The organism is Citrobacter sp. Ce129 (assembly GCF_030334545.1).
In the GTDB taxonomy this organism is placed as follows: domain Bacteria; phylum Pseudomonadota; class Gammaproteobacteria; order Enterobacterales; family Enterobacteriaceae; genus Citrobacter; species Citrobacter europaeus.
In genome coordinates, this window is record NZ_JAOWDS010000074.1 from 1 (window position 1) to 57671 (window position 57671).

Annotated in this window: 48 protein-coding genes and 1 tRNA gene (1 of these 49 running past the window's edge); 33 read left to right on the forward strand and 16 right to left on the reverse strand. The window is 52.7% G+C overall.

Translation table 11 applies throughout. The features are described from left to right. Positions 1-83: 83 nt before the first annotated feature. Positions 84-160: transfer RNA gene (locus OGV77_RS22780), tRNA-Met, on the reverse strand. Positions 161-365: 205 nt separating this feature from the next. On the opposite strand from OGV77_RS22780, the gene mltA reads away from it, so the two are divergent. Further along, the gene (gene mltA / locus OGV77_RS22785; protein WP_003034021.1) at positions 366-1463 is read left to right on the forward strand and encodes a murein transglycosylase A; all 1098 of its coding nucleotides are present in this window, start codon (positions 366-368) and stop codon (positions 1461-1463) included. A gap of 134 nt (positions 1464-1597) precedes the next feature. Beyond that, positions 1598-2404 carry a tRNA cyclic N6-threonylcarbamoyladenosine(37) synthase TcdA gene (gene tcdA, locus OGV77_RS22790; RefSeq protein WP_047409008.1) on the forward strand — a complete coding sequence of 269 codons (807 nt, stop codon included), beginning with the start codon at positions 1598-1600 and terminating at the stop codon, positions 2402-2404. A gap of 77 nt (positions 2405-2481) precedes the next feature. Here the strand turns inward: tcdA and csdE are convergent, their stop codons facing one another. Both csdE and csdA read right to left on the reverse strand, forming a co-directional pair. Beyond that, on the reverse strand, positions 2482-2928 hold the full coding sequence (csdE, locus tag OGV77_RS22795; protein WP_043017423.1) for a cysteine desulfurase sulfur acceptor subunit CsdE: 447 nt from the start codon (positions 2926-2928) through the stop codon (positions 2482-2484). Continuing rightward, positions 2928-4133 (reverse strand): cysteine desulfurase CsdA, encoded by a 1206-nt coding sequence (csdA, locus tag OGV77_RS22800; RefSeq protein WP_087051234.1) that lies wholly within the window; start codon positions 4131-4133, stop codon positions 2928-2930. The genes csdE and csdA overlap by 1 nt, the downstream gene beginning before the upstream one ends. A 192-nt stretch (positions 4134-4325) precedes the next feature. On the opposite strand from csdA, the gene OGV77_RS22805 reads away from it, so the two are divergent. The 4 genes from OGV77_RS22805 to rlmM all read left to right on the forward strand — a co-directional run bounded on the left by OGV77_RS22805 (position 4326) and on the right by rlmM (position 7341). After that, positions 4326-4553, forward strand: coding sequence for a YgdI/YgdR family lipoprotein (locus OGV77_RS22805; RefSeq protein ID WP_016154261.1), 228 nt, complete (start codon positions 4326-4328; stop codon positions 4551-4553). 363 nt (positions 4554-4916) lie between these two features. Further along, positions 4917-5834 (forward strand): glycine cleavage system transcriptional regulator GcvA, encoded by a 918-nt coding sequence (gene gcvA / locus OGV77_RS22810; protein ID WP_043017421.1) that lies wholly within the window; start codon positions 4917-4919, stop codon positions 5832-5834. Between the two features lie 18 nt (positions 5835-5852). Next, entirely contained in the window at positions 5853-6248 is a 396-nt protein-coding gene (locus OGV77_RS22815) for a DUF423 domain-containing protein (protein ID WP_005130969.1), read from the forward strand. Beyond that, positions 6241-7341 (forward strand): 23S rRNA (cytidine(2498)-2'-O)-methyltransferase RlmM, encoded by a 1101-nt coding sequence (gene rlmM, locus OGV77_RS22820; protein WP_003034040.1) that lies wholly within the window; start codon positions 6241-6243, stop codon positions 7339-7341. Before OGV77_RS22815 ends, rlmM begins: the two co-directional genes overlap by 8 nt. Positions 7342-7376: 35 nt before the next feature. Here rlmM and fucR read toward each other — a convergent pair whose 3' ends face one another. From fucR to fucI, 4 genes are all read right to left on the reverse strand, one after another. Beyond that, positions 7377-8105, reverse strand: coding sequence for an L-fucose operon activator (gene fucR, locus OGV77_RS22825; RefSeq protein WP_286502980.1), 729 nt, complete (start codon positions 8103-8105; stop codon positions 7377-7379). A 57-nt stretch (positions 8106-8162) separates the two neighbouring features. Continuing rightward, positions 8163-8585 (reverse strand): L-fucose mutarotase, encoded by a 423-nt coding sequence (gene fucU, locus OGV77_RS22830; protein WP_043017418.1) that lies wholly within the window; start codon positions 8583-8585, stop codon positions 8163-8165. 1 nt (position 8586) lies between these two features. Beyond that, on the reverse strand, positions 8587-10005 hold the full coding sequence (gene fucK / locus OGV77_RS22835; protein WP_213733566.1) for an L-fuculokinase: 1419 nt from the start codon (positions 10003-10005) through the stop codon (positions 8587-8589). A 104-nt stretch (positions 10006-10109) separates the two neighbouring features. Continuing rightward, positions 10110-11885 (reverse strand): L-fucose isomerase, encoded by a 1776-nt coding sequence (fucI, locus tag OGV77_RS22840; RefSeq protein WP_087051237.1) that lies wholly within the window; start codon positions 11883-11885, stop codon positions 10110-10112. 464 nt (positions 11886-12349) lie between these two features. Here fucI and OGV77_RS22845 point away from each other — a divergent pair, with 464 nt between their 5' ends. The 7 genes from OGV77_RS22845 to fucO all read left to right on the forward strand — a co-directional run bounded on the left by OGV77_RS22845 (position 12350) and on the right by fucO (position 20524). Continuing rightward, positions 12350-13849 carry a sugar ABC transporter ATP-binding protein gene (locus OGV77_RS22845; protein ID WP_286502981.1) on the forward strand — a complete coding sequence of 500 codons (1500 nt, stop codon included), beginning with the start codon at positions 12350-12352 and terminating at the stop codon, positions 13847-13849. A 3-nt stretch (positions 13850-13852) separates the two neighbouring features. Beyond that, a complete protein-coding gene (locus OGV77_RS22850) occupies positions 13853-14836 on the forward strand; it encodes an ABC transporter permease (RefSeq protein WP_003034055.1) in 984 nt (327 codons plus the stop codon). 73 nt (positions 14837-14909) lie between these two features. Beyond that, on the forward strand, positions 14910-15860 hold the full coding sequence (locus tag OGV77_RS22855) for an ABC transporter substrate-binding protein (RefSeq protein ID WP_003034057.1): 951 nt from the start codon (positions 14910-14912) through the stop codon (positions 15858-15860). A 53-nt stretch (positions 15861-15913) separates the two neighbouring features. After that, positions 15914-17494 (forward strand): FGGY-family carbohydrate kinase, encoded by a 1581-nt coding sequence (locus OGV77_RS22860; protein ID WP_047409018.1) that lies wholly within the window; start codon positions 15914-15916, stop codon positions 17492-17494. Between the two features lie 66 nt (positions 17495-17560). Then, positions 17561-18559, forward strand: coding sequence for a LacI family DNA-binding transcriptional regulator (locus OGV77_RS22865; protein ID WP_087051238.1), 999 nt, complete (start codon positions 17561-17563; stop codon positions 18557-18559). Positions 18560-18700: 141 nt separating this feature from the next. Beyond that, positions 18701-19348: an L-fuculose-phosphate aldolase gene (fucA, locus tag OGV77_RS22870; RefSeq protein ID WP_003034062.1), complete on the forward strand. Its 648-nt coding sequence runs from the start codon at positions 18701-18703 to the stop codon at positions 19346-19348. A gap of 27 nt (positions 19349-19375) precedes the next feature. Next, a complete protein-coding gene (gene fucO, locus OGV77_RS22875; RefSeq protein ID WP_043017412.1) occupies positions 19376-20524 on the forward strand; it encodes a lactaldehyde reductase in 1149 nt (382 codons plus the stop codon). 80 nt (positions 20525-20604) lie between these two features. Here fucO and xni read toward each other — a convergent pair whose 3' ends face one another. The 5 genes from xni to queF form a co-directional block, all read right to left on the reverse strand. Continuing rightward, positions 20605-21360: a flap endonuclease Xni gene (gene xni, locus OGV77_RS22880; RefSeq protein ID WP_043017411.1), complete on the reverse strand. Its 756-nt coding sequence runs from the start codon at positions 21358-21360 to the stop codon at positions 20605-20607. A 110-nt stretch (positions 21361-21470) separates the two neighbouring features. Then, complete coding sequence (locus OGV77_RS22885; protein WP_043017410.1) at positions 21471-22838, reverse strand: L-serine ammonia-lyase; 1368 nt, start codon at positions 22836-22838, stop codon at positions 21471-21473. A gap of 53 nt (positions 22839-22891) precedes the next feature. Next, entirely contained in the window at positions 22892-24181 is a 1290-nt protein-coding gene (locus tag OGV77_RS22890; RefSeq protein ID WP_286502982.1) for an HAAAP family serine/threonine permease, read from the reverse strand. Between the two features lie 562 nt (positions 24182-24743). Continuing rightward, on the reverse strand, positions 24744-26108 hold the full coding sequence (gene ppnN, locus OGV77_RS22895) for a nucleotide 5'-monophosphate nucleosidase PpnN (protein ID WP_003840366.1): 1365 nt from the start codon (positions 26106-26108) through the stop codon (positions 24744-24746). 113 nt (positions 26109-26221) lie between these two features. Further along, positions 26222-27070, reverse strand: coding sequence for an NADPH-dependent 7-cyano-7-deazaguanine reductase QueF (queF, locus tag OGV77_RS22900; protein WP_047409037.1), 849 nt, complete (start codon positions 27068-27070; stop codon positions 26222-26224). Between the two features lie 68 nt (positions 27071-27138). Here queF and syd point away from each other — a divergent pair, with 68 nt between their 5' ends. The 8 genes from syd to OGV77_RS22940 all read left to right on the forward strand — a co-directional run bounded on the left by syd (position 27139) and on the right by OGV77_RS22940 (position 35518). Then, complete coding sequence (gene syd / locus OGV77_RS22905; RefSeq protein ID WP_047409039.1) at positions 27139-27684, forward strand: SecY-interacting protein; 546 nt, start codon at positions 27139-27141, stop codon at positions 27682-27684. Positions 27685-28315: 631 nt separating this feature from the next. Then, positions 28316-28645 carry a YqcC family protein gene (locus OGV77_RS22910; RefSeq protein WP_047413389.1) on the forward strand — a complete coding sequence of 110 codons (330 nt, stop codon included), beginning with the start codon at positions 28316-28318 and terminating at the stop codon, positions 28643-28645. Next, complete coding sequence (gene truC / locus OGV77_RS22915; protein WP_043017406.1) at positions 28645-29427, forward strand: tRNA pseudouridine(65) synthase TruC; 783 nt, start codon at positions 28645-28647, stop codon at positions 29425-29427. The genes OGV77_RS22910 and truC overlap by 1 nt, the downstream gene beginning before the upstream one ends. 18 nt (positions 29428-29445) lie before the next feature. Further along, positions 29446-29895 (forward strand): flavodoxin, encoded by a 450-nt coding sequence (locus OGV77_RS22920; protein WP_003034096.1) that lies wholly within the window; start codon positions 29446-29448, stop codon positions 29893-29895. Positions 29896-30237: 342 nt separating this feature from the next. Further along, positions 30238-31590, forward strand: a complete 1353-nt coding sequence (gene gudP / locus OGV77_RS22925) for a galactarate/glucarate/glycerate transporter GudP (protein WP_003034105.1) — start codon at positions 30238-30240, stop codon at positions 31588-31590. Between the two features lie 2 nt (positions 31591-31592). After that, positions 31593-32933 (forward strand): enolase C-terminal domain-like protein, encoded by a 1341-nt coding sequence (locus OGV77_RS22930; protein WP_043017405.1) that lies wholly within the window; start codon positions 31593-31595, stop codon positions 32931-32933. Between the two features lie 20 nt (positions 32934-32953). After that, complete coding sequence (gudD, locus tag OGV77_RS22935) at positions 32954-34294, forward strand: glucarate dehydratase (protein ID WP_043017404.1); 1341 nt, start codon at positions 32954-32956, stop codon at positions 34292-34294. Between the two features lie 81 nt (positions 34295-34375). Beyond that, the gene (locus tag OGV77_RS22940; RefSeq protein ID WP_286502983.1) at positions 34376-35518 is read left to right on the forward strand and encodes a glycerate kinase; all 1143 of its coding nucleotides are present in this window, start codon (positions 34376-34378) and stop codon (positions 35516-35518) included. A 109-nt stretch (positions 35519-35627) separates the two neighbouring features. Here the strand turns inward: OGV77_RS22940 and barA are convergent, their stop codons facing one another. Beyond that, positions 35628-38384 (reverse strand): two-component sensor histidine kinase BarA, encoded by a 2757-nt coding sequence (gene barA / locus OGV77_RS22945; RefSeq protein WP_043017402.1) that lies wholly within the window; start codon positions 38382-38384, stop codon positions 35628-35630. 57 nt (positions 38385-38441) lie between these two features. Between barA and rlmD the strand changes: the two genes are divergently transcribed. The 5 genes from rlmD to eno all read left to right on the forward strand — a co-directional run bounded on the left by rlmD (position 38442) and on the right by eno (position 46371). Beyond that, positions 38442-39740, forward strand: a complete 1299-nt coding sequence (gene rlmD / locus OGV77_RS22950) for a 23S rRNA (uracil(1939)-C(5))-methyltransferase RlmD (RefSeq protein ID WP_043017401.1) — start codon at positions 38442-38444, stop codon at positions 39738-39740. 100 nt (positions 39741-39840) lie between these two features. Continuing rightward, positions 39841-42075, forward strand: a complete 2235-nt coding sequence (relA, locus tag OGV77_RS22955; RefSeq protein WP_043017400.1) for a GTP diphosphokinase — start codon at positions 39841-39843, stop codon at positions 42073-42075. A gap of 130 nt (positions 42076-42205) precedes the next feature. Then, positions 42206-42997 (forward strand): nucleoside triphosphate pyrophosphohydrolase, encoded by a 792-nt coding sequence (gene mazG / locus OGV77_RS22960; RefSeq protein WP_043017399.1) that lies wholly within the window; start codon positions 42206-42208, stop codon positions 42995-42997. A 350-nt stretch (positions 42998-43347) separates the two neighbouring features. Continuing rightward, positions 43348-44985 carry a glutamine hydrolyzing CTP synthase gene (gene pyrG, locus OGV77_RS22965; protein ID WP_043017398.1) on the forward strand — a complete coding sequence of 546 codons (1638 nt, stop codon included), beginning with the start codon at positions 43348-43350 and terminating at the stop codon, positions 44983-44985. Between the two features lie 87 nt (positions 44986-45072). Further along, complete coding sequence (eno, locus tag OGV77_RS22970; protein WP_003034129.1) at positions 45073-46371, forward strand: phosphopyruvate hydratase; 1299 nt, start codon at positions 45073-45075, stop codon at positions 46369-46371. Positions 46372-46426: 55 nt separating this feature from the next. Here eno and OGV77_RS22975 read toward each other — a convergent pair whose 3' ends face one another. Beyond that, a complete protein-coding gene (locus OGV77_RS22975; RefSeq protein WP_043017397.1) occupies positions 46427-47251 on the reverse strand; it encodes a MurR/RpiR family transcriptional regulator in 825 nt (274 codons plus the stop codon). A gap of 165 nt (positions 47252-47416) precedes the next feature. Between OGV77_RS22975 and OGV77_RS22980 the strand changes: the two genes are divergently transcribed. The 3 genes from OGV77_RS22980 (at position 47417) to queE (ending at position 50405) form a co-directional block, all read left to right on the forward strand. Then, positions 47417-48973, forward strand: a complete 1557-nt coding sequence (locus OGV77_RS22980; RefSeq protein ID WP_043017980.1) for a maltose/glucose-specific PTS transporter subunit IIC — start codon at positions 47417-47419, stop codon at positions 48971-48973. Further along, a complete protein-coding gene (locus OGV77_RS22985) occupies positions 48973-49662 on the forward strand; it encodes an N-acetylmannosamine-6-phosphate 2-epimerase (protein ID WP_047409050.1) in 690 nt (229 codons plus the stop codon). Before OGV77_RS22980 ends, OGV77_RS22985 begins: the two co-directional genes overlap by 1 nt. Before the next feature lie 71 nt (positions 49663-49733). Beyond that, a complete protein-coding gene (queE, locus tag OGV77_RS22990) occupies positions 49734-50405 on the forward strand; it encodes a 7-carboxy-7-deazaguanine synthase QueE (RefSeq protein ID WP_043017395.1) in 672 nt (223 codons plus the stop codon). A 91-nt stretch (positions 50406-50496) separates the two neighbouring features. Here queE and queD read toward each other — a convergent pair whose 3' ends face one another. Further along, entirely contained in the window at positions 50497-50859 is a 363-nt protein-coding gene (gene queD, locus OGV77_RS22995; protein ID WP_043017394.1) for a 6-carboxytetrahydropterin synthase QueD, read from the reverse strand. Positions 50860-51164: 305 nt separating this feature from the next. Here queD and cysJ point away from each other — a divergent pair, with 305 nt between their 5' ends. From cysJ to cysH, 3 genes are all read left to right on the forward strand, one after another. Next, entirely contained in the window at positions 51165-52964 is a 1800-nt protein-coding gene (gene cysJ, locus OGV77_RS23000) for an NADPH-dependent assimilatory sulfite reductase flavoprotein subunit (RefSeq protein WP_080626160.1), read from the forward strand. Further along, entirely contained in the window at positions 52964-54676 is a 1713-nt protein-coding gene (cysI, locus tag OGV77_RS23005; protein ID WP_047409056.1) for an assimilatory sulfite reductase (NADPH) hemoprotein subunit, read from the forward strand. The genes cysJ and cysI overlap by 1 nt, the downstream gene beginning before the upstream one ends. Before the next feature lie 83 nt (positions 54677-54759). Further along, positions 54760-55494: a phosphoadenosine phosphosulfate reductase gene (cysH, locus tag OGV77_RS23010; RefSeq protein ID WP_075145697.1), complete on the forward strand. Its 735-nt coding sequence runs from the start codon at positions 54760-54762 to the stop codon at positions 55492-55494. A 45-nt stretch (positions 55495-55539) separates the two neighbouring features. On the opposite strand, the gene OGV77_RS23015 is transcribed toward cysH, so the two are convergent. Then, positions 55540-56583 carry an aminopeptidase gene (locus tag OGV77_RS23015; protein ID WP_043017390.1) on the reverse strand — a complete coding sequence of 348 codons (1044 nt, stop codon included), beginning with the start codon at positions 56581-56583 and terminating at the stop codon, positions 55540-55542. 254 nt (positions 56584-56837) lie between these two features. Here OGV77_RS23015 and cysD point away from each other — a divergent pair, with 254 nt between their 5' ends. After that, a protein-coding gene (cysD, locus tag OGV77_RS23020; RefSeq protein ID WP_003034152.1) for a sulfate adenylyltransferase subunit CysD crosses the window boundary here: on the forward strand, positions 56838-57671 show its 5' portion. Its footprint extends 75 nt past the window's final position; only the first 834 of its 909 coding nucleotides appear in the window; it begins with the start codon at positions 56838-56840; its stop codon lies beyond the right edge, outside the window.

Genomic DNA, 57671 nt, shown 5'->3' on the forward strand with positions numbered 1-57671 from the left:
GGAGTAAGCTCCTAAGGATTCACTGCGTCGCCGCCTTGCTGTGATTCGAACTACTTTGCAAAAATCTTACATCAAATTTTAATTGGTTGCGGGGGCCAGATTTGAACTGACGACCTTCGGGTTATGAGCCCGACGAGCTACCAGGCTGCTCCACCCCGCGTCCGTGGATGCGCACTATACTCTGCTCGCATTTTCATGCAACCCTTTTTTCACCTTGATCACGTTTTTAGGGTGAAAATGAACAAAAACAACGCATTCTGGATTATTTTTTGCTCAAAATTTGCGTCGGGGTATGTATACGCATTTCATTAGGTACGGGGGTTTGTTATCTTCGTCTCGCATTCAGGCAACATAAGACGAGAACAATGAAAGGACGTTGGGCAAAATATCTTCTGGCGGGAGCAGTAGTCGCGATGCTCGCCGCGTGTTCCTCAAAACCCACCGATCGTGGGCAGCAGTATAAAGACGGGAAATTTACCCAGCCTTTCTCACTGGTGAACCAGCCTGATGCGGTTGGCGCACCAATCAATGCCGGTGATTTCGCCGAGCAGGTTAATCAAATTCGCAGCGCTTCGCCGCGTTTGTACGGTAACCAGAGCAACGTCTACAACGCTATCCAGCAATGGCTACGCGCGGGCGGTGATACGCGCAGTATGCGCCAGTTTGGTATTGATGCCTGGCAAATGGAAGGGGCGGACAATTACGGTAACGTCCAGTTTACCGGTTACTACACGCCGGTGATTCAGGCGCGCCATACGCGTCAGGGCGAGTTTCAGTATCCTATCTATCGTATGCCGCCAAAACGTGGGCGCTTACCCTCTCGTGCCGAGATCTACGCTGGCGCGCTAAGCGATAATTACATTCTGGCGTACAGCAACTCCCTGATGGATAACTTCATTATGGATGTTCAGGGCAGTGGTTACATCGATTTTGGCGATGGCAGCCCACTCAACTTCTTTAGCTATTCCGGGAAAAACGGCCACGCCTATCGCAGTATCGGCAAAGTGCTTATCGACCGTGGCGAAGTGAAAAAAGAAGATATGTCGATGCAGGCCATTCGCCACTGGGGAGAAACGCACAGCGAGGCCGAAGTGCGTGAGCTGCTGGAGCAGAACCCATCGTTTGTCTTCTTTAAACCGCAATCTTTTGCTCCGGTAAAAGGGGCCAGCGCGGTACCGTTGATTGGCCGTGCATCCGTGGCTTCTGACCGTAGTATCATTCCTGCGGGCACAACGTTACTGGCGGAAGTTCCGTTACTGGACAACAACGGCAAGTTTACTGGTCAGTACGAACTGCGTCTGATGGTGGCGTTAGATGTGGGTGGGGCGATTAAAGGGCAACACTTCGATATCTACCAGGGCATTGGCGCTGACGCCGGACACCGTGCCGGGTGGTATAATCACTACGGTCGCGTATGGGTACTGAAAACAGCGCCGGGTGCGGGTAACGTTTTTAGCGGTTAATTGCCGGATGGCGCTTCGCTTATCCGGCCTACATTATTGAGTAGGCCTGATAAGGCGTAGCCGCCATCAGGCAGTGATGCAGTCATCAAGGGCGGTATTTGTCCGCTCTTTTTGTTTTCTATATTTGAGGTTCTATGTCTGTGGTTATCAGTGATGCCTGGCGCCAGCGTTTTGGCGGTACGGCGCGTCTGTATGGCGAAAATGCGTTGCAGCTGTTTGCCCAATCGCATGTTTGTGTGGTTGGAATTGGCGGAGTGGGGTCATGGGCGGCGGAAGCGCTGGCGCGTACCGGCATTGGTGCCATTACACTTATCGATATGGATGATGTGTGCGTCACCAATACTAACCGCCAGATCCATGCTCTGCGCGATAACGTCGGCCTGGCAAAAGCTGAAGTGATGGCAGAACGTATCCGCCAGATTAACCCGGAGTGCCGTGTTAGCGTGGTCGATGATTTTGTTACGCCAGAAAACGTTGCTGAGTATATGAGTGCGGGATTTTCGTATGTCATTGATGCGATTGATAGCGTGCGCCCAAAAGCGGCACTGATTGCTTATTGTCGGCGTAATAAAATTCCGCTGGTGACTACCGGCGGTGCTGGCGGGCAGATCGACCCGACGCAGATTCAGGTCGTTGATTTGGCAAAAACCATTCAGGATCCGCTGGCGGCCAAGCTACGTGAGCGGCTGAAAAGCGATTTTGGCGTAGTGAAAAACAGCAAAGGCAAACTGGGTGTGGACTGTGTGTTCTCGACCGAAGCGCTGGTTTACCCGCAGGCAGATGGCTCGGTATGTGCGATGAAAGCGACGGCGGAAGGGCCAAAACGTATGGATTGCGCGTCCGGATTTGGCGCAGCCACTATGGTGACCGCCACCTTTGGCTTTGTTGCCGTCTCACATGCGCTGAAGAAGATGATGGCGAAAGCGGCGCGCCAACTCTGATAGTGTCGGATAGCGCTGTGCTTATCCGACCTACGGTTCGTGCGGTGTTGTAGGCCGGATAAGACACATCAGCGCCGTCATTCGGCTTTCTGAGCAGCCTCAAGAATAGCTTCGTTAAGAGCATGCAGGCCCTGGCTACGCGAGGCGCTAAGCTGCGCGCGTAAACCCAGTTCGTCAAATAATGCCATGGGCGAGTGCGCCAGTAACTCGGCTGCGGTTTTACCTTCGACCGCCGTGAGTAATACCGCCAACAGCCCGCGTACTATGCGACCTTCGCTGTCGCCGAAGAAATGCAGAGTGCCATTCTCATGAAGGGTATGTCCCAACCAGACGCGGTTTTCGCAGCCCGCAATTTCTTTGGCCTGTGCTTTTAGCGTATCCGGAAGCGCCGGCAACTGCTTACCCAGCAGAATCAGCTGGCGATATTTATCTTCCCACTGAGTGAGCGGGATAAAGGTATTGCGTAACGTCTCTTCGGTTACGGTTGTGCCAAACGGGTGTCCGGCGAACAGAGGGCTTGTCATTAATCCACCAATATTTCCAGCGCGCGGTCCACGGCTGTGACCAGCGCATCCACATCACTTTGGGTATTATAAGGTGCAAATGAGGCGCGTAGCGTCCCGGATACGCCCAGTTCTGCCAGCAGCGGTTGCGCACAATGTTGCCCTGCGCGTAGCGCAATGCCATATTCGGCCAGCAGAGTGACCATGTCACTGTGATGAACACCAGCGAAATCAAAGGCTAGCAGACTGGAATCCTGGCAGCGGAAGGAACGAAAGCCGGGGCGTTTTGCCAGCGCATCTTCTGCCAGCGTCGCCAGACCCCGGCTCCAGTTTTCGGCCTGCGCAACGTCGACGTCCGCCAGCCATTCGAGCGCCGCGCTCAGCCCGATAACGCCAGCAACGTTAGGCGTACCGGCCTCCAGCTTCCATGGCGCTGCCTGGGGGGTGAAACCATCAAAACTGACTTCACTAATCATCTTGCCGCCGCCGAGCCAGGGAGACATCGCTTCCAGTAGTTCAGGTTTACCGTACAGCACGCCAATGCCGGTCGGGCCATACAGTTTGTGGCCCGAGAATGCATAGAAATCAATATCTAACTGCTGTACGTCAGCAGGGAAATGGACAATACCCTGGGCGCCATCAACCATCACCACCATGTCAGCCGCATGGGCGAGCGTGATGGCGCGGGCCAGATCCGGGCAACCGCCGGTGACGTTCGACATCTGCCCGAGCGCCAGAATGCGGCTGCGGGGAGTAATGAGTTGCGCGAGGTTTTCAACATCTGGCAATAAATGGGCATTGAGCGGCAGCCGGACTACCTTAGCTCCCGTTTGCTCCGCCACCATCAGCCAGGGCACGAGGTTGGCGTGATGTTCTGCCACGCTAACGATAATCTCATCGCCCGGTTGTAAGCGCGGTCGCGCATAGCTTTGGGCAACCATATTAATCGCCTCGGTCGTGCCGCGGGTCCAGACGATTGTTTTGTCATCCGGCGCATTAATCAGACTTGCGACTTTTCCCCGCGCGGCTTCATAGCGTGCGGTCAGGCGTTGTGCTTCGGCAAACTGGCTGCGATGGACGTTCCCGGCGCTCAGGCTATAAAACTGGTGGATAGCTTCAATCACCGCCTGCGGCTTCAGCGCCGTAGCAGCGCTGTCGAGATAAACGCCAGCATCGTTGAGTGCGGGAAATTGGGCGCGAAACTGCGCGGGGTTAAAAGCGTTCATGGTATTCCTCAGTTCAGTAAACCGATCGTGGCGCAAAAATGGCGCTGATACAAGAGTTGTGCTAACCATCGGAATACTCTGGATATCCTGGCAAAGTCCGCGCAGTGTCTTATGCTAATTAGCGTTAGGCGAGCAATTTTGCCTGTTACGGAGTGTATTTTTAATAGCATAAATCGCTTTAAGGAGAAGAAGATGAAAAAGACTGCCGCAATTATCTCTGCTTGTATGCTGACTTTTGCCCTGAGCGCCTGTTCCGGTTCGAATTACGTGATGCACACCAACGATGGTCGATCAATCGTGTCTGATGGTAAGCCACAGACTGATAATGAAACGGGGATGATTTCGTATAAAGACGCTAACGGCAACAAACAGCAGATTAACCGTACCGATGTGAAAGAGATGGTAGAACTGGATAACTAACCGGTCGTCCATCGACAAAGAGTCGGACAAAAAAAAGCACCGCAAGTTGGCGGTGCTACATTAATCACTATGGACAGACAGGGTAAATGTACAGGAAGTGAAAAAGGGTAGCCTTGCTACCATGGTCTGAATCGCAGACCAATTGCAAACACAACAACACAACATCACAACCGTAAGCCAAAAGCCCACCAGAACACGCATTCCGATAAAACTTTTCGTTCCGGCTTCAGGAAGTGCCGCCACTATAGGTATTTGCTGGTAGAACCTCAACGGACAATTTATAATGGCTCAGATAAAAAAAACTAATAGGTTACAGCCTGTTAGATAATTGTTAAATTCATTTAACATCAAAGCCTAAAAGTCATGTCAAAACGATTACCACCCTTAAATGCGTTGCGTGTTTTTGATGCTGCAGCGCGTCATTTGAGCTTTACTCGCGCAGCAGAAGAGCTTTTTGTGACGCAGGCCGCAGTAAGTCATCAAATCAAGTCTCTTGAGGATTTCCTGGGGCTAAAGCTGTTTCGTCGACGCAATCGATCTTTGCTGTTAACGGAAGAAGGCCAAAGTTACTTCCTCGACATCAAAGAGATTTTTTCGCAATTAACCGACGCGACGCGTAAGCTTCAGGCTCGCAGCGCAAAAGGTGCGCTCACCGTTAGTTTATTGCCCAGTTTTGCGATCCAGTGGCTGGTGCCCAGACTCTCTAGCTTTAACTCAGCTTATCCGGGAATCGATGTCAGGATCCAGGCGGTGGACCGTCAGGAAGACAAACTGGCTGACGATGTTGATGTGGCGATTTTCTACGGACGCGGCAACTGGCCGGGTCTGCGCGTTGAAAAATTGTACGCTGAATATTTATTGCCGGTCTGCTCGCCGCTATTATTGACCGGTGATAAACCGCTGAAGGCGCCTGATGACCTGGCTAAGCACACATTATTGCACGATGCGTCGCGTCGTGACTGGCAAGCCTATACGCGTCAGCTTGGCCTGAATCATATCAACGTACAGCAGGGACCTATCTTCAGCCATAGCGCCATGGTGCTACAGGCTGCTATCCATGGACAGGGGGTTGCGCTGGCGAATAACGTCATGGCGCAATCCGAAATTGAAGCCGGACGTCTGGTTTGTCCGTTTAACGATGTTCTGGTCAGCAAAAACGCATTTTATCTGGTTTGTCATGACAGTCAGGCAGAACTGGGTAAAATAGCCGCCTTCCGTCAGTGGATTCTGGCGAAAGCGGCCACGGAACAAGAAAAATTCCGCTTTCGTTATGAACAATAATTTACGTAGGGTATTCACATGACCAGCCGTTTTATGCTGATTTTTGCCGCCATAAGTGGCTTTATCTTTGTGGCGTTGGGCGCCTTTGGGGCACATGTTCTGAGTAAAACCCTCGGTGTCGTTGAGATGGGGTGGATCCAGACTGGCCTTGAGTATCAGGCGTTTCATACGTTGGCTATCTTTGGTCTGGCCGTCGCCATGCAGCGACGTATTAGCATTTGGTTTTACTGGAGTAGCGTGTTTCTGGCATTGGGAACGGTGCTGTTTAGCGGCAGCCTCTATTGCCTCGCGCTCTCTCATTTACGCCTGTGGGCGTTTGTTACCCCCGTTGGTGGTTTCAGCTTCCTTGTGGGCTGGGCGCTGATGTTAGTGGGCGCTATTAGATTGAAACGTAAGGGCGTTAGCCATGAATAAGGTAGTATTGTTGTGTCGCCCGGGTTTTGAAAAAGAGTGCGCCGCAGAAATTACGGATAAAGCAGGACGCCGGGAAATCTTCGGTTTTGCCCGCGTGAAAGACAATGCGGGTTACGTCATCTTCGAATGCTATCAGCAGGACGATGCCGAAAAGCTAGTGAAAGAGTTGCCGTTTAGCTCGCTGATTTTTGCCCGCCAGATGTTTGTGGTAGGCGAGCTGCTGCAATATTTACCGCCGGAAGACCGTATTACGCCAATTGTCGGCATGTTGCAGGGCGTGGTGGAAAAAGGCGGCGATCTGCGTGTCGAAGTTGCTGACACCAATGAAAGCAAAGAGCTGGTCAAATTTTGCCGTAAATTTACCGTACCGCTGCGCGCGGCGCTGCGTGAAGCTGGCGTGCTGGCAAAGTATGAAACGCCAAAACGTCCGGTGGTTCATGTTTTCTTTATCGCTCCTGGCTGTTGCTATACAGGCTATTCCTGGCCTGACAATAACTCCCCGTTCTACATGGGTATTCCACGTCTGAAGTTCCCGGCCGATGCGCCAAGCCGTTCAACGCTGAAGCTGGAAGAAGCGCTGCACGTGTTTATCCCAGCTGATGAATGGGATGAGCGTCTGGCTAACGGAATGTATGCGGTGGATTTAGGCGCATGCCCCGGCGGTTGGACCTATCAACTGGTTAAACGCAACATGTGGGTTTATTCCGTGGATAATGGTCCGATGGCGCAAAGCCTGATGGATACCGGACAGGTTACATGGCTGCGCGAAGACGGATTTAAGTATCGCCCGAATCGTAACAACATTTCGTGGATGGTTTGCGACATGGTGGAGAAGCCCGCGAAGGTTGCCGCCCTGATGGCGCAGTGGCTGGTCAACGGCTGGTGTCGTGAGACTATCTTCAACCTCAAGCTGCCGATGAAAAAACGCTACGAAGAAGTGTCGCAAAATCTGGCTTACATTCAGGCGCAGCTTGACGAGCATGGCGTAAATGCCCAGATTCAGGCGCGTCAGCTGTATCATGACCGTGAAGAAGTGACCGTGCATGTACGTCGCCTGTGGGCTGCCGTCGGCGGTCGTCGCGACGAGCGATAAGATAAAATTGAAGGCCGGATCAAGGCATAACCGCCTTATTCGGCCTGAATTGTTTCAATCAGCGGCGTATCCGAAACAATATGCGTCACATCATCCAGATGCCCAATCCGGGCCTCCCCCGAACGATTAAATTTGCTTTTATCAATCAGCAATAATGATTGCGCTGCACGCTTAAGCAAGATGGACTTGAAGTCGGCGTTGGTCGCATTTGAGTCCCAGAGCGCGCCGTCGCGGTCGATCCCTTCGCAGGAAAAAATAAACAGGTCGATGTCGAGTGGTTTGAGCTGCGAGATAAGCGAGGGGTTAACGTAGCATCCGTATTTACGCTCGAGGCGACCGCCGGAGCTGATAAGCTGAATGTGTTCACGTTTAGCCAATTCCTGGCAGATGGACTGGCTGTTGGTAAAAACGTGAATGTTGATGTCCGGTAACTGTCGCGCCAGATACCAGCAGGTTGAGCTGGCGTCTAAGGCTATCACCATACCTTCTTCGATCCATGCCAGCGCTTCGCGGGCAATATGTGCTTTGTGGGCATAATGGCTTTTGAGCCGCATATGAAACGGGTCGCCGCTGTCCTGATCTTCCCGGTGAATCACTTTGGCCCGCCCGTGATTACGCAACACTTTTCCCTGGGCTTGTAACTCACTGAGATCGCGGCGGATGGTCTCTCTGCTGACGTTAAGCTGCAAAGAAAGGGCTTCGGTTGTCAGACTTTTGTGGTGAGTAAGTAGATCTACAATTGCCTGCTGGCGCGCCGCTTTCATGTTCTGATCCTTATCTTTTGATGAATGCCCGTAGCTGACGGGCATTCAGACCAGAGATTACGGCGTTACCCCTTTTTTTAATAGAATATTCCCGTACTTTGCCCGCTCTCCTGTGATAACGATCGCAAACGCCTGTTGCGCGCGGTCATAGAAGGCATAGCGGTCAATACGTGTGATATCCGGGCAGGGGGTTTGTAGTGAAAGCGCCTGACGATAACGTGACTCGACATCAGGATCGAGGGTGTCGCCTTCAACAGCGGCCATCATCACCAGTGGTGGGGCGTAGCTGTCCAGTTCAAACAGTGGAATAATCGCCTGCAGCAGATCGCTGACCAGTAGACCATCTGCGCGAATGACCTGCGGTCCCATGCTGTGGGCCGGGAAGTGGGCATCGGAAAAGATAATCTCATCACCGTGTCCCATTTCAGCCAGCACCTTCAGTAGATCTGGGGAAATTAAGGGAGATATCGTTTTGAGCATGTTACACGACTCCTGTCAGTTCGGATTCGGTTTGCGGATAGAAGTAACGGTACTGGTAGCACACCTGCGCGCGTGCCTGTTCGGGAGAGGTAAATTCCCCGATGCCTGACCAGGCAAACATCGCGGCCCCGGCCACGGTGGTTTCGGCATCATCCAGCACTTTGACAGGGATCCCGAGTACATTCGCTTTGATCTGATTCCACAATGCGTTGCGGCTTCCTCCACCAACCAATAGCAGTTCCGTGGCCTGAAAATGACCGATTGTTTCCAGCGTGTGCAGATTTCGCTGCAACTGTTCTGTGAGCGCTTCCAGCGCGGCGCGATAAAAGTGCCCGCGGGTGGTATTGAGCGTAACCCCTCGCCAGCCCGCATTCTGACAGGCCAACAAGTCGCAGTGCATCTTCACCCCTTCGGCACCTGCGGGAATAGCCAGGGCTTCATCAATCAGCATCTGCCAGGGGGTGTCGGCAGTCCACAGTAGCTTACGTACCCACTCGAGAACACCGGAAGCCAGCCACTGCATGCCGGGGTTTTTCAGTCCTGCCTGGCTATCCAGTTCACAGGTGGAACCCGCATAATGGCTGAGCTGGGAGGTATCTACCTGTGAACTGCGCACCATCAGAATCTCCCATGTGCCGGAAGAGAGCACCGGTTCATCGGGCTGCGCCCCTGCGCCAAATAGCGCAAACTGCGTGTCGTGTCCGGCAGAAATGACCGGAATACCCGCCGCAAGCCCGAGCTGGCTGGCGGCCTCTGGCTGCAGAATCCCAATCTGTTCGCCAGCTTCTACCAGGCGTGGGAACAGACGACGCGGTATGCCTGTTGCTTGCAAAATGTCATGACTAAAATCGCGCTGGCGAATATCCAGCATCTGGCTGGTGCCCGCCATGGTGATATCGGTGGTGAACTCGCCGGTTAATCGGTGGTTGATAAGCGATGAGATAAATAGCCAGGCATGCGCCTGTTCCAGTAATTGCGGATGGTTTTCTTTGAGCCACACCAGTTTATACAGCGTATTAAAGCTAAACGCGCCGACGCCGGAGATTTCCTGCAACTGCTGCAGTGACATATAGCGGTGGATAGTTTCCATTACCGCTGCGGTGCGTGGGCATTTCCAACTTATTACCGGATACAGTTGCTTGCCGGTTTTATCAACCAACGCGCCGTCTACGCCGAAGGTGGTGACGGCGATCCCGCGGATATGGCAGGCGGCCAGCTGCGTTTTGAGTCGCTGACAGCAGTCGGCGAAGCGTTGCAGAATGGCCTCCAGCGACCATTGATGCCAGCTACTATTTTCTGTTGCGGTGTCGCTGGCATTCGGGGTCGCTGCGCGGGCGACAATCTTTCCCTGTCGGTCAACGGCGATTGCCCGCACGTTGGTCGCGCCGCAGTCAAGGACCAGGATAACCTCTTGTTTCATAATCGCTCCCGAGACGTTGCCGGATGGCGGCGTAAACGCCTTATCCGGCCTACACGTTGTGCTCCTATAGGCCCGGTAAGCTTGCGCCACCGGGCGGAGTCGCATTAACGCTTATACAGCGGGCCGTAGTTCAGGCAGGCGCGATAATCCTGGCCTTCCATATCCATTCCGTGGGCTGCCCAGGCTGAAGGACGGTAAATTTTCTCGTCTTCCACGTTGTGCATGCAAACCGGGATACGCAGCATGGCGGCGAGCGTAATAAAGTCCGCGCCCACGTGACCAATCGTCAACACACCGTGGTTTGCGCCCCAGTTTGCCATCACTGAATAGACATCGCTGAACGGGCCTTTACCGGTTAAGCGCGGGGCAAACCAGGTGGTCGGCCAGGTAGAGTTGGTACGCGCATCGAGCTGGTCATGCATATCTTTCGGTAATTCCACGCTCCAGCCTTCCGCGATTTGCAGCACCGGCCCCAGGCCTTTGATGATGTTGATGCGAGTCATGGTGAACGGCACGCCACCCTCGGTCAGGAAGCGAGAGGAGTAGCCGCCGCCGCGGAAGTATTCGTGAATAGCCGGACACCATTCGGTTGCCGCCAGGCAATCATCGACCTCTTTCTGCGCGATCTCCCAGTGCGGCTTCATAGTCGGTTTCCCTGCGCCGTCGCGCTGTTTGCAGGAGCCGTCCAGTGCTGCCGAGCCGGAGTTAATCAGGTGAATAATGCCGTGCTCAGCAAGGCCGGTCAGTGGTTTCCCCGTGACGCGTTCAACCGCCTCTGGCGACCAGTAGGTGCGTACATCGGCAAAGACCTGCGCCGTGCCGGTGAGTTGATGACCAAACAGCATCGCCACGCCGTTCAGGCTGTCGTTTTCGGTGGCGACAACAAACGGTTCGCGTATGCCATTCCAGTCAAAGGAGCTGTTGAGCAGGGCTTCGGCGGTATCACCATTCGGGTATTGATCGGTCCAGTGACGCTGGCCCTGGAAGCCTGCGGCAATCGCGTTGTACCCCAGCGACTCTTCAACCCGACCTTTGTCGGCCAGCTTCTGGTTACCCTGCATCATGTCGCGAATGCACATGGCCATCAGCAGACTTTCTTTCAGCACAGCCCGGCTTTGCTCTGCGTTACGCTTATATTGTTGCGCATTCTGATCCTCGCCGTAGCGGAAGTTTTTGTCCGCCCAGGCCAGTGCGATATCCAGTTCAGCTTCATCATAAATTTTCTGATCAATTCGACGGCGAAGTTCAGTCATATCAACAGGTTGAACCTTCATTCCCAGCCAGGATTCAAAGAAGTTATGATCGACAATAGAACCGGCGATGCCCATAGAAACGCCGCCTACGGATAAATAGCTTTTACCTTTCATACTGGCAACGGCTAAGCCCGCCCGGGTGAAACGCAGCAGTTTTTCTTCGACATCGGCGGGGATGGTGGTGTCGCCGGCATCCTGTACGTCGTGACCGTAAATGGAGAACGCGGGCAGACCTTTTTGATTATGTGCAGCCAGCGCGGCAGCAAGATAAACGGCACCAGGACGTTCTGTGCCGTTAAAGCCCCAGATAGCTTTCGGACGCATCGGATCCATGTCGATGGTTTCGCTGCCGTAGCACCAGCAGGGGGTAACGGTAATCGTTACGCCAACATTTTGGCTGCTGAACTTTTCTTCACAGGCTGCGGATTCCGCCAGACCGGCAATACAGGTGTCGGCAATTACACATTCAATTTGTGCGCCACAGGCGTGACGAAGTTTCTCAGCGATCAGCGCAGCGGTGGCTTTAGCCATATTCATGGTTTGCTCTTCGAGCGATTCGCGAACACCCATACGGCGCCCATCAATCACCGGACGAATGCCAATTTTCGGCAAGCTATTTTTTTTCATTCGAGGTTCCTCATCTCACTTTATGCCGTGCTGCAAAAGCGGATTTTGAACACCACCGTCGCAGTTGGCCGAATAACCCATTTTTGCTAACTCGAGTTAGCTTAGGTATCAGAGAGTTTTTTGCACAACTTTTTTGTTGTGGAACTGTGAGAGGCTTCACGAGAAGTGGTTAAAATTCGATCTGCGTCAAATAAACCAGGACGGATATTTTTAGATAAGTTCTTTTAAATTAATTGTTTGCAATAAATTGTCTGTTCAGCGTCACAGTTTTAAACCAAATGATTTGGCTAATTTGAGTAGCTAAAATAGCTTTAAAAGGCAATTCGCTAACTCGAGTTAGCATGATTGATAAAACGCATATGAACGTGAAGGTAGTATTCGCATTAACGGTGACGATGGCTTCCTGGCAACGTTTTTTCGCCTGATTCACTGATTGCAGTTTCTGTATATTGAGGAAAGCAGCAATGTCTGAAACATTTTTACAGATGAGTCATATTACGAAACGTTTTCCCGGCGTATTAGCGTTGAGTAATGTGGATTTTGCTTTACGCAAAGGTGAGGTTCATGCGCTGCTGGGTGAGAATGGCGCAGGAAAGTCTACGTTGATGAAGATTTTATCCGGTGTTTATCAGCCTGATGAAGGAGATATTATTTTCGAAGGGCAACCTGTTACTTTTGCGAACCCACTGAGCGCACAAAGCGCAGGTATCACTATTATTCACCAGGAATTCAATCTATTCCCTGAGCTCACAGTAGAAGAAAATATATTTATTGGCAGGGAGTTTTGCAAAAATAATCGCTGGCGTCTGGATGAAAAACAGCAGCGACAGACTGCTATCGATATTTTGCAAAAATTAAACCTGAATATTTCACCAGAAACGCTGGTGGCCGATCTGACCGTCGCGCAACAACAAATGGTTGAGATTGCTAAAGCGATATCGGTGAATGCCAAGATCCTTATTATGGATGAACCGACGGCGGCACTGACGGAAACGGAAATCGACAGCTTATTTCAGGTGACCCGTTTGTTGAAGGAACAGGGAACAGGCATTGTTTATATCTCGCACAGGCTGGAGGAACTGGCGCTGATAGCCGACCGCGCGACGGTGATGAGGGATGGTCAGTTTATTGCCACCGTAGATTATGATGCGGTTAAAATTAGCGATCTGATTGCCATGATGGTTGGGCGTGACCTCGGCAATATCTATCCTCGTCGTGGACCTTTGGCTCAACGTAAGCCGGTGTTGGAAGTAAGCGGTCTGACGCGCAATGGCGTACTGAACAACATTGATTTCACCCTGTATCAGGGCGAAATTTTGGGCTTTGCCGGCTTGATGGGCGCAGGGCGTACTGAGCTGGCGCGGGCGATTTTTGGTGCGGATCCCATTGATGGCGGAACTCTCAAGCTAAACGGCAAAGTTACGGTAATTAAAGATATTCCTGATGCTATCAAACAGGGCATCAGCTATTTAACCGAGGACAGAAAAAAAGAGGGGCTGGCATTAGGGCTGTCCGTTGAGCGCAATATCATGTTGGGCAATTATCCTGAGTATTCCGACCGTTATGGCAATGTGGACAGCAAACGTTGTCAGAAAACCAGCGAGGAACAGGTTAAGGCCCTACGTATTAAAACACCACATTTAGAGCAGGCAGCACTGAATTTAAGTGGCGGTAATCAGCAGAAAATTATTATTGCCAGATGGGTATGTAAAGATACCGATATTCTCATCTTTGACGAACCAACTCGCGGTATTGATGTGGGTGCCAAACTTGAAATTTATGAATTAATGAATCGACTGGTGGCAAAAGGGAAGTCAATTATCATGATTTCCTCTGAATTACCGGAAGTGCTGGGTATGTGCGATCGCATTTTAGTGATGCGTAATGGACGTATTACCGGGGAGTTAGCTTCTGATGACGCCACACAAGAAAAAATCATGCAATATGCGACGTTAGAGGACTAATTTATGACTATCTCTGTAACCTCTTCAGACAGCAATAATAAGAAAATAAAAATTAATAAAGAACTTTTAATGCGCCTTGCGCCGCTTTTGAGTCTGATTATTTTAGTAATATTTTTTAGCTTCGGTTCGCCATTTTTCTTTAACACTGAAAACATTATGACAATTGCCCTGCAAACGTCGGTGATTGGCATCATGGCGATTGGCGTTACCTTCGTCATTATCACTTCAGGAATCGACCTTTCTCTTGGCTCGGTCGTGGCCTTTTCTGGTGTTGCGGTCGGTATCAGCGCCACGCTGGGACTGCCTCTGCCCGTATGTATTCTGGCGGGGGTGCTGGCCGGGGGATTATGCGGCTATATCAACGGCTTGCTGGTCACCAAAATGACTATCCCGCCTTTTATCGCCACGCTGGGCCTGATGATGTCCGTCAGAGGCATCAATATGGTGATGACGGATGGTCGTGCGATTTATTTCGCCGATTACCCCACCTTCAAAATGCTGGCCCAGGGACGTTTGTTCGATGTGCTGCCTTATCCCGTTTTTTACCTGGTAGTGGTGGCGTTAATCGCCGCCTACATCCTGAAGAAAACGGTGATTGGTCGCTATGTTTACGCCGTGGGTAGCAATGAGGTGGCCGCACATCTTTCCGGTATTAAAGTTCAGCGCGTCAAAATTTTCGTCTACGCCTTTTGTGGTCTGCTGACCGGGATTGCCGGGGTGATTCTGGCCTCTCGTTTGAACTCTGGTCAGCCAACGGTCGGCGTGGGATATGAGCTGGAAGCCATCGCGGCGGTTGTTATTGGCGGTACGAGCCTGATGGGCGGAATTGGCACCATCGGCGGCACGATCATCGGCGCATTCATTATGAGCGTGCTGAAGAATGGCCTGAACCTGATGGGCGTTTCCCAGTTCTGGCAAATGGTAGCCATGGGAGTGGTGGTCATTGCCGCGGTTTATCTCGACACATTACGCAAAAAAATTCGTTGATTTACGCTCCCGGAAGTCACGGGGCATCATAACCCTGACGTTTAGGGTGACTCACTCAGAACGGAGTAAAACAATGAGAACCAGGAATTTTGTCTATGCGTTATCCCTGCTGGCCTGTATGACATCCAGCGTATTGGCTAAAGATATGAACCTTCCGGTGGTCAGTAAAGGTTTCCAGCATGAATTCTGGCAAACCGTAAAAATGGGGACGGAAGCGGCAGCAAAAGAGTTGGGTGATAAAACCAGCTATGTTGGCCCGGCGGATGAAACTCAGATTGCCGAGCAGATTCAGTTAGTTGAAAACGCGATGGCGCAAAAACCGAATGGGCTATTACTGGCCGCGTTAGATGCCAATGCGCTGGCGCCATTAGTTGAGACCGCAAATTCACGCGGCATTAAAGTTGTGACGTTTGACTCCGGCGTGAATTCCGATATTCCGGTGAGCTTTGTCGCTACGAATAACCGAAAAGCCGGTGCTGAAGCCGCAGACGCGCTGGCAGCGGAAGTGGGCAGCAAAGGGAAAGTGGGCATTATTGCGCACGTAGCAGGGACTTCTTCAGCGATTGAACGTTCGGAAGGGTTTATTGCCCGTATGAAGGAGAAATATCCGGATATTCAGGTGCTACCGGTCCAGTACAGCGATGGCGATCCGCAAAAAGCGATGGATAAAACCATCGATATGATCCAGGCCAACCCGGATATCGCAGGAATTTATGGTACGAATGAAGGCTCAACGCTTGGCGTAGCAAACGCTATTGATAGCCAAAATCTGAAAGGCAAAGTGAAGGTGATTGGTTTTGATAGCACCGAGGCAATCATTGCTTTCCTGAAGTCCGGAGTGATTCAGGGATTTGTGGTGCAGGACGCTTATCAAATTGGCTACCAGGGTATTAAGACGCTGAATGCAGCGGTATCGGGTCAGTCTGTACCGAAAGAAATTGATATTCCGGTGAAATTTGTCAGCGCGAAGAATATTGATACGCCAGAAATTGACAAGCTGTTACACCCATTCGGTAAAAAATAAGACCGTTGGGGCGAGGTGCTCGCCCCATCATTAGCCAGCGTCAGGGAGTTACTATGGGCAGTGGATATTTCCTCGGTGTGGATGTCGGTTCCGCCAGCGTCAGGGCGGGTGTCTTTGATGCCAGTGGCAAACGGCTGGCTTTTGCGACTCGTTCCATCTCGCAGTTTCGACCCGGTCCTGAGCGGGTTGAGCAGTCATCTGCAGAAATCTGGCAGCAGGTTTGCCATGCAGTGAAGGAGGCGGTGTCGTCATCCGGGGTTTGCATTGAGGATATTCGCTCATTGGGTTTTGATGCCACCTGTTCATTGGTAGCACTGGACGAACAGGGGCGGGGACTGGCGGTTTCCCCCGGCGAACCGTCAGACCATAACATCATCATGTGGATGGATCATCGTGCGGCGCAGGAGACGCAGCGTATTAACGCCACGCAGGATCCCTCTCTGCGCTATGTTGGCGGTGAGGTCAGCGTCGAAATGGAGCTTCCCAAAGTGCTATGGCTGAAAAACCATTTTCCAGCCACCTGGCAGAGTGCGCATCGATTCTACGATTTGGCGGACTTTCTGGTCTCTAAAGCTACCGCCACTGATGTTGCGGGGTTGTGCACGCTAACCTGTAAATGGAACTATCTGGCACATGAACAACGCTTCAGCCACTCCCTGCTCGATGCCGTTGAATTAACGGATTTATTGGGCAAAATCCCGTCGCGTATTCTGCCGCCAGGCGCTGGCGTTGGAACGCTTAGCAGCGATGCGGCCCAGGCGCTGGGGCTGACGACTGCAGTGGTCGTCGCCAGTGGAATGATTGATGCCCATGCAGGCGGAGTGGCGCTAGCTGGTGCCGAGCCTGAGGGGACGTTGGCGCTGATCAGCGGAACGTCAAATTGCCATATGCTGTGCAGCCGGCACGAAATTCATACGCCAGGCGTATGGGGACCATACTGGTCAGCCATGCTGCCAGGCTACTGGCTGACGGAAGGGGGACAAAGCGCCGCCGGGGCGTTAGTCGACTGGACGCTTCAGGAGTCAGGTGCCAGCGCTGAGCTGTTTAACAAAGCTGAAGCGCGGGGGTGCCATCCCATCGTTTTAGTTAATGAGTGGGTTGCAGCACTTGAGGAGCAGGAGTCAGAGCCTGGTCGTTATTTGCATGTGCTGGCCGATCACCACGGTAATCGTTCGCCGCGCGCGCGACCCGATGCCCGGGGGAGTGTGTGTGGTTTAACGCTGGAACGAGGCGAGATGCAGGTTGCTCGTCTGTACCTGGCGACAATACAGGCGATCGCCTGCGGTACGCGACATATTATGGAGGTGATGCGCGAAAACGGTCACACCATTTCCCGTCTGACGCTGTGCGGCGGCGCAACGCATAACCCACTGTGGTTGCGAGAATATGCCGATGCCACCGGATGCGATATTCATCTTATGCAGGAAGAGGATGCGGTAACGTTAGGTGCGGCCATTACCGGCGCGGTGGCATGCGGCGCGTGGACCACGATTCCGTCCGCATGTCAGGCGATGGTTCGATCGGGCGAGGTGATCAAGGCTAACCCGGCACGGCGGAACTTCTATGATCGTAAATACCAGGCTTATCTGATGCTGTGGGATCAGCAGCAGGCGATTAACCAACTTATGCAGTAAGACAAAAGTTTAAAATACTTTTATGATTGGGGATTGACGTTTTTGGATGTGAACTGGGGCATATAAATGGCTAAAACAGTAGAACAGATAGCCAGCGATCTGAATTTATCGGTTACGACCGTACGACTGGTGCTGAACGGGAAAGCAGAGCAATATCGAATCAGTGTCAAAACCCAAACGCGTATTAATGAATATGTCGAGCGCTATGGTTACGTCATTAACCATTCAGCACGCAGCCTGAAATTGAATAAAACGGATACGTTAGGATTGATAGTCCCTAATATTTCCAACGTGTTTTTTGCCACACTTGCAGAAAAACTTGAGCAACGCTGTCGCCGTTCTGGTTATCAGCTAACGATTAGCTGTACCTATGACGATGTTGATTACGAAAATAAACTGACCAAAGCGTTAATCGCGCGCAATGTCGATGGCCTTTTTATTGTTCCTTCAACGTTAGAGAATCAGCAACACCATTTACGTCAGGTCAGGAAACCAATGGTGTTGCTTGACCGTGATTTTAAGTATACCGACAACGCACTGGTTGAAAGTCATAACATTTTGGGCGGCGAAAAGTTGACGCAAAGTTTGTTTGACGCTGGAAAGTCGCCGATCTGGTTTTTAGTAGGGGATACCGGATTACCCAGCATTGGTGACCGTTTGCAAGGTTATCTTAATGCATTGAACAATAATGGTATTTTTCACAGAAATTGGGTGCGAGAAGGTCCGGATAACACACCAGAAGGTGGTTATCGACTCATGGATGAGTTGATCGGTGAACAGGACTGTCCGCAGGCATTTATCGCCTCATCATTACCCGTACTGGAAGGGGCCATTAACGCTATTCGTAATCGTTTAGGCACCATTCCACCAGAAATTAATATTGGGACATTCGATGAACACCCAATGCTGGGATTCCTCGCCAATAATGTCTGGTCAATGCAACAGGATGAAAATGTCTGGGCGGAAAAAGCATTCGATATGATGATGAGTGCTATTGATGACCGGCCAATTAAAGAAACTGTAAAAGTTGAAATGAAACTAATTAAGCGCGTAAGACAACCATAATACGTCGCTAAAAATAAATCGGCCAACTGAATCTGAATAAATACATTCAGTGGCAGCCTGTACCTGAAACCTGACCCGTCTTATTCTGCGGCTGCATTTTTCGCAATAAAGACGAGGGGAAACTGTACCCGGAGAATCATTATGGAAAGAATGCGTTTGTCGCGAGAAATCATTGAAACCTGTCTGGAAATGACCAGCCTTGGATTGAATCAGGGAACGGCGGGAAATGTGAGTGCGCGTTATGAAAATGGGATGCTGATCACACCCAGCGGTATTCCTTACGAAAGACTTACTGAAAACATGATCGTGTATGTAGATAACGACGGGAAATATGATAAAGGACAATTACCCTCCAGTGAATGGCGTTTTCACCTGGCGGCATACCAGACGCGTCCGGATGCCAATGCGGTTGTCCATAACCATGCCGTACACTGCACCGCCGTTTCAATTCTCAATCGCCCTATCCCGGCAATTCATTACATGATTGCAGCGGCGGGGGGAAACTCTATTCCGTGTGCGCCTTATGCGACGTTTGGTACACGAGAGCTGTCAGAGCATGTGAGCGTCGCCCTGAAAAACCGTAAGGCAACGCTTTTACAGCACCATGGGTTGATTGCTTGTGAAGCGAATTTGGAAAAAGCACTGTGGTTGGCGCATGAAGTGGAAGTTCTGGCCCGCCTGTATCTGAGCACGCTGGCGATTGTTGACCCAGTGCCGGTGCTGGATGACGAAGAGATCGCCATTGTGCTGGAGAAATTCAAATCTTACGGATTACGCATTGAAGAGTAATTTCGCATAGCGAAAAGGAGATATACGATGGCGAACAGAATGATTCTGAACGAAACGGCATGGTTTGGCCGGGGAGCTGTTGGCGCGTTAACCGATGAAGTCATCCGTCGTGGTTATCGCAAGGCGTTGATTGTGACAGATAAAAATCTGGTACAGTGCGGCGTCGTTGAAAAGGTGACTTCCCGAATGGATGCTGCAGGTCTGGCATGGGAAATCTATTCAGGCGTTATCCCTAACCCAACCATTGCGGTGGTGCAGGAAGGATTGGGTGTGTTTCAGCAAAGTGGCGCAGACTATCTGATAGCCATCGGCGGAGGCTCCCCGCAGGATACCTGTAAAGCGATTGGTATTATCCATAATAACCCTGAGTTTGCAGATGTCCGCAGCCTTGAAGGGTTATCGCCGACGCGCAGCCCGAGCGTGCCGGTTATGGCAGTCCCAACCACCGCGGGAACGGCAGCGGAAGTGACCATTAACTACGTGATCACTGACGAAGAGAACCGGCGTAAGTTTGTTTGTGTCGATCCACATGACATCCCGCAGGTGGCGTTCATCGATGCTGACATGATGGACGGCATGCCCGCTGCATTAAAAGCCGCCACAGGAGTGGATGCACTGACTCATGCCATTGAAGGGTACATCACGCGGGCGGCGTGGGCGCTTACCGATGCGCTGCACATCAAAGCCATCGAAATTATTGCCGGGGCATTACGCGGTTCGGTCGCGGGCGATAGCCAGGCGGGTGAAGCGATGGCGCTGGGCCAGTACGTTGCCGGAATGGGTTTTTCCAACGTTGGCCTGGGATTAGTGCATGGCATGGCACATCCGTTAGGCGCGTTTTACAACACGCCGCACGGCGTCGCGAATGCCATTTTGCTGCCGCACGTGATGCACTATAACGCCGAATTTACCGGGGAAAAATTCTGCGATATCGCCCGGGCGATGGGGGTTAAGGTTGAAGGCCTGACGCTGGCAGAAGCACGTAAAGCGGCGGTGGATGCTGTCTTCGCCCTTAACCGTGATGTAGGGATCCCACTGCATTTACGCGATGTTGGCGTACGCAAAGAGGATATTCCTGCACTGGCGCAGGCGGCATTTGACGATGTTTGTACCGGGGGAAATCCGCGTGAAGCGAGCCTTGGGGATATCGTCGAGCTATACCATACCGCCTGGTAATCACCTGGCGTTTATCCGGCCTGCTGGGTTGTACGATAAGTAGGCCGGATAAGGTGTTGACACCGCATCCGACAATAAGGCTACCGCGGCAGGCGTAATTGCTGTAGGTTTCCGTCGATATGTAAGTCCGTTTGCAGCCGCGCGATATCGCGGCACAGAAACGCCATCTCCCGATGTTCTTCGAGTTTCTTGCGCCATTTCTCCGGTACGTCATTAAGATGTTCATACAACGCTTCCAGCGTTGGAAACTGCGTCAGCAATTGTGTGGCGCTTTTGGGTCCAATACCGGCAACCCCTGGAACTTTAGAACTGCTGATCCCCGCCAGTCCCCAGTAATCAGGCAACTGTTGCGGTAGTACGCCGAACTCTTTCTCGATAAAGGGCGCATCCAGCCAGCGTTTCTGGAAATAGTCCCGAATACGCAGCGTTGGGGAGAGTAGCTGACAATAGCCTTTATCTGTTGAAACGATGGTTGCCTGATGTCCCGCCTGGCTAACTTTAACCGCCAGGGTAGCGGCTAAATCATCGGCTTCATTCCCGCTGGATTCCCAGCAGCAGACGCCGCGCTGTTCAAAAGCAGCGCGTAAGGCGGGCATTTCCTGGTGTAAATCGTCAGGCATTGGCGGGCGACCGGCTTTGTAGTCAGGTAAGCGTTGGTGACGCCAGCCGCTGTTGCGCGCCTCGTCATCAAATACCGCCACGGCGTGCGTGGGCTGACTGTGCACAATCAGCTGATCGAGTGCGTGCTGGCACGTCTCCACGCAGGGTGAGCCCTGTACGGCGTGAATACGGCGGATGAGATTCAGTGCATCAACAATGAGCAGATGGACGGCCACGGTGTTCTCCCTAACAAATCAGTCTGTAGGGTAACATTCACGGCGAAGGGAGGCGAATAGTTGGCAGAAAAACAGGAAGAGGCCTCGCAAAAGAGGCCTCTTCAGGGGACTTAATCGCAGGTGACAATCTTCATCGCCAGACCACCGCGAGAGGTTTCGCGGTATTTGGCATTCATGTCTTTACCGGTTTCGTACATGGTCTCGATAACTTTATCGAGGCACACGCGCGGTTCACTGGTACGGCGCAGCGCCATACGCGCGGCGTTAACTGCTTTAACCGAAGCAATAGCGTTACGCTCAATGCAGGGTACCTGTACCTGGCCGGCAACCGGATCGCAGGTCAGACCCAGGTTATGTTCCATACCGATTTCCGCCGCAATGCACACCTGCATTGGGCTACCGCCCAGCAGTTCAGCCAGACCGGCCGCAGCCATGGAGCAGGCAACACCGACTTCACCCTGACAGCCCACTTCGGCGCCAGAGATAGAGGCGTTCATCTTGTACAGTGAACCAATGGCGCTCGCGACCAGCATGTAGCGTGCCAGCGAGTTAGCGTTCACTTCGCGAATAAACTTGTCGTAGTACGCCAGTACAGCAGGAACAATCCCGCATGCGCCGTTGGTTGGCGCGGTAACCACGCGTCCACCGGCAGCGTTTTCTTCGTTCACGGCCAGCGCGAACATGTTGATCCAGTCAACAACCGCCATTGGGTCAGTGGTGGTTTTGTCGCTGCTGACCAGCATACGACGCAGCGCCGCAGCACGACGCGGAACGCGCAGTTTTCCTGGCAATACGCCTTCGGTGGTGATACCGCGCTCAATCCCGCTACGCATCACTTCCCAGACGTTGGCAAAGTGCTGTTCCAGCTCTTCTTTGCTGTGCAGCGCCAGTTCGTTTTGCATCATCAGACCAGAAAGCGACAGGCCGGTTTCCTGGCAATGACGTTGCAAATCAGCCGCAGATTTATACGGATACGGCACGTTTACCGGAGAGTTGTTCGGTAAACCAAAATGTTCTTCATCAACGATGAACCCACCGCCAATGGAATAGTAGGTCTGGCTGTAAATGGCTTTTTCGCCCGCCAGTGCGGTAATACGCATCCCGTTTTCGTGCAGGGACAGATTGTCCGCATGGAAATTCATGCACTTGTCGACCGGGAACTCAACCTCATGTTGACCGTCCGCTAGCAGCAAACGTCCATGAGTATTCACATCCTGGATAAAGGCCGGGATGGCATCAATGTCTACGGTATCCGGCAGATTACCCGCCAGGCCCATAATAATCGCGATGTCGGTATGGTGACCTTTCCCCGTGAGAGACAAAGAGCCATAGACATCAACCACTACGCGGGTTACGTCAGTGAGAATTCCGCGTGCAATCAGGTCATCCGTGAATTGTTTGCCTGCTTTCATCGGGCCAACAGTATGGGAGCTGGAAGGGCCAATGCCGATTTTAAAAATATCGAATACGCTAATCATGAGGCGTCCATTGTGTATCGAGGTGCGCCGCCCCGAAGAGCGGCGCAGGGGAATTAACTGAACAGAGAGTAGAAAATAGCGGAGATAGCGATCAGGCCCATAATCACAACGAAGACGTTGCTGATATGGCCGCTGTATTTACACATTGCCGGTACTTTCTGAATGGCATACATCGGCATCAGGAACAGAATCATCGCGATGATTGGGCCACCCAGGGTTTCAATCATACCGAGGATGCTCGGGTTCAGCGTCGCCACAATCCAGGTGGTTACCAGCATGAACAGCGCAGTGATTTTGTTCAGTTTGTTGATTTCGATGGTTTTGCCTTTGCCGCGCAGAGACTTAATCACCATACCGTTGAAACCTTCACGCGCGCCCAGATAGTGGCCGAGGAAGGATTTGGTGATAGCGATAATCGCGATGATCGGTGCCATCCAGGCGATGATCGGCGCGTTAAAGTGGTTTGCCAGGTAAGACAGGATAGAGATGTTCTGCTCTTTCGCTGCAGCCAGGTCCGCTGGGGACAGGCTAAACACGCAGCTGAAGACGAAGAACATTACGGTCAGCACCATCATGATGTGAGCGAATGCCAGGATCTTGGAGCATTTTTTCTCAGCTTCATCACCGTATTCTTCACGCTTCGCCACGGCGAAGGAGGAGATGATTGGTGAGTGGTTGAAGGAGAACACCATTACCGGAATTGCCAGCCACAGGGTCAACAGCAGGCCGTTGCCGGTGGTTGCTGCAGAATCAAAGGACAGGGTTTCCAGAATCGCACCGCTCCACTGAGGGATCAGGTACAGCGCCAGCAGCATCAGAGCCGCAACGAACGGGAATACCAGGATGCTCATCGCCTTCACGATCATCTGCTCACCGAAGCGCACGATGGTCATCATGCCGACAATCAGGATCAGAGACAGGATTGCGCGCGGCGGCGGCGTAATCGCCAACTGGTGGGTCAGGAAGCTTTCAACGGTGTTGGTGATTGCAACGCTGTAGACCAACAGAATTGGGTAAATAGCGAAGAAGTAGAGCAGGGTAATCAGTTTACCCGCGCCGACACCAAAGTGTTCTTCTACAACTTCGGTGATGTCTTCACCCGGATTTTTACCGGACAGCACGAAGCGAGTCAGACCGCGGTGTGCAAAGAAGGTCATTGGGAAAGCAAGGATCGCCATGATGATAAGCGGGATCATGCCGCCTACGCCTGCGTTAATCGGCAGGAACAATACACCCGCGCCAATCGCCGTGCCGTAAAGGCCCAACATCCACATGGTGTCTGTCTTGCGCCATGCGCTGCGGGTCTGGCCCGTAACGATAGTGCTGGTTTGAGTGTTTTCCATCTATTTCTCCTGGAGGAAGCTTAAAAAGTCGGGTTTGGGTTCAATCCAATGAGAAAGCACCCGACTGTAAATCGAAATTCGTTGAGCGATTTTTTATATAATTTTTCGCCGTAATAATTTGCGGGCGGAAAGATACATTTTAGTAATGGATGTATCAGTGATCGGGATCCCAAATGCAATAATCCACCTTTTATGTGGATAAATTTGGGCCATTAATCTGTTAAAAAATAGTCAAAGCGAATTTACGGGCGCGAAGGCTAACATTAACGACATATCTCATGAAAGCGAAGGCGCGAAGATAGGCGTGTTAAGCTGTAAAAACTGTTGTTTTTAGAGGATTTTGGCGACTAATAATAATTTCCTAAGATAAATCACGGTTGGGTTTTAAAGGTAATCGTTTGCGTACCGCTTCTTTTTTAATGAAATATCACTGATATTTATATGATCCTCTGAGCTATGTGACTGGTATCACTAAAAAAAGCCGGGAGGCTAATGCGCCAGACCCGGCTTTAATATGGACAAAACTGTCACCGCGATAGCGTCTGCTGGCGGCTGTTGAAGGTTAGGCGCAGATCTCGTAGCAAGGGATATACGCAGAGCCTGGTAACTTCATACGATGCTGTGCAACAAAGCCCTGCAGGAGATCGTCCATGCGGCGCATCATCTCACGGTCACCGTGGATTTTGTACGGGCCAAACTCTTCAATGGCGCGGATCCCAACTTCCTTCACGTTCCCCGCCACAATACCCGAGAACGCACGACGCAGGTCGGCCGCCAGTACTTCAACGGGCTGATCCGGGTACAGCTTAAGGTTAGCCATGTTTTCATGGGACGGCTCGAACGGCATCTGCAAATCCGGTGCGATACGAATCGACCAGTTAAAGCTGTAGGCATCGCCTGTGTCGCGGCGGTTCTCTTTCACCAGCGGCATCGCTTTTTTCATCAGACGCGCCACTTCCGCTGCATCGTCAATGATAATGCGATAGTGGCGACGCGCATCTTCCCCCAGCGTGTGCACGATAAATTCGTCCAGCACGCGGAAGTAATCGGCGCTCTCTTTTGGTCCGGTCAGGATCAGCGGTAAAACTTGATCTTTGTTGGCCGGATTCATCAGGATCCCCAGCAGATACAGCAGCTCTTCTGCTGTCCCTACGCCGCCCGGGAAGATGATAATACCGTGGGCGATACGCACGAACGCCTCCAGACGTTTTTCAATGTCTGGCATGATGATCAGTTCGTTAACCAGCGGATTAGGCGGCTCTGCGGCAATGATTGACGGTTCGGTCATACCAATAAAGCGACTGTCTTTGTATCGCTGCTGGGCGTGACCGACTGCAGCGCCTTTCATTGGCGCTTCCATCGCCCCCGGACCACAGCCGGTACAGATGTTCAGTTCACGCAGGCCCAACTGGGTGCCTACGCGACGGGCGTACAGGTATTCATTCTCGTTGATTGAGTGACCGCCCCAGCAGACGACCATGTTCGGCGCTTCGCCAACGTGCAGTGCCCGGGCATTACGCAGGATCGAGAATACGAGGTTGGTAATATGCACCGAGCTTTCGAGATCCAGATGCTGAAAACGACCGGCGTTATGGATCTGGCCATTGACGAACAGAATGTCGCGCAGCACGGCAAACAAGTTGGCCTGTAGCGCGCGAATAATGCGTCCATCAACAAACGCATCTTCAGGCGGGTTGATCAGTTCCAGCTTCACGCCCCGTTCGCGGCGCAGCACGTTAATGTCGAAACTTTCAAAGCGGGACAGCAGCTCTTTGCTGTTATCGGTCAAACTGCCGGAGTTCAGAACGGCAAGCGAACAGTTACGAAACAGTTGATACAGGTCGCTGCTGGCCGTGCGTTTAAGCATATCGACTTCCAGCTGCGACAACATGTCCATTGAGCCAAGCGGGCTAATATGTGTAATCAAGTAAACTCCTTACGGGACGAGAGACATCATCCTCTACTGATTACAATAGCCCTGGCTTATGACCTTTCACAACCTTGTGCGCGGAATCGGGCACGCAAAATTGAGAAAAAAGATTACTGACGCACCAGACGACCCGTTGCCGGAGTGAAGTCGGTGTTGGTGCGCCATGGGTTAATGTCCAGACCGCCACGTCGCGTGTAGCGCGCGTAGACGCTCAGTTTCTCCGGCTGGCAGAAGCGCAGAATGTCATTGAAAATGCGCTCCACGCACTGCTCGTGAAATTCATTATGGTGGCGGAAGGAGACCAGATAACGCAGCAGCTTCTCCCGGTCGATTTTGCGTCCGCGATACTGAATTTGTATGGAGCCCCAGTCTGGCTGGTGGGTGATCAGGCAGTTAGATTTCAGCAGATGGCTGACCAGCGTCTCTTCCACCGCTTTTTCACCGCTCACGGCGTTTTCCAGATACTCAGTGCTGAACTGGTAGTTATCGATGACGATATCCTGATTATCGATACAGGTGCCGTTAAAGTGGGCAATCGGCTGTCCTTCCAGTTCGTCAAGACGGTACAGCGCCACGCTGACATCGCCCTCAGCACAAGTGCGCAGATCGTTTTCCAGCGTCTGGCGTACCGCTTCCCAGGAGTCAAAACGCGTCTGGTTAAAACTGTTCAGGTACAGCTTAAAGCTTTTCGATTCAATCAGATTTACGCTGGTGTAATCCAGTTCTACATGACCGACCGCGACCTGCGGTAAACCGTTGGCATTCAGCCACGACAGTTCATACAGCGTCCAGATATCGGCACCGTGAAAAGGCAGATTCTCGGCCTTTAAATCCAGTGGGTCGCGGTTCAGGCTGCGCGGGACGCCCTGCAGCAGGCTGGCATCGTAATTGTCACGGTAATCCGTTGATTTACCGAGAGTCAGGCCATCAAGCGCCTGATGATTTTCATAAGAGGACATGTTTCACCGTCATAAACCAGATACACTATGCGACAAGTGTATCCTGGCTTTTGTGAAGAGAGAAATCAGTGGACGAATTGACAGCGCAGGCGTTGACAGCCTTTACGACACGTTATTGCGACGCATGGCATGAAAAAAACAACAGCTGGCCGCTCAGTGAAGATCTGTATGGCGTACCTTCTCCGTGCATCATTTCTTCCACAAACGATGCGGTTTACTGGCAACCTCAGCCTTTTGTTGGCGAAAAAAACCTCAACGCGGTTGAACGGGCCTTTGATATCGTGATACAACCTGCGGTTCACGCTTTTTACACCACCCAGTTTGCCGGGGACATGCACGCGCAGTTTGCGGATGAAAAGTTATCGCTGCTGCAAACCTGGAGTGAAGATGACTTCAGGCGCGTTCAGGAAAACCTGATTGGTCATCTGGTCACGCAAAAGCGCCTCAAGCTATCGCCTACGCTTTTTATTGCCACACAGGACAATGAGCTCGATGTCATTTCGGTGTGCAATCTGTCCGGTGAAGTGTGCAAAGAAACGCTGGGAACCCGTAAAAGAAAGGTGCTGGCGGCCTCACTTGCGGAATTCCTCACTCAACTTAAGCCAGTTCTGTAATCCAGTTTGCCCTGAACCTTGTGAGAGATCTCTTACAAACCCTGTAGGACATTGCCAGGTAATAAGCGAAGACTTAATCAACGGATAAAATGATAATTCCTTATTATTCAGTTTGTTAATGATTCGATGTCAACTTTCATACGAAAATAATCTTAAGGGTATGTCTGTAAGCGTCTTGTAAGACAAGGCGAAACAGGCGATTCTATATCTGTCGACAAGGAGTCGCACAACGAAGAGAACATCAGGATGATGGCTCTTCGCCAGGACACACCAGGACGGTGTTACAAGGACAGGCTTCAGGATGAAGCAAAGCGGAAAACGCTGGATGCGTTAAAGGACACCTCCAGGACGGAGAATGAGAGCCGGTCAGGATGTTCGGCGGGTCAGGATGGCCAGGACACTTCAGGATGAAGTTTTCACATCGGGGTGATGTGAGCAGGATGCAAAAGTTCAGGATGAACACGGTCGCAAGACCACAGGAAAAGTTGTCACGGATGAGCAGGGAGCACTAAAAGTAGCTGGAATGCTGCGAAACGAACCGGGAGCACTGTTTTTACAGTGCTCCCTTTTTTTATTTCCCTTCACTAGTGCTATTCTTCGCGCCAGATTTTTCATCATTGAGGTTAATTTCATGACGACTCATGACCGTGTGCGCCAGCAGTTACACGCGCTTGAAGCGCTACTGCGTGAACATCATCATTGGCGGATGGATGAGCCTGCAGACCATCTGTTTACCAGCACGCAGCCTTTTTGTATGGATACCATGGAGCCGGTTGAATGGCTGCAATGGGTATTGATTCCCCGCATGCATACGCTGATTGATAACGCGCAGCCGCTTCCACAGGCTTTTGCCGTCGCACCGTATTACGAAATGGCATTGGCTGCCGATCACCCGCAACGCGACATCCTCCTGACTGCATTGCAGGAGCTGGATGCGCTGTTTACAAGTGATAACACCTGATGCTGGAGATCCTCTATCAGGACGAATGGCTGGTCGCAGTCAATAAACCTTCGGGCTGGTTAGTTCACCGTAGTTGGCTCGACCGGGATGAGAAAGTGGTGGTGATGCAAACGGTACGCGACCAGATTGGTCAGCACGTTTTTACCGCCCACCGACTCGACAGGCCGACCTCCGGCGTGCTGCTGATGGGGTTGTCCAGCGAAGCCGGGCGTTTGTTGTCTCAGCAGTTTGAGCACCATCAAATTCAGAAACGCTATCATGCGATTGTGCGTGGCTGGCTGATGGAGGATGCCGTGCTGGATTATCCGTTAGTCGAAGAACTGGATAAGATCGCCGATAAGTTTGCTCGTGATGATAAAGGCCCGCAGCCTGCCGTCACCCATTATCGCGGTCTGGCGACGGTGGAGATGCCGGTAGCGACCGGGCGTTATCCGACTACCCGCTACGGACTGGTGGAGCTGGACCCTAAAACCGGTCGAAAACACCAGCTCAGACGCCATCTGGCACACTTGCGCCATCCGATTATCGGTGACAGCAAGCACGGTGATTTGCGGCAAAACCGCAGCGCCGCAGAGCATTTTGGCTGTCAGCGCCTGATGCTGCATGCCAGCCAGCTTGCGCTGACGCATCCTTTTACCGGCGAACCGCTGGTGATTCGCGCCGGGCTGGATGATGTCTGGATGCAGGCGCTATCACAGTTTGGCTGGCGTGGACTTCTCCCTGAGAATGAAAGGGTTGAGTTCAGCGGGCTGTCAGGTCAGGATGAGCAAATAGATTCTTAAGTCCAGGAGATTACGGTTATGGCGGAAATTGGAATTTTTGTCGGCACGATGTACGGAAACGCACTGCTGGTTGCCGAAGAGGCCGAAGCTATTTTGACGGCGCAGGGCCATAAAGCCACGGTGTTCGAAGATCCGGAGCTCAGCGACTGGCAGGCATATCAGGATAAATATGTGCTGGTCGTGACCTCAACGACCGGGCAGGGCGATTTGCCGGATAGCATTGTGCCGCTGTTTCAGGGAATCAAAGATAATCTCGGTTTTCAGCCAAATCTGCATTACGGGGTCATTGCGCTGGGCGACAGTAGCTACGTTAATTTTTGCAATGGCGGTAAGCAGTTCGATGCGCTGTTGCAGGAGCAAAGTGCTCAACGCGTAGGTGAAATGCTGCTGATTGACGCCAGCGAACATCCTGAACCGGAAAGCGAATCTAATCCCTGGGTAGAAAACTGGGGAACCTTGCTTAAATAACCCTTCGCCTGCACGGGCATTCAATCCCCATTTGAACCGTAGGCCGGGTCTGGCGCAGCCGCCACCCGGCAATAAAACCCCAATTACGTGAACTAACTTCCACTGCTTTGGGCTTATGCCCCAAACAACTTCTCACTGCCTCCCTAATGTTGTGTTCATGCACGGTGAGGGTCAGTGGCACTCCTTCATATACTTTTCCCGTCAGTTCCCGAAAAGGCAGCGAGTCAGAATAAAACGGCCCTGAGCTGTACCAAAACTGCCACACACTAACCTCTCATTCTGATCACCCTACAGGTGCTGTACAGAATGAACTGGCGACAGCCAAGATTCAGGAGTGCAACAATGAGTTCATTAAGTCAGGCGGCGAGCAGCGCGGAAAAACGCACTAACGCTCGCTACTGGATAGTGGTGATGCTGTTTATCGTCACATCCTTCAACTACGGCGATCGCGCCACCTTATCCATTGCCGGTTCGGAGATGGCCAAAGACATTGGCCTGGATGCCGTAGGTATGGGGTATGTATTCTCCGCTTTCTCATGGGCCTATGTTATCGGCCAGATCCCCGGCGGCTGGCTGCTCGACCGCTTCGGTTCAAAACGCGTCTACTTCTGGTCCATCTTTATCTGGTCCATGTTTACTCTGCTGCAGGGCTTCGTTGATATCTTCAGTGGCTTCGGCATTATCGTTGCGCTGTTTACCCTGCGCTTCCTCGTGGGGCTAGCTGAAGCACCCTCCTTCCCCGGCAACAGTCGGATTGTGGCGGCGTGGTTCCCTGCGCAGGAAAGGGGCACGGCGGTCGCTATCTTTAACTCTGCGCAATACTTTGCCACCGTTATCTTCGCGCCAATCATGGGGTGGCTGACCCACGAAGTGGGCTGGTCGCACGTGTTCTTCTTTATGGGCGGTCTTGGGATTGTTATCAGCTTTATCTGGCTGAAGGTGATTCATGAACCGAATCAGCATCCGGGCGTAAACCAAAAAGAGCTGGAGTACATTGCCGAAGGCGGGGCGCTGATCAACATGGATCAGGCAGCCGCCAAAGCCAAAGTGCCGTTCAGCGTGAAGTGGGGGCAGATCAAGCAACTGCTGGGTTCACGGATGATGATCGGTATTTACATCGGCCAATACTGCATAAACGCGTTGACCTACTTCTTTATCACCTGGTTCCCGGTTTATCTGGTACAGGCGCGCGGCATGTCGATTTTGAAAGCCGGTTTTGTTGCCTCGGTCCCGGCCATATGCGGATTCGCAGGCGGTGTGCTCGGCGGCATTATTTCCGACTGGCTGATGCGCCGTACCGGCTCGCTAAATATCGCCCGTAAAACGCCAATCGTGCTGGGTATGCTGTTGTCGATGGTGATGGTGTTCTGTAACTACGTCAACGTGGAGTGGATGATCATCGGCTTTATGGCGCTGGCCTTCTTCGGTAAAGGCATCGGTGCGTTGGGATGGGCGGTGATGGCGGATACCGCGCCAAAAGAGATCAGCGGTCTGAGCGGCGGTCTGTTCAATATGTTTGGCAACATCTCCGGGATTGTCACGCCAATTGCTATCGGCTACATCGTAGGGACCACCGGCTCATTTAACGGCGCGTTGATTTACGTCGGGGTGCATGCGCTGATTGCGGTAGTGAGCTATCTGGTGCTGGTGGGTGATATTAAACGTATCGAACTGAAACCTGTCGCAGGACAATGATGATGACAACACAATCGAGTCCCGTTATTACCGATATGAAGGTCATCCCGGTGGCCGGGCATGACAGCATGCTGCTCAATATAGGCGGGGCGCATAACGCATACTTTACCCGCAATATCGTGGTGCTCACCGATAACGCCGGCAATACCGGGGTTGGTGAAGCGCCGGGCGGTGAAGTGATTTATCAGACGCTGGTTGAGGCGATTCCACAGGTGTTAGGCCAGGAGGTCGCACGCCTGAATAAGGTGGTTCAGCAGGTGCATAAAGGCAATCAGGCCGCTGATTTTGACACTTTCGGCAAAGGCGCCTGGACCTTTGAACTACGGGTCAACGCGGTGGCGGCGCTGGAAGCCGCGCTGCTCGACCTGCTGGGCAAGGCGCTGAACGTGCCGGTCTGTGAATTGTTAGGGCCTGGCAAACAGCGCGATGCGGTCACCGTGCTCGGCTATCTGTTTTATGTAGGCGATCGCAGCAAAACCGATCTGCCGTATCTGGAAAGCACGCCGGGTAACCATGAGTGGTATCACCTGCGTCACCAGCAAGCGATGAACAGTGAGGCGGTGGTGCGTCTGGCTCAGGCGTCGCAGGATCGCTACGGTTTTAAAGATTTCAAACTTAAAGGCGGCGTGCTGCCTGGCGAGCAGGAAATCGACACCGCTCGCGCGTTGAAAAAATGCTTCCCGGATGCGCGTATTACGGTCGATCCCAACGGCGCCTGGCTGCTGGATGAAGCCATCTCTCTGTGTAAAGGGCTGAACGATGTTCTGACCTACGCCGAAGATCCGTGCGGCGCTGAACAGGGTTTTTCGGGGCGTGAAGTGATGGCCGAGTTCCGCCGCGCGACCGGTCTGCCGGTAGCAACGAACATGATAGCCACCAACTGGCGTGAGATGGGCCATGCGGTGATGCTGAACTCAGTAGATATTCCGCTGGCCGATCCGCATTTCTGGACCCTTTCCGGCGCGGTGCGCGTGGCACAGTTATGCGATGACTGGGGACTGACCTGGGGCTGCCACTCGAACAATCATTTTGATATTTCATTGGCGATGTTCACTCACGTCGGCGCCGCGGCGCCGGGCAACCCGACGGCTATCGACACCCACTGGATCTGGCAGGAGGGAGATTGTCGCCTGACCAAAAATCCGCTGGAGATTAAAAACGGAAAAATTGCGGTACCCGACGCGCCCGGCCTGGGCGTGGAACTGGACTGGGAACAGGTACAAAAAGCGCATGAAGCCTATAAGGCGCTGCCCGGCGGCGCGCGTAATGACGCAGGCCCAATGCAGTATCTGATCCCCGGATGGACTTTTGACCGTAAACGTCCTGTTTTCGGCCGCCACTAATTTTGAATAAGGACTTAATTATGAGCGCACAATTTACCACTCCCGTCGTGACTTCCATGCAGGTTATTCCGGTGGCAGGCCATGACAGCATGCTGATGAACCTGAGCGGCGCACATGCCCCGTTCTTCACGCGTAATATTGTAATTATTAAAGATAACTCCGGTCATACCGGCGTGGGTGAGATACCCGGCGGCGAAAAAATTCGTCAGACCCTGGAAGATGCCATTCCGCTGGTGGTAGGCAAAACGTTAGGCGAATACAAAAACGTACTGAATGCGGTCCGCAATACCTTTGCCGATCGTGATGCCGGTGGACGTGGTTTGCAGACCTTCGATTTACGTACCACTATTCATGTGGTTACCGGGATCGAAGCGGCCATGTTGGATCTGCTGGGCCAGCATCTGGGCGTCAACGTCGCTTCATTGCTGGGCGAAGGCCAACAGCGTAGCGAAGTTGAAATGTTGGGTTACCTGTTCTTCGTCGGCAACCGCAACGCGACACCGCTGCCGTATCAGAGCCAACCGGATGAGAAATGCGACTGGTATCGCCTGCGTCATGAAGAGGCGATGACCCCGGATGCAGTGGTGCGCCTGGCGGAAGCGGCGTATGAGAAATATGGTTTCAACGACTTCAAGCTGAAAGGCGGCGTATTGGCCGGAGAAGAAGAAGCGGAATCTATTGTGGCGCTGGCGAAACGCTTTCCACAGGCGCGCGTCACGCTCGATCCCAATGGCGCATGGTCGTTAAATGAAGCGATTAAAATTGGTAAGTACCTGAAAGGAACTCTGGCTTATGCGGAAGATCCTTGCGGCGCTGAGCAGGGGTTCTCTGGTCGTGAAGTCATGGCGGAATTCCGTCGTGCAACCGGTCTGCCGACCGCCACCAACATGATCGCCACCGACTGGCGTCAGATGGGGCATACGCTGTCGTTACAGTCCGTGGATATCCCGCTGGCGGACCCGCACTTCTGGACCATGCAAGGGTCGGTTCGTGTGGCGCAGATGTGCCATGAGTTTGGGTTGACCTGGGGCTCGCACTCTAACAACCACTTTGATATTTCGCTGGCGATGTTTACGCATGTCGCGGCGGCGGCTCCGGGCAAAATTACCGCGATCGATACGCACTGGATCTGGCAGGAAGGCAATCAACGCCTGACCAAAGAGCCATTTGAAATCAAAGGCGGCATGGTACAGGTACCGGCGAAACCGGGTCTGGGCGTGGAGCTGGATATGGATCAGGTCATGAAAGCTCACGAGTTGTATCAGCAACATGGGCTGGGGGCGCGTGATGATGCGATGGGGATGCAGTATCTGATCCCGAACTGGACGTTTGATAATAAGCGTCCGTGCATGGTACGCTAAGCGAACTGGGACCGCTCCCATGGAGGGGCGGTTTTTATCCTGGTATATGCTTAACACAGTCAACATGCGTAAGGATGCTTTATGAAAATAGTAATCGCACCGGATTCCTATAAGGAAAGTTTGAGTGCGCTTGAAGTGGCAACGGCTATTGAGCTGGGATTTCGTGAGATCTGGCCTGAGGCGGATTACGTGAAGATCCCAGTCGCGGACGGCGGTGAAGGAACGGTCGAAGCGATGGTTGCCGCAACGCAAGGCCACCTTGTGCATGTTGATGTTACCGGCCCTCTGGGCAACACAATTCAGGCATTTTATGGTTTGTCCGGTGATGAGCGGTCGGCGTTTATCGAAATGGCGGCCGCCAGCGGACTGGAGCAGGTTCCTGCTGATTTACGCGATCCGTTGAAAACCACCTCTTGGGGAACCGGGGAGCTAATCCGTCATGCGCTGGACGCTGGTGTTGAGCATATCATTATTGGGATTGGCGGTAGCGCCACCAATGATGGCGGTGCCGGGATGGTGCAAGCGCTGGGAGCTAAATTGCTGGATGCGCAAAATAACGATATTGCTCATGGCGGGGCTGGCCTCGAATCGCTCGCCCGGATTGATATCTCTCAGTTAGACCAGCGACTTGCCGCGTGTCGTATTGAAGTGGCCTGCGACGTGACTAATCCGTTGACCGGTGAAGAGGGGGCCTCTGCGGTATTTGGCCCGCAAAAAGGGGCAACGCCGGAGATGATTACCCGCCTTGATCGGGCGCTCACGCACTATGCCCAACTCATTGCCCGCGATCTGGATATCAACGTGCTGGAGCTGACGGGCGGTGGCGCGGCTGGCGGCATGGGGGCGGCGCTGTATGCGTTTTGTGGCGCACAGCTACGCTGCGGTATTGAGGTGGTGACGGATGCGTTACACCTCGACGACTGCGTTGCGGATGCGGACTTAGTGGTCACGGGCGAAGGACGTATCGACAGCCAGACCATTCACGGTAAGGTTCCGGTTGGCGTAGCGAAGGTGGCAAAGCGTTACAATAAACCGGTTATCGGCATTGCCGGTAGCCTGACGGCCGATGTTGGTGTGGTACACGAGCATGGGCTGGATGCGGTTTTCAGCGTCATCTATACCATTTGTACGCTGGATGAAGCGCTAAAGAACGCGAGCGAGAACGTGCGAATGACGGCGAGAAACGTGGCTGCAACGCTCAAAGCAGGGCAACAATTACGCTGAATTGTTAGCCGCATTCGGCGATGTGCCCGATGCGCGACGCTTATCGGGCCTACGGTAAACAGCGAAACCTGTAGGCCGGATAAGGCGTTTACGCCGCATCCGGCGAATATCACCCCAATATCCGTTTCGCTTCCCGCGCAACGTTATCCATTTCATCCAGAAGCTCTAAAAACTCAGGCTCCAGCTCTTCTTCTTTGGTTCCGCTACGTAATTGCTGCTCAATAAGCTGACACAGGTTTTTCATACGGGGAACGCCGCTATAGCCGCAGCTGCCGTGCAGCTTGTGGATCATATCTACCAGTCCTTCCGGGTTTTCACCTACCAGCTGTTCTTCAATTCTGTTCCGCACTTCGGGCAGAAAATCGAGCAGCATTTGCAGCATGTCGCGCGCCAAATCGTTTTTACCTGCGGCTTGTCTTAATGCCAGTTGCCAGTCGAGTGTGGTATTTGGATTGACGACCGGCTCAACGGGTTCAACCGCGAGCGCCCGAAGCGATGAGCTTGCGCCGGGTTTGTAGCGTAACAGCAGATTATGCAACTTATCTTCTTCGATAGGCTTCGCCAGGTAATCGTTCATCCCGGCGCTGAGCAGCTTCTCTTTCTGCCCGGCCATGGCATGCGCGGTGACCGCAATGACCGGCGTCTGCTGTTGATGAGGAAGCTGGTGGATCAGTTCGCAGGCGCGAATACCGTCCATGTCTGGCATTTGAATATCCATCAGGATCAGATCAAACTGCATCTGTTTGGCGCGATCCACTGCCTGATGTCCGCTGTCGCAGAGCACCACGTGCTGCACTTTATCTTCCAGCAGTGCGCCAATCAGCTTGAGGTTCGCCGGGTTGTCGTCCACCGCCATGACGGTCATCGCGATTTTGCTCTCGTCTAATAGCAGCGGATCTGCGCGGTGGTTCAACTGACAATACTCTGTCAGCGCAGGCAGTAAGCGGGTTGAGGTGAGAGGTTTCAACAGACACGCCGCCGCGCCGCCTTGTTTTAACTTCTCTGCGTTAATCTGCGCATGGCAAGGCAGGGCCAGTAACAAAAAGTCGGTCATCGCCGCAGCGCTTGCCAACCGCTCATGCTGCATGGTGAGCGGTTCGCGTAACGTGACCGGAATGCCGAGCAGCAGAATATCGTAGTGATCCTTCGGCAGCCCGGAGAACGAAGGGCTGTAAATCACCTCCAGCGGCGTTTCACTCAAGATATCTAACGTACATTGCGCGGCTGTGGCGTTAGGTTCGACGTAGGCCAGTCGTTTACCGGCCAGACAGAGCGTGGTTGAACGATCAACGAGAACGTTAGGATTGAGATCGAGGCTGATATGGAACCAGAACGTGGATCCCCGGTTCGGTTGGCTGTGGAAGGAGATATCCCCGCCCATTTCGTTGACCAGTTTTTGCGTAATCACCAAACCCAGCCCCGTCCCGCCGTGGCGTCGGGAAATACTGGCATCCGCCTGGCGGAAGGCCTGGAACAGGCGTGACTGATCGCGCTCAGGGATACCAATCCCGGTATCGCGGATTTGTACTTCAATCTGCACTTTCGTGTTACTGAGGGCGCGTTTCTCAACCAGAATATCGATATTGCCGCCTTCGGTAAATTTGATGGCATTGCCGACCAGGTTAGTGATCACCTGCTGTAAGCGCAGCGGGTCGCCGATGACGTTGTCCGGCACGTCATTCTTAATATTCAGCGTCAGCTCAAGCCCTTTATCATGGGATGAGTGCGCTAATAGCGTGACGACGTCATCCAGCGTGCTGCGCAGCGGGAACGGGATGCTTTCCAGAATCAGCTTGCCGGCCTCCAGTTTGGAGAAGTCGAGCACATCATTGATGATGGCCAGCAGATTATTGGCCGAACGCTCAATCGTATTCAGGTGATCGCGCTGTGTGGTATTGAGCTCGGTTTTTAGCGTCAGACGGGTGAAGCCAATCACGCCATTCAGCGGGGTGCGCAGCTCGTGCGACATGTTAGCCAGAAACTCAGACTTAATACGCGCCGCTTCCTGGGCGCGTTTCTTCGCCAAATCCAGTTCGACGTTCTGGATTTCCATCTGCTCCAGGGTTTCGCGCAGATCAGAGGTGGCCTGATCGATGTTGTGCTGCATCTCTTCATGGTAAGCCGCGAGAGACATCGCCATCGAGTTGATGCCATTTTTGAGCATATCCAGCTCGCCCAGCATGAAACCTTCCACGCGGCTGTCGAGCTGTCCTCTACGTATTCGGTCAACGGTATTCACCATATTGCGAATCGGGCCGGTCACGTCGCGCATCAGACGCCAGCCAAAAATTAGCGCAATACCGATGCAAAACAACATCATTACGCTGGAGATAAAGATCTCTTTATACTGCTGCAATCGCACTGACTTGAGGTCCAGCTCAAGCGCCACGTACCCCAGCATGTTTTGCGTATTTTTGGCGTCGCTGACGGCGGATTCATCCGGCGAATAGCTTTCCGATATAATGGGTGTTCGCAGGATCATGATATCCCCGAGCCGGGTGACGCTCAGCTTGCGGGGGAATGGTGAACCCGTCGCCAACTGCATTTCAGACGGATCGAGATGAAAATTGGATGTGACGAACAGTCGGTTGTTCTCGTCATAGACAGAAATTGCCCGCACGATATCGGAATGGCGACGATGCAGCACGCTGATAAGTTGGCCGATGGATTCCCTGTTTTGCAGGTTCATGCCATATTCGCTGGAAACCGCGAGTGGCTCAATGATGCTGGCGCCAGCATCTTCCAGTTGACGCTGCAAGTCGTTATAGCGATGCACAACAAAAAAGATACTGAGCAGCAAACCAATCAGGACGGTCGGGGCCAGGATCAGAATCATCATGCGTGCGCGCAGGCTGTAGTTGGTCATGGAGTTCCGTTATGGGACAATTAGGGTCACACTGTTAAATAGAGAAATATCTCGTCGATGGCGCAATTCTACTCTGCAAAACGACGCGTGACGACGCGTCAGATCATAACCGTTACCGTCAATGACCTTGATCCTTTCGGTCAGGGCGTCGCTCGCCACGACGGAAAGGCGTTGTTTATACCGGAATTGCTGCCTCAGGAAAGCGCCGAGGTAGTCATTACCGAAGATAAAAAACAGTTCGCCCGCGCGCAAGTAAAACGACGTTTAAACGACAGTCCGCAGCGTGAAGTGCCACGTTGTCCGCATTTTGGCGTGTGCGGCGGTTGCCAGCAGCAGCATGCCAGCATCTCGTTGCAGCAGCGTAGCAAAAGCGCGGCGTTGTCGCGTTTAATGAAATGTGAAGTGTCGGATGTTATAGCTGATACCCCGTGGGGCTATCGTCGTCGTGCCAGGTTAAGCCTGAACTATCGGCCAAAAGAACAAAAGTTGCAGATGGGATTCCGCAAATCCGGCTCCAGCGACATTATTGATGTCAAACAATGCCCTATTTTGGTGCCCCAGCTTGACGCGTTATTGCCCCACATCAGGGCATGCCTGGAAAGTCTGCAAGGGTTACGCCATCTTGGTCATGTCGAGCTGGTGCAGGCAGGGAGCGGAACCCTGATGATTTTACGCCACACGGCGCCTTTGAGTGCGGCGGATAAAGAAAAACTGGAATGCTTTTCGCATTCTCAGGGGCTGTCTTTGTTTCTGGCCCCGCAAAGCGAGATACTGGAATCATTATCAGAAGAATCGCCCTGGTATGACTCAAATGGGCTACGGTTAACCTTCAGCCCGCGTGATTTTATTCAGGTCAACGAAGGGGTAAACCAACAAATGGTTGCCCGTGCGCTGGAATGGCTCGATGTGCAACCAGAAGATCGCGTACTCGATCTGTTCTGCGGAATGGGAAATTTTACCCTGCCGCTGGCCACCCGGGCAGCAAGCGTGGTGGGCGTGGAAGGGGTGCCTGCGCTGGTGGAAAAAGGCAGGGAAAATGCGCTGAATAACGGTTTGCACAATGTGACATTCTTTCATGAAAACCTTGAGGAAGATGTTACCCGGCAGCCATGGGCGAAAAACGGATTCGACAAAGTATTGCTCGATCCTGCGCGTGCGGGGGCTGCAGGTGTGATGCAACATATTATAAAATTGGAACCTATACGCGTTGTTTATGTATCCTGTAATCCGGCAACGCTGGCTCGTGACAGCGACGCTTTGCTCAACGCGGGATATGCCATACGGCGACTGGCGATGCTCGATATGTTCCCGCACACTGGACACCTGGAATCAATGGTCCTGTTTGAGCGTATGTAATGAATTTTGTACCCATTGGATTTCGGGTTGTAAAGCAGCATGAAAGACAATGGGTATGGCTTGTCGACTTCGACAGGCCTGGCCCCTTAAGGAGAGGACAATGGTTGCGGTAAGAAGTGCACATATAAATAAAGCTGGTGAGTTTGATCCAAAGAAATGGATCGCGAGTCTGGGGATCTCCAGCCAGCAGTCGTGTGAACGCTTAGCCGAAACCTGGGCGTACTGCCAGCAGCAGACACAGGGTCACCCTGATGCGGAGCTGCTGCTGTGGCGTGGCGTGGAGATGGTAGAAATACTCTCCATGTTGAGCATGGATATCGACACGCTGCGCGCAGCAATGCTGTTCCCTCTGGCAGATGCCAACGTGGTCAGTGAAGACATCCTGCGCGAGAGCGTGGGTAAATCCATTGTTCATCTTATCCACGGCGTGCGGGATATGGCGGCAATACGCCAGCTTAAAGCCACGCATACCGATTCAGTCTCTTCCGAGCAGGTCGATAACGTCCGCCGCATGCTGCTGGCTATGGTGGACGATTTTCGCTGCGTGGTCATCAAGCTGGCGGAGCGGATTGCCCATCTGCGCGAAGTGAAAGACGCGCCGGAAGATGAACGCGTACTGGCGGCAAAAGAGTGCACCAATATCTATGCGCCGCTGGCCAACCGTTTGGGCATTGGGCAGTTAAAATGGGAGCTGGAAGATTACTGCTTCCGTTACCTGCACCCGGCTGAATACAAACGTATAGCCAAGCTGCTGCATGAACGTCGTATCGACAGGGAGCATTACATCGATGAGTTCGTCGGTCATTTGCGCTCAGAGATGAAAACGGAAGGCGTCAAAGCCGAAGTGTACGGACGTCCGAAACACATCTACAGCATCTGGCGCAAAATGCAGAAAAAGCAGTTAGCCTTCGATGAACTGTTCGATGTGCGCGCGGTGCGTATCGTGGCCGAGCGTCTACAGGACTGCTACGCCGCGTTGGGGATAGTACATACTCACTATCGCCATCTGCCGGATGAGTTCGATGATTACGTTGCTAATCCGAAACCTAACGGCTACCAGTCAATCCATACGGTTGTACTGGGGCCGGGCGGGAAAACCATCGAAATTCAGATCCGTACCAAACAGATGCACGAAGATGCCGAACTGGGCGTCGCGGCACACTGGAAATACAAAGAGGGCACCGTCTCAGGCGCGGCGCGTTCTGGTCATGAAGATCGTATTGCATGGCTGCGTAAGCTGATCGCCTGGCAGGAAGAGATGGCGGATTCCGGTGAAATGCTGGATGAAGTCCGCAGCCAGGTCTTTGATGATCGCGTGTACGTCTTTACGCCAAAAGGTGATGTTGTGGACTTACCGGCGGGCTCCACGCCGCTCGATTTTGCTTACCACATTCACAGCGATGTGGGACACCGTTGCATTGGCGCGAAAATTGGTGGACGCATTGTACCGTTTACCTACCAGTTGCAGATGGGCGATCAAATTGAAATTATCACCCAGAAGCAGCCAAACCCAAGCCGCGACTGGTTGAACCCTAACCTCGGCTACGTGACCACCAGTCGTGGGCGCTCGAAGATCCACGCCTGGTTCCGTAAACAGGACCGCGACAAAAACATCCTTGCTGGCCGTCAGATCCTTGACGATGAGCTCGCGCATTTAGGCATTAGCCTGAAAGAAGCGGAAAAACACCTGCTGCCGCGCTACAGCTTCAATGAGCTGGAGGAGTTGCTGGCAGCGATTGGCGGGGGCGATATCCGCCTCAACCAGATGGTGAACTTCCTGCAGGCGCAGTTTAATAAGCCAAGCGCTGCCGAACAGGATGCCGCCGCGCTGAAACAGCTTCAGCAGAAAACGCAGGCGCCGCAGAGCCGCCGTAAAGACGACGGTCGCGTGGTGGTTGAAGGGGTGGGTAACCTGATGCACCACATCGCGCGCTGCTGCCAGCCGATTCCTGGCGATGAAATTGTCGGTTTTATCACTCAGGGCCGCGGTATTTCCGTACACCGGGCGGATTGCGAACAGCTGACTGAGCTGCGCTCGCATGCGCCGGAACGTATTGTTGATGCAGTTTGGGGCGAAAGCTACTCGGCAGGATATTCGCTGGTGGTTCGCGTCCAGGCGAACGATCGCAGCGGCTTATTGCGTGATATCACCACGATCCTTGCCAACGAGAAGGTGAACGTACTGGGGGTTGCCAGCCGGAGTGATACCAAACAACAGCTTGCTACCATCGATATGACCATCGAAATCTATAACCTGCAGGTGCTCGGTCGCGTGCTTGGCAAGCTGAACCAGGTACCGGACGTGATCGACGCACGTCGTCTGCACGGTAATTAATTATTTTGTAGGCCGGATAATCTTGTAGGCCTGATAAAACGCGTTAGCGTTGCCATCAGGCATTGCCATGTTGCCGGATGTAGGCTATCGCCTTATCCGGCCTACCGTATTGAAATTTCAGGATATTCCAATGAATCAAATCGACCGACTGCTCGGTATTATGCAGCGCCTGCGCGACCCGGAAAACGGCTGTCCGTGGGACAAAGAGCAGACATTTGCCACTATTGCCCCTTACACCCTCGAAGAAACTTATGAAGTGCTGGACGCGATTGCGCGAGAAGATTTCGACGACCTGCGTGGAGAGTTGGGTGATCTGCTGTTCCAGGTGGTGTTTTACGCCCAGATGGCGCAGGAAGAAGGGCGCTTCAACTTTGATGATATCTGTGCTGCGATAAGCGATAAGCTTGAACGCCGCCACCCGCATGTTTTTGCGGATGTTTCTGCCAGTAACAGCACTGAGGTATTGACCCGCTGGGAGCAAATCAAAAGCGAAGAACGCGCCGAGAAGGCGCAGCATTCCGCGCTCGACGATATCCCCCGTAGTTTACCGGCATTAATGCGCGCCCAAAAAATCCAGAAACGTTGCTCAAATGTTGGATTCGACTGGAAAACATTAGGGCCGGTTGTCGACAAGGTTTACGAAGAGATCGACGAAGTCATGTTTGAGGCGAAGCAGGCTGTTGTCGACCAGGCTAAACTGGAGGAGGAAATGGGCGATCTGCTGTTTGCTACGGTCAATATGGCCCGGCATTTAGGCACCAAAGCAGAGACCGCATTGCAAAAAGCGAACGAGAAATTTGAGCGGCGTTTTCGTGAGGTTGAGCGAATTGTGGCTGCTCGCGGTCTGGAAATGACTGGTGTTGATCTGGAAACTATGGAAGAAGTCTGGCAACAGGTAAAACGGCAGGAAATTGATCTCTAAGGGATTTCGTCGGTCAAGGGCGATTTGTGTGATTTTTTAAATAACAAGCGCTTGATTTACGTCAAAAACATTTACCCAAAAGAGGCTATTTTCTCTTCCCGTTATGTTGATGAAACACCTTGTATACTGCCTCATCGAGTGATTCGAGTCGCAACAAGGCGGCGACTGAAAGAATCCTCAGGAACATAGAAATGCTATGTGACTGGGGTGAGTGAAGGAAGCCAACACCGGTGCGGCTTGAAGAACGAAGGAGAGGGAATAATGAAAGTTTGTGGCGCTCGTCATGTTCGGGTATACTACTTTCCCGTCTTGGTAATTCCATCGTTTCACCCTAACTTCTCAGGTCCAGCATGACAACGAACTATATTTTTGTGACCGGCGGGGTCGTATCCTCTCTGGGAAAAGGCATTGCCGCAGCCTCCCTGGCAGCCATTCTTGAAGCCCGTGGCCTCAATGTGACCATGATGAAACTGGATCCGTACATCAACGTCGATCCAGGTACTATGAGCCCAATCCAACACGGGGAAGTGTTCGTTACCGAAGACGGCGCTGAAACCGACCTGGACCTGGGTCACTATGAGCGTTTCATCCGTACCAAAATGAGCCGCCGCAACAACTTCACCACGGGTCGTATCTATTCCGACGTTCTGCGTAAAGAACGCCGTGGCGACTACCTGGGCGCTACCGTTCAGGTTATCCCGCACATCACGAATGCGATTAAAGAACGCGTTCTGGAAGGCGGCGAAGGTCATGATGTTGTTCTGGTCGAAATCGGCGGAACCGTTGGGGATATCGAATCTCTGCCGTTCCTTGAAGCGATTCGCCAGATGGCCGTAGAAATTGGCCGTGAGCACACGCTGTTTATGCATCTGACGCTGGTTCCGTACATGGCGGCGGCAGGTGAAGTCAAAACTAAACCGACCCAGCACTCGGTAAAAGAGCTGCTTTCTATCGGTATTCAGCCAGATATCCTGATTTGCCGCTCCGATCGCGCAGTTCCGGCTAATGAACGTGCGAAAATTGCATTGTTCTGTAACGTTCCGGAAAAAGCGGTGATTTCTCTGAAAGATGTCGATTCCATCTATAAAATTCCGGGCCTGTTGAAATCCCAGGGCCTTGACGATTATATTTGTAAACGATTCAGCTTGAACTGTCCGGAAGCTAATCTGTCAGAATGGGAACAGGTTATCTATGAAGAAGCGAATCCGGCAGGCGAAGTGACTATCGGTATGGTTGGCAAGTACATTGAACTGCCAGATGCCTATAAGTCAGTTATCGAAGCGCTGAAGCACGGTGGTCTGAAGAATCGTGTCACCGTCAATATCAAGCTGATCGATTCGCAAGATGTTGAAACACGCGGCGTTGAGATCCTGAAAGGTCTTGATGCAATCCTGATCCCTGGCGGCTTCGGCTACCGTGGCGTTGAAGGTAAAATCGCGACGGCGCGCTTTGCGCGTGAGAACAATATTCCTTATCTGGGCATTTGCCTGGGTATGCAGGTTGCGTTGATTGAGTTTGCACGTAACGTAGTAGGTATGGACAACGCCAACTCCACGGAATTTGTGCCAGACTGTAAGTACCCAGTGGTGGCCCTGATTACCGAATGGCGCGATGAAGACGGCAACGTCGAAGTCCGTACCGAGAAGAGCGATCTGGGTGGCACAATGCGCCTTGGCGCGCAGCAGTGTCAGTTGGACGATGAGAGTCTGGTGCGTAAGTTATATGGTACGCCGACTATCGTTGAACGCCATCGCCACCGTTACGAAGTCAACAATATGCTGTTGAAACAGATTGAAGCTGCGGGTCTGCGTATTGCAGGCCGTTCCGGTGATGATCAGTTGGTCGAGATCATTGAGGTACCGAATCATCCGTGGTTCGTGGCCTGTCAGTTCCACCCGGAATTTACTTCCACGCCACGTGATGGGCACCCGCTGTTTGCCGGCTTTGTGAAAGCCGCCAGTGAACATCAGAAGCGTCAGGCGAAGTAAGAAGTAAATAAGTTAGAACGGCAATGCACCCATCCGGGTGCATTGTTTGTCTGGAGTTTTAGTTTAACTTGTACTGAGGAAAATCTAATGTCCAAAATCGTTAAAATCATCGGTCGTGAAATCATCGACTCCCGTGGTAACCCGACTGTTGAAGCCGAAGTACACCTGGAAGGTGGTTTCGTTGGTATGGCAGCAGCTCCGTCAGGTGCTTCTACTGGTTCCCGCGAAGCACTGGAACTGCGCGATGGCGACAAATCTCGTTTCATGGGTAAAGGCGTACTGAAAGCTGTTGCAGCTGTTAACGGCCCAATTGCTCAGGCTCTGCTGGGTAAAGATGCTAAAGATCAGGCTGGCATCGACAAGATCATGATCGATCTGGACGGTACTGAAAACAAATCCAACTTCGGTGCAAACGCCATCCTGGCTGTGTCCCTGGCGAACGCCAAAGCAGCAGCTGCTGCTAAAGGCCTGCCGCTGTATGCACACATCGCTGAACTGAACGGTACTCCGGGTAAATACTCCATGCCGGTTCCGATGATGAACATCATCAACGGTGGTGAGCACGCTGACAACAACGTCGACATCCAGGAATTCATGATTCAGCCGGTTGGCGCTAAGACTCTGAAAGAAGCCGTTCGTATGGGTTCTGAAGTGTTCCACAACCTGGCTAAAGTTCTGAAAGCTAAAGGTATGAACACTGCTGTTGGTGACGAAGGCGGCTACGCGCCGAACCTGGGTTCCAACGCTGAAGCTCTGGCTGTAATCGCTGAAGCGGTAAAAGCAGCTGGCTACGAGCTGGGCAAAGACATCACCCTGGCGATGGACTGTGCAGCTTCTGAATTCTACAAAGACGGTAAATACGTTCTGGCTGGCGAAGGCAACAAAGCATTCACCTCCGAAGAATTCACCCACTTCCTGGAAGAACTGACCAAACAGTACCCGATCGTGTCCATCGAAGATGGTCTGGACGAGTCTGACTGGGACGGTTTTGCATACCAGACTAAAGTACTGGGCGACAAAATCCAGCTGGTTGGTGACGATCTGTTCGTAACCAACACCAAGATCCTGAAAGAAGGCATCGAAAAAGGCATCGTTAACTCCATCCTGATCAAATTCAACCAGATCGGTTCTCTGACCGAAACTCTGGCTGCGATCAAAATGGCGAAAGACGCTGGCTACACTGCTGTCATCTCTCACCGTTCTGGCGAAACTGAAGACGCTACCATCGCTGACCTGGCTGTTGGTACCGCTGCAGGCCAGATCAAAACAGGTTCTATGAGCCGTTCTGACCGCGTTGCTAAATACAACCAGCTGATTCGTATCGAAGAAGCTCTGGGTGAACAAGCACCGTACAACGGTCGTAAAGAGATCAAAGGCCAGGCGTAATCCTGTTCTTTAGCTCTTAACGTAAAAACCCGCTGCGGCGGGTTTTTTTATGTCTTTAAAGCAGCAGTGGTAAGGTCGCGCTGGCGGTTTGCTGGCTCACATCACTGTACTTTTCATCCAGCGCAATCAGCGATGTGGTGAGCAGTTCTACCAACAGCATCACTCCCACCTTGGCGTTTAGCGCGCCAGCACTCAACGGACCCTCAGGTTTGGCTGCGACCAGTTGAATATCACTCAGCGAAGCCAACGGGCTGCGCGGCGTATTACTCAACGCCAGCACGCGCACGCCTTGCTTACGCGCCAGTTTAACGACGTGCAGCAGATCGCGCGTCGAGCCAGAACTGGAAATCGCTACCACGATCGTGTCTTTGTTAAGCGTCGTGGCATTCATGGCTGCACGATGCATGTCGCTGAACAATTGTGCAGGTTTGCCGAGACGCAGGAGTTTGTAATGTAAATACTCCCCCAGAATGGCGCTGGCCGCTACGCCATAAATCTGTACTGACTGAGCCTGATGCAACGCAAGGGCGGCGGCTTCAAGTAATGTCCTGTCGAGTAACTTTGCAGTGTCCTGCAATGCTTGCACCGATTCATTGACCACATTGTCAATTTCATCCCCGCAGTGCTCTACCGGCTGTTCTTGCTGGAGATCGAGTGCCAGCGCCATCTTGAATTCGTTGTAGCCCTTACACCCCAGCGTACGGCACAGACGCGTAACGCTCGCCTCGCTGGTGTCGCTTTCACGCGCCAGTTCGGTAATCGTCAGGTAGACAACTTTTGCCGGATCGCTGAGCACAAACTCTCCCAACTTCTGCTGTGTTCGGCTATATCCGTCAACGCTCTGGCGCAATCTCAGCAGCAGGTTTTCATTTTCTGACATGCAAAATCCTTAATGCGTTTCTCTGCTGATAGTGTGGCGGAAAGCAGGGGAGAGATGCCAGTCATTTTAAAAAAGTATGATCGGCTTCCTGGGTTTTGATGATAATTTTCACTTTTAAAAATTAATATGGTAAAAATTTTCATCATCAATCGGGGAGATGAAAAAATGATGCAAATGTTTAGCGGCGCCTCGTCGGGGGCATGGTTTGAAAAGGCACAGCGGTTCGGCAAATCGTTCATGCTGCCGATTGCGGTATTGCCCGCCGCGGGGCTGTTGCTAGGGATTGGCGGCGCGCTGTCGAATCCAAACACATTGACGGCTTATCCGTTTTTGGACGTTGACTGGTTACAGGCAATCTTCACAATCATGACCAGCGCAGGTTCTATTGTATTTGCCAACCTGTCGGTGCTCTTTGCGGTGGGTGTCGCAGTAGGACTGGCGAAAACGGATAAAGGCACCGCCGGGCTTGCGGCATTGCTGGCATTTCTGGTGATGAATGCCACCATTAATGCCTTATTGACGCTCAACGGAACGCTGGCACACGAGAATCCCGGTGCCGTAGGCCAGGGGATGACGCTGGGCATTCAGACGCTGGAAACAGGTGTGTTTGGTGGGGTGGTGATTGGCCTGGTTACCTGTGCGCTGCATGGCCGTTTCAATAAAGTCTCACTCCCTCAGTTCCTTGGTTTCTTCAGCGGCTCGCGCTTTGTGCCGATTATTAGCTCCCTTGCCGCGATAGTCGTGGGGGCGGTCATGACGGTGGTTTGGCCGCATTTCCAGAAACTCATTTTTGGACTGGGTGGTCTGGTTGATGCGACAGGCTATCTGGGGACGCTGCTGTACGGCTTCATCCTGCGTATGCTCGGCCCATTGGGGTTACACCATATCTTTTATTTGCCGTTCTGGACGACGGCGCTGGGCGGGAGCGAAATCGTCAACGGCCAGTTAGTTGAAGGTACGCAGCGGATTTTCTTTGCCCAACTTGCCGATCCGAATACGCAGCAATTCTATGCGGGCACCTCGCGCTTTATGTCCGGGCGCTTCATCACCATGATGTTTGGCCTGCTTGGTGCATGCCTGGCGATGTACCATACTGCCAGGCCGGAGAACAGAAAGCTTGTTGCTGGCCTGCTGTTGTCTGCGGCCCTGACCTCTTTCCTGACGGGGATCACTGAGCCTATCGAATTCTCATTTCTGTTTGTGGCGCCCGTGTTATACGTCATTCACGCCTTCTTCGATGGTCTGGCGTTTATGATGGCTCATATTTTACATATCACTATTGGGCAAACCTTTTCGGGTGGGCTTATCGATTTCCTCCTCTTTGGCGTGCTACAGGGGGAAGCGAAAACCAACTGGATGTACGTCCCCCTGGTGGGGGTACCGTGGTTCTTTCTTTACTACTTCACCTTCCGCTATTTGATTAACCGCTTTAACTGGCTAACGCCTGGCCGTGAAAACGCAACTCCGATGGAATCCAGCCTGCCGCAAAGTGAGCGAGCAGCGGCAGTGATCGCCGGGCTGGGAGGCAAAGATAATCTGGAAGAGGTGGACTGTTGCGCCACACGCTTACGCGTGACGGTGAAAGAGAGCAGCAAGGTAGATGAAGCGGCGCTGAAAGCGACCGGAGCGCGAGGCGTAATTATTCGCGGTAACGGTGTTCAGGTGATTTATGGCCCGCATGTCACCATCATTAAAAACGAAGTCGAAGAGATCTTATCGTAATGAAAACTGTACTGGATTCCCTAAAAGGTAAATTAATCGTCTCCTGTCAGGCGCTGGAAAATGAGCCCCTGCACAGTTCGTTTATTATGTCGCGTATGGCGCTGGCGGCAGCCCAGGGCGGTGCGGTAGGTATCCGTGCGAACAGTGTGGTGGATATTCGCGCGATCAAAGAGAGCGTCTCCCTGCCGGTGATTGGGATTATTAAGCGCGATTATCCGGGCAGTGATGTGTTTATTACGGCTACTCTACGGGAAGTGGATGAGCTAATGACAGTTGGACCGGAAATTATTGCTCTGGATGCGACAGCGCGCCCGCGCCCTGGTGGACAAACGCTGGAAGAGCTGGTCACGCAAATCCGCGCTCGATACCCGTCCGTACTGCTGATGGCGGATATCGCCACCGTAAACGAGGCGGTGACAGCTGAGCGTCTGGGTTTTGACTGCGTGGGCACCACGCTTTACGGCTATACCGCTGACACTGCCGGGCATGTGCTGGCGGAAAACGACTGTGGTTTTTTACGTGAGGTATTGGCTGCGGTCAGCATACCGGTCGTAGCGGAAGGAAACGTCGATACCCCGGAACGCGCCGCACGTTGTCTGGCATTAGGCGCTCATACCGTGGTGGTTGGGGGGGCTATAACGCGTCCGCAGCAGATAACGGCACGCTTTGTCGCGGCGATCGCCTCGTAAAGCATCGATGGGGCATGATACTTTGGCGGGGATCTGCGATAATTATCGTTTATCCCCATATTGAGAGCGCTATGCAGTACCCGATTAACGAGATGTTCCAGACCCTGCAAGGCGAGGGCTACTTTACCGGCGTCCCCGCCATTTTTATTCGTTTACAGGGATGCCCGGTTGGCTGTGCCTGGTGCGATACCAAACACACCTGGGATAAGCTTGAGGATCGGGAAGTCTCCCTGTACAGCATCCTGGCCAAGACTAAAGAGAGCGACAAATGGGGCGCGGCGAGCAGCGAAGATCTGCTGGCGGTCATTTTGCGTCAGGGCTATACCGCCCGTCACGTGGTGATCACTGGCGGCGAGCCCTGCATTCATGACCTGATGCCGCTGACTGACCTGCTGGAAAAGAACGGCTTTAGCTGCCAGATTGAGACCAGTGGTACCCACGAAGTACGCTGTACGCCGAATACCTGGGTAACCGTATCGCCGAAGGTGAATATGCGCGGTGGTTATGATGTGCTGTCGCAGGCGCTGGAGCGCGCGAATGAAATCAAACATCCGGTTGGTCGCGTTCGCGATATTGAAGCGCTGGATGAACTGCTGGCAACGTTGAGTGACGACAAACCACGAATCATCGCCTTACAGCCAATCAGCCAGAAAGAGGATGCGACGCGTTTGTGCATTGATACCTGTATTGCGCGAAACTGGCGTCTGTCGATGCAAACCCATAAATATCTGAATATTGCCTGATAACTGTGCCGGGAGCGTTTCGCTTACCCGGCCAGAGTTTGTTGTTCGTTGCTGGCCGGAGAAGACGTTTCGCCATCCGTCAAGGCTACAATCACTCGCCGCGATACACGCAGCCCGCTGTGCAGGTCTCTTTCACCATTACGGCACTCAGCAGAGGGACAACCGGTTTTACCTGATCCCAAATCCATTTTGCCAGCACTTCACTGGTTGGGTTTTCTAAGCCTGGAATATCGTTCAGATAGTAGTGATCAAGCCTATCATACGTCGGCTTAAACGCCGCTTTTAACTCAGAAAAATCCATAATCCAACCGGTATGCGGATCGACTTCACCGGTAATTTCAAGACGCACCATAAATGAGTGACCATGCAGGCGGCCACACTTATGCCCTTCCGGTACATGTGGCAGGCGGTGAGCGGCTTCGAAGGTGAAATCTTTAAACAAGGTGGTGGACATTATTTACTCTCAAGAATGCGAAAAACCGCCGTAGGGTACCGTAAAGAGCAAATTTTATCATTAGTTAAAAGGGCGCAGAGTATCAGAACAATCCATTCATAAAGATAATGTTCAATAACTATTTATATATCAAATGCTTATTAAATCGATTTTGCTGTTAATAACTATAACTAAAACAGGTTAGTCCATTTGGTTATTTGTTATTTCCATCACTTCTTTAATTGTTACTATCCCCGCCGTTAACCTTATCTTCAGTTTGGGTTTTATTGCTGAAATCCGCTTTGCTTACTGGAACATGACAACGCATGACGACACAGGCCCCACCTTCCGCTTTGCTACCGCTAAACCCGGAGCAACTGGCACGCCTTCAGGCGGCCACGACCGATTTCACTCCCGCACAGCTTGCGTGGGTTTCTGGCTATTTCTGGGGCGTGCTGAATCAGCAGCCAGGCAGCAATACGGCGTCACCAGCGCCTGCCGCTCAAATGCCGGGTATTACGCTTATCTCCGCCTCGCAAACCGGTAATGCGCGTCGTGTGGCGGAAGCCCTGCGCGATGATCTGATCGCCGCGAAGCTCAACGTCACTCTCATCAACGCTGGCGACTATAAATTCAAACAAATCGCCAATGAAAAACTGCTGATCGTGGTGGCGTCGACGCAAGGGGAAGGTGAACCGGCGGAAGAAGCCGTGGCGTTGCATAAATTCCTGTTCTCGAAAAAAGCGCCGAAGCTCGATAACACCGCTTTTGCCGTGTTTGGTCTTGGCGACACCTCTTACGAGTTTTTCTGTCAGTCAGGAAAAGACTTTGATACGAAACTGGCTGAGCTGGGCGGTGAACGTCTGCTTGACCGCGTCGACGCTGATGTTGAATACCAGGCCGCGGCTGCCCAGTGGCGTGCCCGTCTGGTTGATGTCCTGAAAGCACGTGCGCCTGCGGCATCGTCTGTGCAAGTTGCCGCGAGCGGTGCGGTAAACGAAGTACACACCAGTCCGTATACCAAAGAAGCGCCGCTGACGGCGTCGCTTGCGGTGAATCAGAAAATTACCGGCCGCGACTCTGAAAAAGATGTGCGCCATATTGAGATTGATTTAGGCGATTCCGGCCTGCGCTATCAGCCGGGCGATGCATTGGGTGTCTGGTATCAAAACGATCCGGCTTTGGTCAAAGAGCTGGTAGAACTGCTGTGGCTGAAAGGGGATGAACCGGTCACGGTTGATGGCAAAACCCTGCCGCTCGCCGAAGCACTGGAGTGGCACTTCGAACTGACGGTCAACACCGGCAATATCGTAGAAAATTATGCCACCTTGACCCGCAGCGAAACTTTGCTGCCGTTAGTGGGTGACAAAGCGCAGTTGCAGCATTACGCCGCAACCACGCCCATCGTCGATATGGTGCGCTTCTCTCCGGCGCAACTGGATGCCCAGGCGTTGGTTGATCTTCTGCGCCCGCTGACGCCGCGTTTGTACTCCATTGCCTCTTCCCAGGCGGAAGTGGAAAGCGAAGTGCACGTTACCGTGGGTGTGGTGCGTTATGACATTGAAGGTCGTGCCCGCGCAGGCGGCGCGTCCAGCTTCCTTGCCGATCGTGTAGATGAAGAAGGTGAAGTTCGCGTGTTCATTGAACACAACGATAACTTCCGCCTGCCGGCGAACCCGCAGACGCCGGTGATCATGATTGGACCTGGCACCGGTATTGCGCCGTTTCGTGCATTCATGCAGCAGCGTGCGGCTGACGGAGCCGAAGGCAAAAACTGGCTGTTTTTTGGCAACCCACACTTTACCGAAGATTTCCTGTATCAGGTGGAATGGCAGCGTTACGTCAAAGAGGGCGTACTGAGTCGTATCGATCTCGCCTGGTCCAGAGATCAAAAAGAAAAAGTCTACGTACAAGATAAACTGCGCCAACAGGGCGCGGAACTGTGGCGCTGGATTAATGACGGTGCCCACATTTATGTCTGCGGCGACGCCAATCGTATGGCGAAAGACGTTGAGCAGGCTTTGTTGGAAGTGATTGCCGAATTCGGTGGTATGGATATCGAAGCGGCGGATGAATTTTTAAGTGAGCTGCGCATTGAGCGCCGTTATCAGCGAGATGTCTACTAATGAGCGAAAAACATCCAGGACCATTGGTGGTCGAAGGCAAACTGACTGATGCTGAGCGCATGAAGGTTGAGAGCAACTACCTGCGCGGTACCATTGCCGAAGATTTAAATGACGGTCTGACCGGCGGTTTTAAAGGCGACAACTTCCTGCTGATCCGTTTTCACGGTATGTACCAGCAGGATGACCGCGATATCCGCGCCGAACGTGCCGAGCAAAAGCTGGAGCCGCGCCACGCCATGCTGCTGCGCTGTCGTCTGCCGGGTGGGGTGATCACCACCAAACAGTGGCAGGCGATCGATAAGTTCGCCCATGACAACACCATTTACGGCAGCATTCGTCTGACCAACCGTCAGACATTCCAGTTTCACGGCATTCTGAAGAAGAACGTGAAACCGGTACACCAGATGCTGCATTCAGTCGGGCTTGACGCTCTGGCGACCGCCAATGACATGAACCGTAACGTGCTGTGCACCTCGAATCCGTATGAATCTGAGCTGCACGCCGAAGCCTATGAATGGGCGAAGAAAATTTCCGAGCACCTGTTGCCGCGCACCCGCGCTTATGCAGAGATCTGGCTGGATCAGGAAAAAGTCGCGACCACCGATGAAGAGCCGATCCTCGGTCAAACCTATCTGCCGCGTAAGTTTAAAACTACCGTGGTAATCCCGCCGCAGAACGACATCGATCTGCACGCCAACGACATGAACTTTGTGGCGGTTGCGGAAAACGGCAAGCTGGTGGGCTTTAACCTGCTGGTGGGCGGTGGTTTGTCGATTGAGCACGGCAACAAGAAAACCTATGCCCGTACGGCAAGCGAGTTTGGTTATCTGCCGCTTGAGCATACGCTGGCCGTGGCGGAGGCTGTGGTGACCACGCAGCGTGATTGGGGTAACCGTACCGATCGTAAAAACGCGAAAACCAAATACACGCTGGAACGCGTAGGCGTAGAGACCTTTAAAGCTGAAGTTGAGCGCCGGGCGGGGATCACGTTTGAGCCGATCCGTCCGTACGAGTTCACTGGTCGCGGCGATCGTATCGGCTGGGTGAAAGGTATCGACAATAAATGGCATCTGACGTTGTTTATTGAAAACGGACGCATCCTCGATTATCCGGGCCGACCGTTGAAAACCGGTCTGCTTGAGATCGCGAAGATCCACAAAGGCGAGTTCCGCATTACCGCGAACCAGAACCTGATCATTGCCGGTGTTCCTGAGAGTGAAAAGGCGAAGATCGAAAAGATTGCGCAGAAGAGTGGCTTAATGAACGCGGTAACTCCGCAGCGTGAAAACTCGATGGCCTGCGTCTCGTTCCCAACCTGTCCGCTGGCGATGGCGGAAGCCGAGCGTTTCCTGCCAACGTTTATCGACAACATCGACACGCTGATGGCGAAGCACAGCCTGAGTGATGAAAACATTGTCATGCGTGTTACCGGCTGCCCGAACGGCTGCGGCCGCGCGATGCTGGCGGAAGTTGGTCTGGTGGGTAAAGCACCCGGACGTTACAACCTGCATCTGGGGGGCAATCGTATCGGAACTCGCATTCCCCGGATGTTTAAAGAGAACATCACCGAGCCGGAAATTCTGGCATCGCTGGATGAACTGATTGGGCGCTGGGCGAAAGAGCGCGAAGCGGGTGAAGGCTTCGGTGACTTTACGGTGCGTGCGGGCATTATTCGCCCGGTGCTCGATCCTGCCCGGGATTTCTGGGAATAATGTGAAATTGACTTATCGGGTCTACTGAATTTGTAGGCCTGATAAGCGTAGCGCCATCAGGCAAGGCAAACAGCGAGGAATTTATGTCCAAACTCGATCTCAACGCGTTGAACGAGCTGCCGAAAGTTGAACGCGTTATGGCGTTGGCGCAAACCAACGATCAACTGGAAAAATTGAGCGCCGAGGATCGCGTGGCGTGGGCGCTGGAAAACCTGCCTGGTGAATATGTTCTGTCATCAAGTTTTGGGATCCAGGCAGCAGTAAGCCTGCACCTGGTAAATCAGGTTCGCCCGGATATCCCGGTGATCCTCACCGATACTGGCTATCTGTTCCCGGAAACCTACCAGTTTATTGATGAGTTAACGGACAAGCTCAAGCTTAATCTGCAAGTCTACCGGGCAAAAGAGAGTGCCGCCTGGCAGGAAGCGCGCTATGGAAAACTATGGGAGCAGGGCGTTGAAGGCATTGAGAAATACAATGACATCAACAAGGTCGGGCCGATGAACCGGGCGCTACAGGACCTGCATGCGCAAACCTGGTTTGCCGGTCTGCGCCGCGAGCAGTCGGGCAGTCGAGCGCATTTGCCGGTGCTGGCTATCCAGCGCGGCGTGTTTAAAGTGCTGCCGATCATCGACTGGGATAACCGTACGGTTTACCAGTATCTGCAAAAACACGGACTGAAGTACCATCCGTTGTGGGATCAGGGCTATCTGTCAGTCGGTGATACCCACACCACCCGCAAATGGGAACCGGGAATGGCGGAAGAAGAGACGCGTTTCTTCGGATTGAAGCGCGAGTGCGGACTGCACGAAGGGTAACAGGAAAGTGGTCCGGTAAGATTTACATCCTACCGGACCACTTCTTCAGGATTTACCCGCTTTTGCCAGTTCTTTTACCAGCGGCAGCATAATGCGTACCACGTCGCGGCTACGGCGTTCTATCCTGCCCGGTAACGCTTTATCGATATGCTGCTGGTTATCCAGTCGCACATCGTGCCAGCTGTTGCCTGCCGGGAACGAGGCGCTTTTGGCGCGCTGTTGATAGCCATCTTTCTTGCCCAGGTTCCAGTTGGTCGCTTCAACGGAGAGAACGGAAATGCCCGCGTTGTCGAAGACTTCTGCATCGTTACAACATCCAGTGCCTTTCGGATAGTCTTTGTTCAGACCTGGATTGGTGCTGGCAACGATACCGCGACTGTGCGCGATAGCCAGCGCCCGGTCGCGCGTCAATTTTCGCACCGCTTCCGGGGTTTTCTTACCGCTATTGAAATAGAGCTTATCGCCGACAATCAGGTTATCGAGATTGATAACCAGCAGCGTGTTTTTCTTCTCTGCAGCGCTCATTCGCTTCAGAATGTTCTCCGCGCCCAGTTTGCCTTCTTCCTCGCCGCTGGTGGCGATAAATCGGATGCCGTATTGCGTCGGTACGTTTTTGAGTTTTTCCGCCAGTTCCAGCATCACGCCAACACCGGCAGCGTTGTCGTCGATACCTTGCAGGGTTAGTCCACCCAGATTGGCATCTGAATCGGCGTCGCTTTGTGCGGCGTAGGTGTCGAGGTGCGCCATGATAATAATCTGCTGCGGCGCTTTACCTTCATGTGCTGCAATAACGGTGCTTCCCGTTACGTTATGCCAGTTTTTACGGTTATCTTTAGCGGTATAAACATAACGGCTATTAAACGTCCGAATATCGCTGCTATAGCCCATCTGTTGAAATTGCTGACGTATATAATCAGCAGATAACATTTCTGCCGGAGATCCCGTCACGCGGCCTGGGAAAAACGTTGCGATATATCGAGCCTGGGTATTTGCGATATCTCCAGGTTTGGAGGATGTTGCCTGTGCGGGAAGGATGAAGCACGCGCCGAGCGCCAGGGCGGTAGTCAGGTGGCGCAATGCGGAAAACATAGTGAGTCCTTAAATACCAAGCAAAAATTTTCAGCCGCTAGTATGAAACCGTGATCGAGGTAAAACAATTTCATTTGCTCCTAAATGCCCTAAATTCGGTAGCTTAAGCACTTTTTGATATTTGCTTTTCCAGATCGTTATTCCTTTGAGGAACTACTCATTCCAATTCGTAATTTCATTCGCCTCCTTGCCCTCCCTATAGTCAGGTTATCTGAGCATCGTTAGCAAAATAACGGCATTACATAGGAACGGTTATGGATCAAAAACGACTTACCCACCTGCGGCAACTGGAAGCGGAAAGCATCCATATCATTCGTGAGGTGGCCGCCGAGTTTTCTAATCCGGTGATGATGTATTCCATCGGCAAAGATTCCAGCGTAATGCTGCATCTGGCGCGCAAAGCGTTTTATCCTGGTACGCTGCCGTTCCCCCTGTTGCACGTTGATACCGGCTGGAAATTCAGCGAGATGTACGAGTTTCGTGACCGCACGGCGAAAGCCTACGGCTGTGAACTACTGGTGCATAAAAACCCGGAAGGGGTGGCGATGGGCATCAACCCGTTTGTCCATGGTAGCGCCAAGCATACCGACATTATGAAAACCGAAGGGTTGAAGCAGGCGCTGAACAAATACGGTTTTGACGCCGCGTTCGGTGGTGCTCGTCGCGACGAAGAGAAATCGCGTGCTAAAGAGCGCATTTACTCTTTCCGCGATCGTTTTCATCGCTGGGATCCGAAAAATCAGCGCCCGGAGCTGTGGCACAACTACAACGGGCAGATTAACAAGGGCGAAAGCATTCGCGTATTCCCGCTCTCTAACTGGACTGAACAGGATATCTGGCAGTACATCTGGCTGGAAAATATCGACATCGTGCCGCTATACCTGGCGGCGGAGCGTCCGGTGCTGGAACGCGACGGCATGCTGATGATGATTGATGACGACAGAATCGATCTGCAACCTGGGGAAGTGATTAAAAAGCGCATGGTGCGTTTCCGTACGCTTGGTTGCTGGCCGCTGACAGGCGCGGTGGAGTCGAATGCGCAGACGCTGCCGGAAATCATCGAAGAGATGCTGGTCTCAACCACCAGT

Bases quoted from the DNA above. Each gene is read 5' to 3' on its own strand.
- mltA (WP_003034021.1), top strand. From the start codon at position 366: ATGAAAGGACGTTGGGCAAAATATCTTCTGGCGGGAGCAGTAGTCGCG.
- tcdA (WP_047409008.1), top strand. From the start codon at position 1,598: ATGTCTGTGGTTATCAGTGATGCCTGGCGCCAGCGTTTTGGCGGTACG.
- csdE (WP_043017423.1), bottom strand. From the start codon at position 2,928: ATGACAAGCCCTCTGTTCGCCGGACACCCGTTTGGCACAACCGTAACC.
- csdA (WP_087051234.1), bottom strand. From the start codon at position 4,133: ATGAACGCTTTTAACCCCGCGCAGTTTCGCGCCCAATTTCCCGCACTC.
- OGV77_RS22805 (WP_016154261.1), top strand. From the start codon at position 4,326: ATGAAAAAGACTGCCGCAATTATCTCTGCTTGTATGCTGACTTTTGCC.
- gcvA (WP_043017421.1), top strand. From the start codon at position 4,917: ATGTCAAAACGATTACCACCCTTAAATGCGTTGCGTGTTTTTGATGCT.
- OGV77_RS22815 (WP_005130969.1), top strand. From the start codon at position 5,853: ATGACCAGCCGTTTTATGCTGATTTTTGCCGCCATAAGTGGCTTTATC.
- rlmM (WP_003034040.1), top strand. From the start codon at position 6,241: ATGAATAAGGTAGTATTGTTGTGTCGCCCGGGTTTTGAAAAAGAGTGC.
- fucR (WP_286502980.1), bottom strand. From the start codon at position 8,105: ATGAAAGCGGCGCGCCAGCAGGCAATTGTAGATCTACTTACTCACCAC.
- fucU (WP_043017418.1), bottom strand. From the start codon at position 8,585: ATGCTCAAAACGATATCTCCCTTAATTTCCCCAGATCTACTGAAGGTG.
- fucK (WP_213733566.1), bottom strand. From the start codon at position 10,005: ATGAAACAAGAGGTTATCCTGGTCCTTGACTGCGGCGCGACCAACGTG.
- fucI (WP_087051237.1), bottom strand. From the start codon at position 11,885: ATGAAAAAAAATAGCTTGCCGAAAATTGGCATTCGTCCGGTGATTGAT.
- OGV77_RS22845 (WP_286502981.1), top strand. From the start codon at position 12,350: ATGTCTGAAACATTTTTACAGATGAGTCATATTACGAAACGTTTTCCC.
- OGV77_RS22850 (WP_003034055.1), top strand. From the start codon at position 13,853: ATGACTATCTCTGTAACCTCTTCAGACAGCAATAATAAGAAAATAAAA.
- OGV77_RS22855 (WP_003034057.1), top strand. From the start codon at position 14,910: ATGAGAACCAGGAATTTTGTCTATGCGTTATCCCTGCTGGCCTGTATG.
- OGV77_RS22860 (WP_047409018.1), top strand. From the start codon at position 15,914: ATGGGCAGTGGATATTTCCTCGGTGTGGATGTCGGTTCCGCCAGCGTC.
- OGV77_RS22865 (WP_087051238.1), top strand. From the start codon at position 17,561: ATGGCTAAAACAGTAGAACAGATAGCCAGCGATCTGAATTTATCGGTT.
- fucA (WP_003034062.1), top strand. From the start codon at position 18,701: ATGGAAAGAATGCGTTTGTCGCGAGAAATCATTGAAACCTGTCTGGAA.
- fucO (WP_043017412.1), top strand. From the start codon at position 19,376: ATGGCGAACAGAATGATTCTGAACGAAACGGCATGGTTTGGCCGGGGA.
- OGV77_RS22885 (WP_043017410.1), bottom strand. From the start codon at position 22,838: ATGATTAGCGTATTCGATATTTTTAAAATCGGCATTGGCCCTTCCAGC.
- OGV77_RS22890 (WP_286502982.1), bottom strand. From the start codon at position 24,181: ATGGAAAACACTCAAACCAGCACTATCGTTACGGGCCAGACCCGCAGC.
- queF (WP_047409037.1), bottom strand. From the start codon at position 27,070: ATGTCCTCTTATGAAAATCATCAGGCGCTTGATGGCCTGACTCTCGGT.
- OGV77_RS22910 (WP_047413389.1), top strand. From the start codon at position 28,316: ATGACGACTCATGACCGTGTGCGCCAGCAGTTACACGCGCTTGAAGCG.
- truC (WP_043017406.1), top strand. From the start codon at position 28,645: ATGCTGGAGATCCTCTATCAGGACGAATGGCTGGTCGCAGTCAATAAA.
- OGV77_RS22920 (WP_003034096.1), top strand. From the start codon at position 29,446: ATGGCGGAAATTGGAATTTTTGTCGGCACGATGTACGGAAACGCACTG.
- gudP (WP_003034105.1), top strand. From the start codon at position 30,238: ATGAGTTCATTAAGTCAGGCGGCGAGCAGCGCGGAAAAACGCACTAAC.
- OGV77_RS22930 (WP_043017405.1), top strand. From the start codon at position 31,593: ATGACAACACAATCGAGTCCCGTTATTACCGATATGAAGGTCATCCCG.
- gudD (WP_043017404.1), top strand. From the start codon at position 32,954: ATGAGCGCACAATTTACCACTCCCGTCGTGACTTCCATGCAGGTTATT.
- OGV77_RS22940 (WP_286502983.1), top strand. From the start codon at position 34,376: ATGAAAATAGTAATCGCACCGGATTCCTATAAGGAAAGTTTGAGTGCG.
- barA (WP_043017402.1), bottom strand. From the start codon at position 38,384: ATGACCAACTACAGCCTGCGCGCACGCATGATGATTCTGATCCTGGCC.
- rlmD (WP_043017401.1), top strand. From the start codon at position 38,442: ATGGCGCAATTCTACTCTGCAAAACGACGCGTGACGACGCGTCAGATC.
- relA (WP_043017400.1), top strand. From the start codon at position 39,841: ATGGTTGCGGTAAGAAGTGCACATATAAATAAAGCTGGTGAGTTTGAT.
- mazG (WP_043017399.1), top strand. From the start codon at position 42,206: ATGAATCAAATCGACCGACTGCTCGGTATTATGCAGCGCCTGCGCGAC.
- pyrG (WP_043017398.1), top strand. From the start codon at position 43,348: ATGACAACGAACTATATTTTTGTGACCGGCGGGGTCGTATCCTCTCTG.
- eno (WP_003034129.1), top strand. From the start codon at position 45,073: ATGTCCAAAATCGTTAAAATCATCGGTCGTGAAATCATCGACTCCCGT.
- OGV77_RS22975 (WP_043017397.1), bottom strand. From the start codon at position 47,251: ATGTCAGAAAATGAAAACCTGCTGCTGAGATTGCGCCAGAGCGTTGAC.
- OGV77_RS22980 (WP_043017980.1), top strand. From the start codon at position 47,417: ATGATGCAAATGTTTAGCGGCGCCTCGTCGGGGGCATGGTTTGAAAAG.
- OGV77_RS22985 (WP_047409050.1), top strand. From the start codon at position 48,973: ATGAAAACTGTACTGGATTCCCTAAAAGGTAAATTAATCGTCTCCTGT.
- queE (WP_043017395.1), top strand. From the start codon at position 49,734: ATGCAGTACCCGATTAACGAGATGTTCCAGACCCTGCAAGGCGAGGGC.
- queD (WP_043017394.1), bottom strand. From the start codon at position 50,859: ATGTCCACCACCTTGTTTAAAGATTTCACCTTCGAAGCCGCTCACCGC.
- cysJ (WP_080626160.1), top strand. From the start codon at position 51,165: ATGACGACACAGGCCCCACCTTCCGCTTTGCTACCGCTAAACCCGGAG.
- cysI (WP_047409056.1), top strand. From the start codon at position 52,964: ATGAGCGAAAAACATCCAGGACCATTGGTGGTCGAAGGCAAACTGACT.
- cysH (WP_075145697.1), top strand. From the start codon at position 54,760: ATGTCCAAACTCGATCTCAACGCGTTGAACGAGCTGCCGAAAGTTGAA.
- OGV77_RS23015 (WP_043017390.1), bottom strand. From the start codon at position 56,583: ATGTTTTCCGCATTGCGCCACCTGACTACCGCCCTGGCGCTCGGCGCG.